Source organism: Paraburkholderia sp. GAS41, assembly GCF_050436545.1.
In the GTDB taxonomy this organism is placed as follows: Bacteria; Pseudomonadota; Gammaproteobacteria; order Burkholderiales; family Burkholderiaceae; genus Paraburkholderia.
Map to the genome: position 1 here is coordinate 57,068 of NZ_JBNDMK010000025.1, position 55,296 is coordinate 112,363.

Annotated in this window: 53 protein-coding genes, 1 pseudogene and 1 riboswitch (1 of these 55 running past the window's edge); of the genes and pseudogenes, 19 read left to right on the forward strand and 35 right to left on the reverse strand. The window is 63.2% G+C overall.

All coding sequences use genetic code 11. The features are described 5' to 3' along the window. Both P3T43_RS27910 and P3T43_RS27915 read left to right on the forward strand, forming a co-directional pair. Positions 1-271 carry the 3' end of a methyltransferase family protein gene (locus tag P3T43_RS27910; RefSeq protein WP_429284236.1) on the forward strand. It extends 443 nt beyond the left edge of the window, so the window shows 271 of its 714 coding nt (coding positions 444-714); its start codon lies off the left edge, out of view; the stop codon is at positions 269-271. A gap of 106 nt (positions 272-377) precedes the next feature. Beyond that, the gene (locus P3T43_RS27915) at positions 378-1,388 is read left to right on the forward strand and encodes a phosphatase PAP2 family protein (RefSeq protein WP_429284237.1); all 1,011 of its coding nucleotides are present in this window, start codon (positions 378-380) and stop codon (positions 1,386-1,388) included. Between the two features lie 58 nt (positions 1,389-1,446). Here P3T43_RS27915 and P3T43_RS27920 read toward each other — a convergent pair whose 3' ends face one another. From P3T43_RS27920 to P3T43_RS27980, 13 genes are all read right to left on the reverse strand, one after another. Next, on the reverse strand, positions 1,447-3,273 hold the full coding sequence (locus tag P3T43_RS27920; protein WP_429284238.1) for a VWA domain-containing protein: 1,827 nt from the start codon (positions 3,271-3,273) through the stop codon (positions 1,447-1,449). Beyond that, complete coding sequence (locus P3T43_RS27925; protein ID WP_429284239.1) at positions 3,270-3,875, reverse strand: TadE/TadG family type IV pilus assembly protein; 606 nt, start codon at positions 3,873-3,875, stop codon at positions 3,270-3,272. The genes P3T43_RS27920 and P3T43_RS27925 overlap by 4 nt, the downstream gene beginning before the upstream one ends. 86 nt (positions 3,876-3,961) lie before the next feature. Next, positions 3,962-4,456 carry a TadE/TadG family type IV pilus assembly protein gene (locus P3T43_RS27930; RefSeq protein WP_429284240.1) on the reverse strand — a complete coding sequence of 165 codons (495 nt, stop codon included), beginning with the start codon at positions 4,454-4,456 and terminating at the stop codon, positions 3,962-3,964. Next, positions 4,453-5,352 carry a tetratricopeptide repeat protein gene (locus P3T43_RS27935; protein WP_429284241.1) on the reverse strand — a complete coding sequence of 300 codons (900 nt, stop codon included), beginning with the start codon at positions 5,350-5,352 and terminating at the stop codon, positions 4,453-4,455. Before P3T43_RS27935 ends, P3T43_RS27930 begins: the two co-directional genes overlap by 4 nt. Then, positions 5,349-6,311, reverse strand: a complete 963-nt coding sequence (locus P3T43_RS27940; protein ID WP_429284242.1) for a type II secretion system F family protein — start codon at positions 6,309-6,311, stop codon at positions 5,349-5,351. Before P3T43_RS27940 ends, P3T43_RS27935 begins: the two co-directional genes overlap by 4 nt. Then, on the reverse strand, positions 6,308-7,282 hold the full coding sequence (locus tag P3T43_RS27945; protein ID WP_429284243.1) for a type II secretion system F family protein: 975 nt from the start codon (positions 7,280-7,282) through the stop codon (positions 6,308-6,310). The genes P3T43_RS27940 and P3T43_RS27945 overlap by 4 nt, the downstream gene beginning before the upstream one ends. After that, on the reverse strand, positions 7,279-8,676 hold the full coding sequence (locus P3T43_RS27950) for a CpaF family protein (protein WP_429284244.1): 1,398 nt from the start codon (positions 8,674-8,676) through the stop codon (positions 7,279-7,281). Before P3T43_RS27950 ends, P3T43_RS27945 begins: the two co-directional genes overlap by 4 nt. Next, positions 8,676-9,896, reverse strand: a complete 1,221-nt coding sequence (locus tag P3T43_RS27955) for an AAA family ATPase (protein WP_429284245.1) — start codon at positions 9,894-9,896, stop codon at positions 8,676-8,678. Before P3T43_RS27955 ends, P3T43_RS27950 begins: the two co-directional genes overlap by 1 nt. A 27-nt stretch (positions 9,897-9,923) precedes the next feature. Then, a complete protein-coding gene (locus P3T43_RS27960) occupies positions 9,924-10,298 on the reverse strand; it encodes a CpaD family pilus assembly lipoprotein (protein ID WP_429284246.1) in 375 nt (124 codons plus the stop codon). 22 nt (positions 10,299-10,320) lie between these two features. Continuing rightward, entirely contained in the window at positions 10,321-11,823 is a 1,503-nt protein-coding gene (locus P3T43_RS27965; protein ID WP_429284247.1) for a type II and III secretion system protein family protein, read from the reverse strand. Between the two features lie 52 nt (positions 11,824-11,875). After that, positions 11,876-12,823 (reverse strand): Flp pilus assembly protein CpaB, encoded by a 948-nt coding sequence (gene cpaB, locus P3T43_RS27970; RefSeq protein ID WP_429284248.1) that lies wholly within the window; start codon positions 12,821-12,823, stop codon positions 11,876-11,878. 12 nt (positions 12,824-12,835) lie between these two features. Beyond that, positions 12,836-13,345: an A24 family peptidase gene (locus tag P3T43_RS27975; protein WP_429284249.1), complete on the reverse strand. Its 510-nt coding sequence runs from the start codon at positions 13,343-13,345 to the stop codon at positions 12,836-12,838. A gap of 79 nt (positions 13,346-13,424) precedes the next feature. Next, a complete protein-coding gene (locus P3T43_RS27980; RefSeq protein ID WP_429284250.1) occupies positions 13,425-13,601 on the reverse strand; it encodes a Flp family type IVb pilin in 177 nt (58 codons plus the stop codon). Positions 13,602-14,218: 617 nt separating this feature from the next. Between P3T43_RS27980 and P3T43_RS27985 the strand changes: the two genes are divergently transcribed. Further along, a complete protein-coding gene (locus tag P3T43_RS27985; protein WP_429284251.1) occupies positions 14,219-15,007 on the forward strand; it encodes a sulfite exporter TauE/SafE family protein in 789 nt (262 codons plus the stop codon). A gap of 136 nt (positions 15,008-15,143) precedes the next feature. On the opposite strand, the gene P3T43_RS27990 is transcribed toward P3T43_RS27985, so the two are convergent. Beyond that, positions 15,144-15,398 (reverse strand): hypothetical protein, encoded by a 255-nt coding sequence (locus P3T43_RS27990; RefSeq protein ID WP_429284252.1) that lies wholly within the window; start codon positions 15,396-15,398, stop codon positions 15,144-15,146. Positions 15,399-15,616: 218 nt separating this feature from the next. Beyond that, positions 15,617-15,985 (reverse strand): BON domain-containing protein, encoded by a 369-nt coding sequence (locus P3T43_RS27995; RefSeq protein WP_429284253.1) that lies wholly within the window; start codon positions 15,983-15,985, stop codon positions 15,617-15,619. Positions 15,986-16,577: 592 nt separating this feature from the next. On the opposite strand from P3T43_RS27995, the gene P3T43_RS28000 reads away from it, so the two are divergent. The 3 genes from P3T43_RS28000 (at position 16,578) to P3T43_RS28010 (ending at position 19,994) form a co-directional block, all read left to right on the forward strand. Continuing rightward, positions 16,578-18,017 (forward strand): TAXI family TRAP transporter solute-binding subunit, encoded by a 1,440-nt coding sequence (locus tag P3T43_RS28000; protein ID WP_429284254.1) that lies wholly within the window; start codon positions 16,578-16,580, stop codon positions 18,015-18,017. Between the two features lie 171 nt (positions 18,018-18,188). After that, positions 18,189-18,830, forward strand: a complete 642-nt coding sequence (locus P3T43_RS28005; protein WP_429284255.1) for a 2-hydroxychromene-2-carboxylate isomerase — start codon at positions 18,189-18,191, stop codon at positions 18,828-18,830. Positions 18,831-19,007: 177 nt separating this feature from the next. Further along, complete coding sequence (locus P3T43_RS28010) at positions 19,008-19,994, forward strand: LysR substrate-binding domain-containing protein (protein WP_429284256.1); 987 nt, start codon at positions 19,008-19,010, stop codon at positions 19,992-19,994. A 98-nt stretch (positions 19,995-20,092) separates the two neighbouring features. On the opposite strand, the gene xdhC is transcribed toward P3T43_RS28010, so the two are convergent. The 3 genes from xdhC to xdhA are packed head-to-tail and all read right to left on the reverse strand — an operon-like array spanning position 20,093 to position 24,616. Beyond that, positions 20,093-20,668 carry a xanthine dehydrogenase accessory protein XdhC gene (gene xdhC / locus P3T43_RS28015; protein ID WP_429284257.1) on the reverse strand — a complete coding sequence of 192 codons (576 nt, stop codon included), beginning with the start codon at positions 20,666-20,668 and terminating at the stop codon, positions 20,093-20,095. A 25-nt stretch (positions 20,669-20,693) separates the two neighbouring features. After that, a complete protein-coding gene (gene xdhB, locus P3T43_RS28020) occupies positions 20,694-23,072 on the reverse strand; it encodes a xanthine dehydrogenase molybdopterin binding subunit (RefSeq protein ID WP_429284258.1) in 2,379 nt (792 codons plus the stop codon). Between the two features lie 26 nt (positions 23,073-23,098). Beyond that, a complete protein-coding gene (gene xdhA / locus P3T43_RS28025) occupies positions 23,099-24,616 on the reverse strand; it encodes a xanthine dehydrogenase small subunit (RefSeq protein WP_429284259.1) in 1,518 nt (505 codons plus the stop codon). Between the two features lie 377 nt (positions 24,617-24,993). Here xdhA and P3T43_RS28030 point away from each other — a divergent pair, with 377 nt between their 5' ends. After that, positions 24,994-26,205, forward strand: a complete 1,212-nt coding sequence (locus P3T43_RS28030) for an MFS transporter (RefSeq protein WP_429284260.1) — start codon at positions 24,994-24,996, stop codon at positions 26,203-26,205. Between the two features lie 61 nt (positions 26,206-26,266). Here P3T43_RS28030 and P3T43_RS28035 read toward each other — a convergent pair whose 3' ends face one another. From P3T43_RS28035 to aspT (P3T43_RS28055), 5 genes are all read right to left on the reverse strand, one after another. Then, the gene (locus P3T43_RS28035) at positions 26,267-26,506 is read right to left on the reverse strand and encodes a DUF6900 domain-containing protein (RefSeq protein ID WP_429284261.1); all 240 of its coding nucleotides are present in this window, start codon (positions 26,504-26,506) and stop codon (positions 26,267-26,269) included. A 314-nt stretch (positions 26,507-26,820) separates the two neighbouring features. Next, the gene (locus P3T43_RS28040; RefSeq protein ID WP_429284262.1) at positions 26,821-28,050 is read right to left on the reverse strand and encodes a pyridoxal-phosphate-dependent aminotransferase family protein; all 1,230 of its coding nucleotides are present in this window, start codon (positions 28,048-28,050) and stop codon (positions 26,821-26,823) included. A 143-nt stretch (positions 28,051-28,193) separates the two neighbouring features. Next, a complete protein-coding gene (locus tag P3T43_RS28045; protein WP_429284263.1) occupies positions 28,194-29,843 on the reverse strand; it encodes a bifunctional aspartate transaminase/aspartate 4-decarboxylase in 1,650 nt (549 codons plus the stop codon). Positions 29,844-29,955: 112 nt separating this feature from the next. Continuing rightward, a complete protein-coding gene (aspT, locus tag P3T43_RS28050) occupies positions 29,956-31,638 on the reverse strand; it encodes an aspartate-alanine antiporter (RefSeq protein WP_429284299.1) in 1,683 nt (560 codons plus the stop codon). Between the two features lie 206 nt (positions 31,639-31,844). Next, positions 31,845-33,527: an aspartate-alanine antiporter gene (gene aspT / locus P3T43_RS28055; protein WP_429284264.1), complete on the reverse strand. Its 1,683-nt coding sequence runs from the start codon at positions 33,525-33,527 to the stop codon at positions 31,845-31,847. A gap of 549 nt (positions 33,528-34,076) precedes the next feature. Between aspT (P3T43_RS28055) and P3T43_RS28060 the strand changes: the two genes are divergently transcribed. Then, positions 34,077-35,096: a LysR family transcriptional regulator gene (locus P3T43_RS28060; protein WP_429284265.1), complete on the forward strand. Its 1,020-nt coding sequence runs from the start codon at positions 34,077-34,079 to the stop codon at positions 35,094-35,096. A 30-nt stretch (positions 35,097-35,126) separates the two neighbouring features. Beyond that, positions 35,127-36,125, forward strand: a complete 999-nt coding sequence (locus tag P3T43_RS28065) for a 2-hydroxyacid dehydrogenase (RefSeq protein ID WP_429284266.1) — start codon at positions 35,127-35,129, stop codon at positions 36,123-36,125. A 39-nt stretch (positions 36,126-36,164) separates the two neighbouring features. On the opposite strand, the gene P3T43_RS28070 is transcribed toward P3T43_RS28065, so the two are convergent. Next, positions 36,165-36,689: a plasmid fertility inhibition factor family protein gene (locus P3T43_RS28070; protein ID WP_429284300.1), complete on the reverse strand. Its 525-nt coding sequence runs from the start codon at positions 36,687-36,689 to the stop codon at positions 36,165-36,167. Between the two features lie 169 nt (positions 36,690-36,858). Between P3T43_RS28070 and P3T43_RS28075 the strand changes: the two genes are divergently transcribed. The 3 genes from P3T43_RS28075 (at position 36,859) to P3T43_RS28085 (ending at position 40,176) form a co-directional block, all read left to right on the forward strand. After that, positions 36,859-37,641, forward strand: coding sequence for a crotonase/enoyl-CoA hydratase family protein (locus P3T43_RS28075; RefSeq protein WP_429284267.1), 783 nt, complete (start codon positions 36,859-36,861; stop codon positions 37,639-37,641). Positions 37,642-37,775: 134 nt separating this feature from the next. Beyond that, positions 37,776-38,942, forward strand: a complete 1,167-nt coding sequence (locus P3T43_RS28080) for an MFS transporter (protein WP_429284268.1) — start codon at positions 37,776-37,778, stop codon at positions 38,940-38,942. 76 nt (positions 38,943-39,018) lie between these two features. Beyond that, positions 39,019-40,176 carry an MFS transporter gene (locus P3T43_RS28085; RefSeq protein WP_429284269.1) on the forward strand — a complete coding sequence of 386 codons (1,158 nt, stop codon included), beginning with the start codon at positions 39,019-39,021 and terminating at the stop codon, positions 40,174-40,176. Here the strand turns inward: P3T43_RS28085 and fahA are convergent. Both fahA and hmgA read right to left on the reverse strand, forming a co-directional pair. Next, positions 40,173-41,501, reverse strand: coding sequence for a fumarylacetoacetase (fahA, locus tag P3T43_RS28090; protein ID WP_429284270.1), 1,329 nt, complete (start codon positions 41,499-41,501; stop codon positions 40,173-40,175). The genes P3T43_RS28085 and fahA overlap by 4 nt on opposite strands. Then, positions 41,498-42,868: a homogentisate 1,2-dioxygenase gene (hmgA, locus tag P3T43_RS28095; protein ID WP_429284271.1), complete on the reverse strand. Its 1,371-nt coding sequence runs from the start codon at positions 42,866-42,868 to the stop codon at positions 41,498-41,500. Before hmgA ends, fahA begins: the two co-directional genes overlap by 4 nt. A gap of 332 nt (positions 42,869-43,200) precedes the next feature. Here hmgA and P3T43_RS28100 point away from each other — a divergent pair, with 332 nt between their 5' ends. Further along, positions 43,201-44,025, forward strand: a complete 825-nt coding sequence (locus tag P3T43_RS28100) for an EAL domain-containing protein (protein WP_429284272.1) — start codon at positions 43,201-43,203, stop codon at positions 44,023-44,025. Positions 44,026-44,055: 30 nt separating this feature from the next. Here the strand turns inward: P3T43_RS28100 and P3T43_RS28105 are convergent, their stop codons facing one another. After that, positions 44,056-44,841 (reverse strand): IclR family transcriptional regulator, encoded by a 786-nt coding sequence (locus tag P3T43_RS28105; RefSeq protein WP_429284301.1) that lies wholly within the window; start codon positions 44,839-44,841, stop codon positions 44,056-44,058. Between the two features lie 113 nt (positions 44,842-44,954). On the opposite strand from P3T43_RS28105, the gene P3T43_RS28110 reads away from it, so the two are divergent. Further along, the gene (locus P3T43_RS28110) at positions 44,955-46,145 is read left to right on the forward strand and encodes an acyl-CoA dehydrogenase (RefSeq protein WP_429284273.1); all 1,191 of its coding nucleotides are present in this window, start codon (positions 44,955-44,957) and stop codon (positions 46,143-46,145) included. Between the two features lie 94 nt (positions 46,146-46,239). On the opposite strand, the gene P3T43_RS28115 is transcribed toward P3T43_RS28110, so the two are convergent. Next, positions 46,240-46,878, reverse strand: a complete 639-nt coding sequence (locus tag P3T43_RS28115) for a peroxiredoxin (RefSeq protein WP_429284274.1) — start codon at positions 46,876-46,878, stop codon at positions 46,240-46,242. A 338-nt stretch (positions 46,879-47,216) separates the two neighbouring features. Between P3T43_RS28115 and P3T43_RS28120 the strand changes: the two genes are divergently transcribed. From P3T43_RS28120 to P3T43_RS28130, 3 genes are all read left to right on the forward strand, one after another. After that, positions 47,217-47,519, forward strand: a complete 303-nt coding sequence (locus P3T43_RS28120; RefSeq protein WP_007584918.1) for a DUF883 family protein — start codon at positions 47,217-47,219, stop codon at positions 47,517-47,519. 110 nt (positions 47,520-47,629) lie between these two features. After that, the gene (locus tag P3T43_RS28125; protein WP_429284275.1) at positions 47,630-48,016 is read left to right on the forward strand and encodes a phage holin family protein; all 387 of its coding nucleotides are present in this window, start codon (positions 47,630-47,632) and stop codon (positions 48,014-48,016) included. A gap of 64 nt (positions 48,017-48,080) precedes the next feature. After that, positions 48,081-48,548, forward strand: coding sequence for a DUF3318 domain-containing protein (locus P3T43_RS28130; RefSeq protein ID WP_429284276.1), 468 nt, complete (start codon positions 48,081-48,083; stop codon positions 48,546-48,548). Between the two features lie 136 nt (positions 48,549-48,684). On the opposite strand, the gene P3T43_RS28135 is transcribed toward P3T43_RS28130, so the two are convergent. From P3T43_RS28135 to glyA, 7 genes and pseudogenes are all read right to left on the reverse strand, one after another. Beyond that, positions 48,685-49,113: a type IV pilin protein gene (locus P3T43_RS28135; protein WP_429284277.1), complete on the reverse strand. Its 429-nt coding sequence runs from the start codon at positions 49,111-49,113 to the stop codon at positions 48,685-48,687. Positions 49,114-49,124: 11 nt separating this feature from the next. Next, complete coding sequence (locus P3T43_RS28140; RefSeq protein ID WP_429284278.1) at positions 49,125-49,559, reverse strand: pilus assembly PilX family protein; 435 nt, start codon at positions 49,557-49,559, stop codon at positions 49,125-49,127. Positions 49,560-49,615: 56 nt separating this feature from the next. Continuing rightward, a pseudogene (locus P3T43_RS28145) lies at positions 49,616-50,426 on the reverse strand (PilW family protein). Beyond that, a complete protein-coding gene (locus tag P3T43_RS28150) occupies positions 50,423-50,848 on the reverse strand; it encodes a type IV pilus modification PilV family protein (RefSeq protein ID WP_429284279.1) in 426 nt (141 codons plus the stop codon). Before P3T43_RS28150 ends, P3T43_RS28145 begins: the two are co-directional and overlap by 4 nt. Then, positions 50,845-51,408 (reverse strand): GspH/FimT family pseudopilin, encoded by a 564-nt coding sequence (locus tag P3T43_RS28155; protein ID WP_429284280.1) that lies wholly within the window; start codon positions 51,406-51,408, stop codon positions 50,845-50,847. The genes P3T43_RS28150 and P3T43_RS28155 overlap by 4 nt, the downstream gene beginning before the upstream one ends. Before the next feature lie 157 nt (positions 51,409-51,565). After that, a complete protein-coding gene (gene nrdR, locus P3T43_RS28160; RefSeq protein WP_429284281.1) occupies positions 51,566-52,048 on the reverse strand; it encodes a transcriptional regulator NrdR in 483 nt (160 codons plus the stop codon). A 6-nt stretch (positions 52,049-52,054) separates the two neighbouring features. Next, positions 52,055-53,302: a serine hydroxymethyltransferase gene (gene glyA, locus P3T43_RS28165; protein ID WP_429284282.1), complete on the reverse strand. Its 1,248-nt coding sequence runs from the start codon at positions 53,300-53,302 to the stop codon at positions 52,055-52,057. A 175-nt stretch (positions 53,303-53,477) separates the two neighbouring features. Continuing rightward, a riboswitch (ZMP/ZTP riboswitch) is annotated at positions 53,478-53,577 on the reverse strand. Between the two features lie 367 nt (positions 53,578-53,944). On the opposite strand from glyA, the gene ydfG reads away from it, so the two are divergent. Together ydfG and ybgC are read left to right on the forward strand one after the other, a co-directional pair. Then, a complete protein-coding gene (gene ydfG, locus P3T43_RS28170; RefSeq protein ID WP_429284283.1) occupies positions 53,945-54,691 on the forward strand; it encodes a bifunctional NADP-dependent 3-hydroxy acid dehydrogenase/3-hydroxypropionate dehydrogenase YdfG in 747 nt (248 codons plus the stop codon). A gap of 58 nt (positions 54,692-54,749) precedes the next feature. Beyond that, on the forward strand, positions 54,750-55,232 hold the full coding sequence (ybgC, locus tag P3T43_RS28175; RefSeq protein ID WP_429284302.1) for a tol-pal system-associated acyl-CoA thioesterase: 483 nt from the start codon (positions 54,750-54,752) through the stop codon (positions 55,230-55,232). Positions 55,233-55,296: the final 64 nt, after the last annotated feature.

Here is a 55,296-nt window from a genome sequence, read left to right on the forward strand (position 1 = left end):
ACGCTCATTCGGATTTCTGCCCGCGAATCGCGGCGTGGTTGTGGGCGGCCCCTATCGCATCGTGCGCCACCCGATCTATTTCGGTTATGTCATCCGGGACCTCGGATTCCTGCTTCCGAACTTCGGGATTCAAAATGCCGCAGTGCTTGCGGTACACCTGTGCGTGCAAATTTGTCGAATCCTTCGGGAAGAGCGCGTGCTGTCGAAGGATAGTAGCTACCGGGAATACATGAGCCGTGTGCGGTATCGGTTGCTCGTCGGCGTATTTTAAATGTCTGCGAGACGCGCCTTGTTCTCAACGCACTGGCGGTCCAACATGAATCTTGCCCGCGGGCGAGCGGTGTAGCGCACGCCTTCAGCGCAATACACGCTAACCCATGAGTGCTTCGCAAAACCCCGTCGTCACTGGCTGCGCCCGCAACTTTCGCTGGCAAACCTCGCCCTATCTCGTCACATGGATCTTGATCGCATTGACGATTGCAGTCGATCTCGCAGGATTGCATTGGCTGGGTCGCAGCGTCGTGCCTGGGCGCGCGTCGCGCAACCTGCCGGGGCTTCTGGCAATCGTGCTGGTCATCATCTGGGTCAACATCCGAACTCGATCTATCCGGGACAAGAAGGCCAGATGGGCGCGCCGCCAACTCGATCTGGCAAACACCGCCCGGTGGATGATTGCGCTCGCCGTGTTTTGCATGGCTGCCAGCATCTTGAGCCGCCTGTCCGTTGCGGCAGCTTTCCCTCTGATCGACCCTCAACTCGCCAGAATCGATGAAACCGTTGGATTCGACTGGTTAGCCTGGTATCACTGGGTGCAACAGCACCCCACGCTCTTTTTCATCCTGAATCTGGCGTATGGCAGCGGCCTCGCACAGACTATCGTGGTGCCATTGGTCCTCGGCCTGAATGGCGCCAGGCTGGAACTTGCCGAGCATATGATGCGGTTCATGCTGGCCACAGTCATTTGCCTCGTCGTGGCAACCTTATTTCCAGCGGCCAGCGCTTTCCTGCACTTTCACATCGCCGACCCAGGTACGTCGTCGGCGGTCTCCACCTTCTTTCCCATTCGAAACGGAACCCTTCGTGTCATTGATCTGAGCGACCAGCAAGGCCTGGTTTCGATGCCGTCAATGCACACCGCGATGGCTATTCTATTTGCCTATGCGCTACGCCGTATTCCCGTGTTCGCGTATGTTGCGGCCATGCTTAACGCTGTCATGATCGTTTCCACTCCCACGCACGGCGGCCACTATCTGATCGATGTTGTCGCTGGCGCATTGCTTGCAGTGCTAACGATCGCGCTGATCAGGCAACTGCACATTCACGAACCATCCGCCCATGCCGTCGGGAAGTCACAGGGCATCCCTGTGTCGCATGGGTTGACGTTCTGACCGCATTTGCCGCAAAGCCTTGGCGCCAATCGACGGATTGGCGCACTCCCTGCCTGCCTCACTGAGTCAATCGAAGCACACCGAGGCTGCCGGCAATCTGCTGAAAGATTGCCTGGAGCGTTGCGTTAGTTGGCGCGTGGTAGTAGTCCCCCGGCGACGCGCAGCTTTGCATCGCCGCCTGCGCTACGGCGCTTGCCGAATCGCTCCCGAATGTGATCGCGTAAATGGTGATACCGCTGTTCTTCATCGCAGTACAGACACCGAGCTGGAACGCATTGATGTCGGTAACCGACGTCGTCGAACCGTTCACCAGCGAAGAACCATCCGAGCGCGTCAATGTGGGCACCTGCAACGCGCTGCTCCCCACCCCCGACAGGCCATTGAACGACGGCGGCGGCATTATGCCGTTCGCACTTCCCGGGTCGTTTTCGCCGTCGGTCAGGACAATCGCAACCCGCTGCAAACCTTGCGTAGTCTCCGGAAGGGGCAGGGTTGGGTCGGAGGATACCCAGCCATTGTTATTCGACACCTTGTTCGACCAGTCCGACGACAACATCCGCCAGCCCCACAGCAAACCAGTCGGAATGATCGTCGAGCCCGCCGCCTGCATATTGCTGATCGCGGTAGTCAGCGCGCTTGCATTCGTGGTGAGGAAATGCACCGGCGCAATCGAGCAGGGACTGCCCGTCCCATTGATGTTGCCGTTCTGATCGTAGGTATAGGTGCTGGTTCTGTTCGTGGTTGCCTGCCCCCAGGCCGCCGCGATCCCCGTTCCACTTCCAATGTTGCAGGCCGTTGTCGAACCGTTGGTCTGCACGGTCAGCGGAACACCCGCTACGGTATTGCTACTCGACACGACGCAATTATTGCTACCGCCACTGGTGCTCTTGTACGTCGTCACATTGAAACCGTTCTGCGGCACGTTGTAGTAGAACGGCGTGAATCCGGGGCTGCTGGCCGGCGCGTAAGCTGCGGCGCGCAGATTTGATTGCGAATCGCGCGGCTCGACGGCACATCCGCCCCACCCCGACCCGGTCACGCCCGATACGGGGGACATCGAAACGCCGGTGGGGTTGTAACTAAAGCTCTGCGTCATCCATTTGCCGCCTGGAAGAAGCGCTCCGCCGAGGTTCACCATCGTGGTAAACGGCACGAGCCCGATATAGGACTGATTGTTCGGCACGCCCAGGATGTCGTTCACCAGACCGGTGGCGGCCGTCCGCAGCCCCTGGATCTTCGTGCCCTGCGTCGTGTCGCTGCTCGCGTAGTCCGCCATCGAGCCCGTGTTATCGAGCACCAGCACCAGTTCAAGCTGACTCTGCGGCACGCGAAGCGCGGAGTTACTGGCGGTAATCGTCACGGTATCGGGCGATGACCCACTGGATCCGGAACCGGAACCCGAGCCACTGCTCGACGTAGTCGTCCCGAAGATGACGGGCGCCAACAGTGGAGCCGAACCTGTCGCCGAGAGCTGGATAGTTTGACCTGTAGAAGGCGCGCCACTGACCGTCGCCGTGAACGCGGTACTGGGCAACGTGAACTCCATGTAGCCCGACGGCATGTTCGCGTTGTAGTAAGCGCGCGCGTCCGCTTGCCACTGCGTGAGCGAGGCTCCCGTCGGCGTCGGGTAGTGCAGGAGGTTGACGCCCGAGGACAGCGTGGCAACATCGAGCGCCATCTGTACGCGAGTCTGGGTTATTTCGTAGTCGATGGTATCGATAGCCGTGCACATCGAGCCGATCATCAGGGTCGCGCACATCGCAAACATGATGGTGATGGCACCCTCATCGCCCATGAGCAACGTCGAGAGGGATCGAGGCTGTGACGGCACCATGCGGCGGGTGGGCCAGCGACCGGTTCGTTTCGCGACAGGTTTGCGAATCATGACGGCACCAGCAGGAGCGGCGAGCCTATACGTGGGCGCACATAGACACGTTCATAGATGGTCTGTGTGCCAGGCGCGTTTGTCCAGAACGGCATGGTCATGGAAAAGGGGGTGTAGGAATAGAACACCTCGACCACGATGGCCGAATCGCCGTTGCGAAACGGCCACGTCGTCGGCAGGAGGTTGCCACTGGTTTCCTGCGATTTCATGCCGGACAGGGTCCAGGGCGCGCTTTGCTGCCAGAACTGTAGCGGCGTGCCGGCGGCCAGCGCCGGCAGGGGGGGCTGGATTGGCGGAGTGCCCGGAGTGGCCGGATTGCAGTTTGTCGTCTGGTCGCAGATAGACGTGATGTACACGCCGCCCTTCGCTTGCAGATTGTTGGGTGCGGCGATCAGGTTCGCGGCGGCCCAGATCGAGCCGAGGCTATTCGAAGAACTTGTGGTGGGGTCGTTGATGACGGATGACATCTGTCCCAGCGAATCAGCGAGTGTGAAGGCCGTATGCTCGACGAGACTCACCGTTCGCATGTACATGTAGACCTCGCTGAAGCCGAGCATGGTCAGCAGCATCAGCGGCACGAGGATCACGAACTCGACGGTCACACTGCCGCGATCCGACCGCAGAAGGCCGCGAACGCGCATTCGCCAGGCGTGGCGTGTAGCCGATAACACTTTCTGTCGTGTGCGTTTCATTTTTCGTTCTGCACAAGAAAATTGCGTTGGAACGTCAGCGGCAATGGGACGCCGAAATATTTGGGCAAGCCCGTGAAGCCGGTCGGCAAAGTGACGGTGATCTGGTAGGAGACGACATCGCCCAGGCCGCCCATGCCCGTCTGATAGGTCGACGTACCGACATTGTTGTAGTTGGCGTAGTCCAACTCGTTGATCGTCACTGTGCCGCCAAGGCTCTGCCAGCGCCCAAGGATGCCCATCACGATGCTTTGTGCCTCAGCCGTACGCGTGCCAGTGGCCGGATTGGTCGTCGTCAGGCCAACCCGCGAAGCCGACTCCGCCGCGATCTGCACCGACGCGTCCACGACCATGTCGAGTGCAAGCTCCACGGTGCCCAGAATGAGGAAGAACACCACTGGCGACAGAAGCGCAAACTCGATTGCCGACATCCCGCTGTCGTCAGCAAGTGGGCCAACCCGCCCGCGATGCCGCTGCCAGGGCGCCCTCTTCATCGGACGCTCGCGGCCTGCACGGAAACGCTCGGCACCGCTGCGACTTTTGCCGTTCCCGGTCGCTGTTCGAGACGCTCGCGCTGAATCTCGTAGAAGTGCAAATTGTCCTGCACCGACGCTTTAGGCAGATCGTGTCCGAGAATTTCCGCTGCGGCGTCCTTGTTGCCGAGCAAACCATACGCCAGCGCGAGGTCCTGGCGGGCTTGCGGCGGCGCAGCCGGATAGCGCGTGACGTCGAGCAGCACGTTCGCCCCTTCGCGCGGATTGCCGCTCAGGATCAGCGACAATCCCAGGTTCACGCTCAGCATCGGATCGCCCGGATTCTTGCTCAATCCGTCGCGCAACACCGCTTGCGCGCCCAGGTGATCGCCCTTGAGGTCGAATGCCGCGCCAAGGCCGGCCAACGCCATCGGGTCGTTGGGTGTGACCGCGAGCACGCGCTGATAGGTGACAATGGCAGCGTCGAAACGGCGCTGGTGAATAGCCACGCGCGCCACGCCGATCAGCGGCGCGATCGCGGCCGGATCGATCTGGCTCGCGTGGTCGTAATAGACCCCTGCGCGCGTGAAGTCGCCCACCGCGTACAGCGTATTGCCGAGCCCGGTCAAGCCCTCGACCGAACGCGGATCGGACTTCACGATCTTGTCGTAAAGCGTCGTCGCCAGTTCGAGGTTGCCCGAGTCGAGCGCGGTATCCGCAATACGAAGCTCGCTCATGCTGCTCGGCGTCGAATTCCGCATGACAGGCTGCGTCTCGGCGACGTGCTGGGTGGTCGTGGTACAGGCTGCGCTTGCCGCCAGCAGCGCTACCAGCCCCGCGCGCCCGGCGACCCGCAGGAAGGTCGCTCCCCGTGGGGAGAGCGTGCATCGGCCAATCGTGTGGTGAGCGTTTTTCATTGCTTGGACATAGCATCGATCAGTTGAATGACGGCCGGGCCAGCCGCGATTGCGACGACTGCGGGAAGGATGAACAGCATCATCGGCACCACCATCTTCGGAGCAAGCTTCGCGGCCTTCTCTTCCAGCGACACGATGTGGGCGAGACGCTCCGTGCGCGACAACGTACGCAGTGCCTGGGTGATCGGCGTGCCGTAGCGCATGGACTGGGTCAACGTGGCAATCAGTGCGCGAATCGACGGCAGGTTGATGCGGTCGGCTAACCCGTGCAATGCATTCGTGCTGTCGCCGGAAAGTTTCAGTTCGTCGGCGGTCAGCGCAAATTCGCTTGCGAGCGGCGGGCAGATCGTCGCGAGTTCGTCGGCGACGCGCCGGATGCTCACGCCGAGACTGTTACCCGCGTTGGTGCAGATCACGAGAAGATCGAGCGCGTCGGGCAGGCACGCCGCCATCGCCTTACGGCGCCGCGATCCACGAAACCCCGTGACGAACTCAGGAATGATCATCCCGATGATGAAAACGAACAGCATCAGCGCTCCGCGCACAGCCGGATACGCACCAATGACCGGGATGTGGGAGCCCAGCATGACCGTCAGCGCAGCACTGATCAGTCCGATCGCGAATTTGACCGCGAGCAGGATCGATACGGCAGCCCGGCTGCGATAGCCGCTGCGCAGCATTTCCTTCTGCAGCTTCGCGCGGTACTTCGCATCGAACAGCGGAAGACGGTCACCGATGATGGTCAGACGCCGCACGAGGCGCTGACGAAACCCGCTGCCTTCCTCGACTTCCTCGAGCTCCATTGCGCCCGCTCGCTGGGTGAGCGCCGCCTGCCGGGCGCGCTCGGCGATCCGCCCACGCCGGCCGCCATGCTTGGTCGCCCACCAGATCGTGAGCCCGGCGAACAGCGCCAGCAGCATGAGCAGGTTGATTAATGTCTCGAAGCTGGCCTGGCTCATCTTGACGTATCCAGTTTGGAAATCTTGCCGATGACCATCATCCCGAACACCATGGAGATCGCGCCAAACGTCAGCAATTTCTGTCCCGGGTGGGTGTCAAACAGAATGAAGAGGTAATTCCGATTCAACACATACATGGCCAGCATGATGAACGCCGGAATGGACGCCATGATCTTGGTCGTGATACGGGCCTCGCCGGTTAGCGCCTTCGTTTTCTGGCGAATTTCTCGCCGGGTCCGCACGATCGTGGCCAGCCCCTCGAGCGTTTCGCCGAGCTGGCCGCCGGTTTCACGCTGCAGCAGCAAACAGACGCAGAAGAACGAGAAGTCTGCGATCTCGATGCGCCTGACTGCAACCGCCAGCACTTCCTCCAGATCGAGACCCACCTGGAGCGAATCGCTCATCAATTTGAACTCGTGACGTATCGGCTCGACGCATTCACTCGACACGGTGCCGATAACCTGCGTCACCGGGACACCTGCGCGCACCGCACGCACGATCAGGTCGATCACGTCCGGAAAGCTATCGAGAAAGCGCTTGCGAAAGCGTTGGACCAGAAACCCGTACGAGCGCATGGCCGCGAACACGGGTAACCCGAGAACCAGCAACGGTTTGACGAAATCGGGCAGCGGCATAAAGCGTGTCATTAGCAGGGCGAGCAGTTCGCCAGCCACCGCTGCGACGCAGACCGTGCGAACGCCGCTCTTCCCCGCGACGGTGCGAAGGCGTGCCACCTTCGGGCCGTACCAGCGGCTGAACACGTTTTCTCTTTTGCTGGCCGCGAACAGGTTGGTCTGGTGTGCCCTGGCGTCCCGGCTTCGGACGCCGTGTGCAGCAAACATCTCATCCATGCGCGCCTTGATGCGTGCGTGCGGCTGCTTGTTGCGCATGTCCTGCACGGTCAGCACCATCACGCCGAACATGAGTACCAGGGTGAAAGCACAGAGGGTCAGCAGGTCGATCCGGCTCATGGCCTCATCGCCTCCAGCAAGGCGTCCTCGAGCCCGTAATAGGCTGCGCGCGCCGAGAACGCCGGGCGCACCAGCGCCGACTCGTATACGCCCTTGACCTCTTCGCTGTAGGCCGTTGCGTCGTAGCGAAACGTGAACAGATCCTGGGTAATGATGACGTCGCCTTCCATGCCGACCAGTTCGGTGATCCGCGTCACCCGGCGCATGCCGTCACGCATCCGCTCGATCTGCACGATCAGGTGCACCGCGCTCGCGATCTGCCGGCGAATGGACAGCAGCGGCAGATTGCCGTTCGCCATCATCACCATGCTCTCGAGCCGGGTAATGCCGTCACGCGGGGTGTTCGCGTGGATGGTGGTCATCGAGCCATCGTGACCCGTATTCATCGCCTGCAACACGTCGAAGGCTTCCGGGCCGCGCGTTTCACCGAGGATGATGCGGTCGGGGCGCATCCGCAGCGCATTACGCACGAGATCACGCTGCGCCACGCCGCCGAGCCCTTCGGCATTCTCCGGCCGTGTCTCGAGACTCACGACGTGCGGCTGCACGAGCTGTAGTTCGGCCGCATCTTCGATGGTGATGGTGCGCTCGCCGAGCCCGATGAAGTGCGATAACGCATTGAGCAGCGTCGTCTTGCCGGAACCCGTCCCGCCTGACACGATGATGTTGAGCCGGCAGGTACTCGCGAGCTTGAGCAGGTTCGCCATTTGCTGCGACATGTTGCCCTGCTGCGCCATCCGGTGAAGCGTGATATTTCGTTTGGAAAACTTACGAATCGAGATGGTCGCGCCATGGATCGCGAGCGGCGGCAGCACGACGTTGACCCGGCTGCCATCCGCCAGACGCGCGTCGACCATCGGGCTGCTTTCGTCAACCCGCCGGCCGACGCCCGCCGCGATGCGTTGCGCCACGTTGACCACGTGCGTGTTGTCGCGGAACTTGTAGGGCGTGAGTTCGAGCCGGCCGTGCCGTTCCACGTAGACCTGATCCGGTCCGTTGACGAGCACGTCGGTAATCGTTTCATCGGCGAGCAACGGTTCGATCGGTCCCAGACCGAACATGTCGTTCAGCAACTCGCCAACGATCTGCCCCTGCTCGGAAATCGTGATGTTCAGATGCTCGCGCTCGGCAATTTCCAGCACGAGCTGCTCGACGCCGGGCTTCATCTGCTCGCGCGTCCTGCCCACAGCCGCAGACGCGTTCATCAAGGTGAACACGCCGGTCCGGATAGTCTTGAACAGTTCCGAGCGGACCAGCGTCTCGTTGCCTTCGGAGCTATTGGCGCGCGCCGCGGCAGATGCCGCAGCCGCTTCCAGTACCGCGGCCGCTTCGGCGGCTGCGGCTGTGGCTTCGTCTGTCGCGTCAGACACGCGCACCTGTTTTTGCCCGAACATCAGCTTCTCCTGAGTCTGAGCTTCTGGAAGAAGGTACGTTCGGCCGTCGAAGGCTGTCCGGTCAGGTCGTGTCCGATGCGCGTGATGTTCTGATTGAAGCCGTTTGCCGCCTTTTCATGCGGTGCTTCGCCAAGGTTCTCGGCGATCGAGATGGCCTTGGTTTCGAATGGAATCTCATACAAAGCCGCGCGTCCGACGGCCGCCGTAAAGTCCGCTACCTGCACCTTGCCGGCGCTCGCAGCGTTCGCGTTGTTCAGCAGCAGCGAGGTGGGCGGATTGTTGTCGCGATCCTCGATGAAGCGCAGCACGCGTATCGTCTCGCGGGTCGAATGTACTGAGCGGTCGGCGACCAGATAGACGCGCGAGGCAAAATCGAACGCGTCGCCGGCCAGTGGATCAGTCAGATTGCCGACGTCGAGAATCACGTAGTGGAAGCTGTCACACAGCAGTTCGAGCACGCGCTCCAGCGCGCCGGCTGCGAACGGCTGGGCGCTGCCGTAGTCGAGTTCAGCGGACAGCATGAAGAGCCGCGGACCTTTTGCAACGAGCGTGCGCTCCACATACTGCGGATCGAGCCGGTGCACGTTCTGCAGCACATCGGTCAGGCCGTTGTTGCTCTGGATGCCGAGCATGCAGTTCGCCGCGCCGCCGTACAGGTTCAGATCGACGTAGGCCACCCGGCGGTGCGTGTCTTCGGCCAGATGGCGGGCCACGTTGAGTGCGATCGTGGTCGTGCCGACCCCACCCCGCGTGCCCGCGAAGGCGATGGTTTTACCGGCACGCGCCAGCATCACCGGGCTGACTTTGCCCTCGGCGACGTTCACGGTCCGCTTGAGCAACTCGACGGTGAGCGGCTTGACCAGATAATCGCGCACGCCGATTTTCAGCAGGCTGCGGAACAGCCCGACGTCGTTACGCTCGCCGAGCGCCACGACCTGCACCGATGGTTCGCACACCTCAGCGAGCCGGCCGAGGTCCGAGAGCGGCATCCCCGAATCGTGCAGGTCGATAAGCAGGAACTGCGGCGAACGGCCGATTTTCGATAGATACGCGATTGCGTCGTCGACGCTGCCGATCGCAATGTGCGTATGCGGCATCGCCTGGTCGAGGACAAAGGCCTTGAGTACCTGCTCCGTCTTGCGGTCGTTGACAAACGCAACGAAATCCGCCACCCGGACGCCCGGGTTGCTCTTCGTGAAGTTGAACTCAGTCGTGCTCATGATGTTCGTCCGTGAGGGTTGCTCGCATCACTTGGAATCGCGCGACGTGCCTGTGTCGAGCGGGATCACATGACCGGTTTCGTAACGATGCGCCGCGCTCGCCGCGACAGCGGCGTCGGCTGGGCCTAGGCGCTGCGGGTTGACAAGGTCCTGCGGATTCGCAACCTGTGCCGCGAGATTGGTATAAGTCGCGCATCCCCACTCCATGCTCGGGCGACGCAAGCCCGCGTCCGTCAGCAACGAAGGACGTGACAGGCTCGCGCAATCGGGCGGCACGGCGGAATGGCCGTCGAAGCCTATCGTCGACTGATCCGGCATGCCGCGCGGCGGCTGGAAGCATCCGCTGACACTGGCCGCAACCGCGCAGGCGAGAAAAAGCGTAAGAAGACGGACGATTCTCATGATGTCGGGCTCGATAAGCGGCTTAATAGACGTATCCGGCCGCGCCGACCAGACGCGGTTGGTCAGACGCAGTGGGGCCGTCGCCAGCCTGGCGCCGGTAGCTGTATTCGATATCGCTACTGGGCGACATCAGCGATTCGAGCGGCGTGCGAAGTTTCGACGAATCGGTGGGCTCGACCAGATACGGCGTCACCATGATCACGAGTTCCGTTTTGTTGTTCTGGTAGTTCGACGACGAGAACAGCTTGCCCAGAATTGGAATCGAACCCACGCCCGGAATCTGCGAAATGATGTCGGTGGTATTGCTCTGCAACAGGCCCCCGATCGCGAAGCTCTGGCCGCTGCCCAGCTCGACGGTCGTATCCGCGCGGCGCACGCTCAGACCCGGCACGGTGATGCCGCCCGTCGTCACACTGACCGACGTGTCGATCTGGCTCACTTCCGGACGGACCTTCAGACTGATCCGGTGATCGTTCATCACGGTGGGCGTGAAATCGAGCTTCACGCCGAACTGCTTGAATTCGACGGAGATCGCGCCGTTGGTCTGCGACACCGGAATCGGGAATTCGCCACCGGCGAGAAAGCTGGCGGTCTGCCCCGACAGCGCCACGAGATTCGGCTCCGCGAGAACGGTCAGCAATCCTTCCTGATTCAACGCATCGACCAGCGCCTGAATATTGACGTTGTTGGTCTTGAACGCGCCGAACAGCGAATACGCATTGTTGGTCGCGAGGTTCACCGGATAGCTGGTCTGGGTCCCGTTGACTATCGGCTGGGCCAGGTTGTAGATCGGACGTCCGCTAAAGACGCCGCCGTAGAAATTGCCCACCGCGCTGCCCATCGCCTGCCAGTTGATCCCGAGTTGCTGCGTGACGTTCCGGTCCACTTCCGTGATGCGCACGCGCAACTGGACCTGCAGCGGATGGTCGATGACCATGCGGTTGATCAGGACTTCCTTCTCCGCCAGATAGGGCGTGACGGCCTGGACGACGGCGTCGGCGTCGGCCGGGTTGGCCGCCTTGCCGGAAAGCTGCAACGAGCCGAGACCCGTGCTCAACTGCACGTCCATGCCTGGAAAGCGCGCCGCAATCATGCTGCGCAGGCCGTCCATGTCCCGCCCGACGACCACCGTGCGCTGCACCAGCGCTTTGTTGTTCGCGCCGAGCACATAAAGCGTCGTCGTACCGGTCTTCTTGCCGAGCACGAAAACGGCCCTTGGCGACGGGACATGAACGTCCGCCACTGCCGGATCCGCGACGAAGACCGAACTGGCGTCTTCGTTCAAACGGACCAGCGTGCCTTTACCTTCGCTGAGGTTGAGCGGCCCCGTCGCGTAATCCGGCATGCGGGCCGGCACCACGGCGGCAACCCGGACCACTGCGGCGCGCGACGCCGCGGCGCGTGCCGCACGAACGGCGGCGGCGTGCGCCTTGGCCGTCTGTGGGGAAGCCGCGAGTGCCGGTGCCGCGCACAACACCGCGCAAGCCATCACCCATGTTGCTTTGCAAATCGGACTGAACGGCATTTGACGTCTCTCTATCCTGGCGAATGGACCGGGTTCAGCGGTTTGAACGGCATCAGCGCTGCGGGGGAACGGCAGGCAGCGGTGGTGGGGTGCTGTCGCCTCCCGCTGCTGCCGTTGCGGTTGCGTCGGCCTTCTCGGAACCTCTATAGATCGCCACCGCGCGTGGCGCGACGGCTGCGGGCGCGGCGGCGGAGACCTGGACCGCGTGCGCTCGCGGCAGATCGCGCACGGCGCGCGAGATGTCGCCAGCCCAAACCGGTGCACGCTGAGCCGAGGAAGCCGGTTTCGAAGCATCCGGATCGCGCGAGGCCGTCGCGAAACTGCGCAGTGCGAGCGACAGGCTACCGAGCCGAGCCGCGACGGACACGACCTCGCCCATGCGCGGCGTGACTTCCAGCGTGACAGTGCGGGCACGGTTACCGATTGCGTCAGTGGCGTCACCGCTCTTCGGTCGCTGGATTTCCGACCCCACCGCCAGTACCCGAACGTGTTCGACAACGGTCTCGCTCGACACCGCGAGGTCAGGTGAATCCGTGCGGCGGTCCATTTGTTGCGTGAGCAACAGGTCGACGTAGTCGCCCGGCTGGATCAGACCGGCGTTACCGGACACGTCATCGACCGCCACCGACACGGCGCGCATTTCAGGCTTGAGCGTCGCCGCGAGAAAGCCGGGGGCGTTCGGCAGGATCACGTCTTCGGCCATGAGAACCGTGCCGCTGGCCGTCGCATGGCGCAGCAACGCACCCTTCAGATCCGGCGCGCCCGGCACACCGGCAACGATGGCGCCCACCGCCACCTCGGCGACCGGCACGGCCTTCCAGCCAAGATCCGCGTCGCGCAGCAGCAGGCCTTGCGGCAGGTCGGCGGCACTCACCAGCACCTTCTGCGTATCGACCACCGGCTTCGTCTGATGCGAACCGCTCATGATCACCACGCGCACGATCAGGGCGATCATCAGTGCCCCGACGAAAAGCACGGCGGATTTAATGACATTTGACATGGAGACGACGTCCTATCGCTTCAGAATCAGAGGCAGCAAGGCGGGCAGCACAATGGCCAGACCGCCGCCGAACGCAAGCGCTACGCCGTAAGGGACGCCGCGCGCTCCCGAGAACATCGCCAGGACCCGTAACGGCCGCGAACGTTGGTCCGGACTCATGTTTCGCGTCGCAAGACTGATCAGGGACACCACCGTCCCGACCACTGAAATCAGCGTCAGGGCCGGTACCGCGAGACTCAGGCCGACCCACAGGAAAACGACCGAGGCAAGCTTTGCATCGCCTCCGCCAAGCATCTTTGCCGCGAACAGCGCAGCGCAGAAAAGGAACACACCCAGTGCCAGCCCCAGGTGGACAGCCACCTGGTCGATGGTCAGGCGAAGAATGGCCGCGTCGACGAAAAACAGCGCACCTATCGCCAGCACGACCCGGGTCGGCAAGCGTCGCGAACGAACGTCGACCATGGCGAGCCAGAGCAGCGCGCACAGTACGACGAGACGGATGGCGAGAGACAGTAGGTGCACGATGGACGCGGTATCGGAAAACGGGACAGAGGCAAAAGGAGGTCCAGACAAAGCGAGCCCAGACCTCGGGCACGATCGATCAGCCTGCTGCCGCTGTGACCTTGGCAAACAGGTTTGTGAAGATACCGCTTACGCCGGTGGTGAAAGTTGCGCCGATCGCCGTCAGCGCAACAACGATGATGCCCGCCAGAATGGCGTATTCCATGGCGCTGACGCCACGCTCGTCACGCACGAATACTTTAAGAAATTTGCTCATTTATTTCCCCGAAAACAGAAAGTAGGATTCGCCCGGGAAGGCCAGGAACCGGGTATAGCCAGCCGTATCCCATGCCCTTCTCGCCCAGATAAAAAAAGTGAACAGGCGAAAAAAACCCTTGCTTCGCACTTCGAGCTGGGACGACCGGTATCAGTCTTACGGCGAAACCGAAAGAAACTTTAGGGAGGTCTAACGAAATTTCCTGCGCCCGATGATATTTCGGGCACCTTTGAAAATCGTTCAGGACTGGAAATTGGATTGATTTAACGTTTGCGCGAACCATCCGGCGCGGAATATCTCACTGAACGACTTGCGACCATGCAGTTCACAAAATCCGGACGGCGTAGGTGCTTATCCTGGTGCGATATTCAGGACCCGAAACGGGCAATCGCGCAAACAGCAAAACCGAGATGCACAGTAATACTGACCGTATCGGTTCGGAACGTTGAGCTTGCTGCGGCGCCCCATCGCACGCATCCGACACGCTAACGCCCCAGTTTTGCGACAATAGCGGCTTTGCCGCACCAGTTCGCGCCGATGGCCCCACCTCCGTCGTGGGACGCGCCGGAGTCGAGGTTGCGGTTTGCAACCCCATACGACCGGCAGCGGTCCGCTCCATGGCACTCCCTCACATCGAACTCCTGTATTCGCTCTCCGGCCTGTTCGTCGGCTTCCTGGTCGGACTGACCGGCGTCGGCGGCGGCTCGCTGATGACGCCGATCCTGGTCCTGCTGTTCAAGGTCCACCCCGCTACCGCCGTCGGCACCGATCTGCTGTACGCCGCCGCCACCAAGGCGACCGGCACGCTGGTGCACGGCCTGAAGGGCTCGGTGGACTGGCAGGTGACCACGCGGCTCGCCGCCGGCAGCGTCCCCGCCGCTACCGTGACGCTGATCCTGCTGCACCGCTATGGGATGGATACGCCGGGCGCGAGCCGGCTGATCCAGATCGTGCTGGGCGCCGCTTTGCTGATTACGGCCGTGGCGCTGATATTCCGGCCGCAACTTGCGAAGCTCGGCGCGGGCCGCCAAAGCTCGCTCACCCAGGGTCGCACACTGGGTCTGACCGTGCTGACGGGAGCGGTGCTGGGTGTGTTGGTGTCGCTGACTTCGGTGGGTGCCGGGGCGATTGGCGTGACCGTGCTGTTGCTGCTGTATCCGCGACTACCCACCACGCGCATCGTCGGCTCGGACATCGCCCATGCCGTGCCGCTCACGCTGCTCGCCGGCGCGGGCCACTGGCTGCTCGGCTCGATCGACTGGTCGATGCTGCTGTCTCTGCTGGTGGGTTCGTTGCCGGGCATCGCGATCGGCAGCTTCCTGTCCGCGCGTGCGCCGGATGCGCTCCTACGCAACGTCCTCGCCGCCACGCTGACGCTGGTTGGCGTGAAACTGGTGATGTCCTGACAACTAAGCCAGACCACGCCAGCCCACGCCACACTTCACACGAGCGCGGACTGCGGCATCCAGGCTGTCCGACGCGGCAAGTCCAGACAGCCAGACCCGGCAGCCGGTTTTTACGGCTCAATGTCCGGCCAACCCGCTATTTGAAGAACCGGCAGGTCAGGTCGCTCTCGAACTGCCGGATCCAGTAGCCGGCCTCATCGGCGCGATAAGACTGCGCCCAGCCGCCGCGCCGCACGGTCACGAGGCGGCGTAGATGCTCGATATCGTCCGGATCGGCCGACCCGGTGATTTCAAAGTGCGCCGGCGCGAAGCCATGCCGCGCGCACACCAGTTCGAAGGCTGCCCGATCGCCAATCGGCAGGTCTGCATAGCGCTGAAAGGTCATGTCCATTTCGGTCCACTCCGGGTTCACTCCGGTTCCCAGCCTTCACAGTACGCCTCAACCAGCGAAAATTGTGTGTCACAACGCACCACGCATATAGCTCGCATCGGCCATGCTCCGCCGCGCCACAGCCAGCGTGGGATCTACCCAAAAATAAAACGGGCTCCGGCGATCCGCCGGAGCCCGTTTTGGGCACTTCTGAAGGCGCCGCGAGCGGCGTCCGTCAGTTAGTTGCCACCACCGTTCGGCAGCACCACCGTCAGCTTGTTCGACACCGACGACACGCCGTCGACGCCCTTGGCGACGTCGCCAGCCTTCTCGATCTGGCCTTGGTCAGGCACCGAACCCGTCAATGTCACTGCGCCGCTACGAGCACGCACGGAGATGCTCGACACGTCGATACCCTGAGCCTTGGCCAGCGCGCCGCGCACTTTGCGACCCAATGCGCGGTCAGCTTTCTTGACCGCCTTGGCGCTCGGAGCAGCCATTGCGGCGCCCGACGAAGCCATTGCATCGCTTGACTGTGCGTACGTGTTGCACGCAACAACCACTGCCACCACACCACCCAGCGCCTTCAGAAAATCGACCGATTTCATGATTTCTCCTGTTTACTTCGGTTATGACCGCATCTAACAAGCAAGCGGCTTCGTTACGACTTCGGGCGGCCGTCGCGGCCGCGCATAGGCGCGGCTGGGCCACGGCCGATTTGGGATTTCGACACGGTGTGCGAGAGGCGAGAGATGCCGGCCTGGGCCATCGCATTGCGATGCACCAGCCAGCGAGCCGCGAAGTCGGCCAACGCGCCCGGTTCTACTTTGTCGCGCCGGGTCGCGCTGCGCAAACGTTGAATCACAGCAGCGATGCACAATTTAATCTACGCGCGCCAGAAGCGCAAAGGGTTTAGCGAAGGATGGCGGCCACCCGATGCGTCCGGCCCACACCTCATTTACGCCTGGTTCACGTTTTGTTACGGGTTTGTGGGACTGATGGGTCGCGGCACCTGCCGCCGCGACGTCAATCTCATGTACCATCGGCGCGAACAGGCCGTCCGCCGCGCCAGCCGGCCCGCCGCGGCCAGCCGGCAATCCCGTGGGACCAGCCGGGCCGACGCAGCCCACCGCCGCGCGGCCTGCAGGCGGCCTGAATCCAGTCCATTCACCCGAACCCTCGTCGCCCTCACACCATCCAATGAAGTCTCCCACCGGCCGCAAACCTGCCCGCCTCGTCGCCCGTTTCGTGGCAATCTCGTGGCGCGATCTGGCGGTGTCGTTCGGTCCCATCCTGTTGATCAGCGTCGCCGCCATCTGGGTTGCCGTGCGCCTGATCCAGCCCGCGCCGCCCAACACCCTGACCATCACCACCGGCCCCGAAGGCAGCACCTTCTGGAACGCCGCGCAGAAGTACAAGGCGATCCTCGCGCGTAACCGCATCACGCTCAACGTGCTGCCCTCCGCGGGCTCCGCCGATAACCTGCAGCGCCTCTCCGACCCGCACGGCACGGTCGACGTGGGCTTCGTGCAGGATGGCGTGGCGCCGGGCCCGGTCCCGCCCGGCCTGATGTCGCTCGGCAGCGTGGCGTATGTGCCGCTCGCGATCTTCTACCACGGCCCCACCGTCACCCGGCTATCCGAGTTCAAAGGCCTGCGCCTCGCGATCGGCGCAGAAGGCAGCGGCACGCGCGAACTGGCGCTGGCGCTCCTGAAGGCCAACGGCATCGAACCCGGCGGGCCCACCCAACTGCTGTCGCTCTCCGGCGACGATGCCGCCCAGGCGCTGGTGTCCGGCCAGGTCGATGCGGCATTCCTGACCGGCGATTCCGCGCAGCCGCCGGTCATGGGTAAGCTCTACCGCACGCCGAAGGTGCAGTTCTACAACTTTACGCAGGCCGAAGCGTATGCGCGGCGCTTTCCTTATCTGACCCAGATCCAGCTGCCGATGGGCGCTTTCGATCTCGGCAAGAACCTGCCGTCGGCGCCGATCCAGATGGTCGCACCGACCGAAGAACTGGTGGCGCGCGATTCGCTGCATCCGGCGCTCTCCGACCTGCTGATCGAAGCGGCCCGCGAAGTGCACGGCAAGGCCAATGTGATGCAGCACGCCGGCGAGTTCCCGGCGCCGCTCGCGCACGACTTTCCGATCAGCGATGACGCCGCGCGCTACTACAAGTCGGGCAAGAGCTTCCTCTACCGGATCCTGCCGTTCTGGCTGGCGAGCCTCGCGGACCGCCTGCTGGTGGTCGTGGTGCCGCTGATCGTGCTGCTGGTGCCGGCGCTGCGACTCGTGCCGGCGCTGTATGCGTGGCGGGTGAAATCGCGGATCTATCGCTGGTACGGCGCGCTGATCGCCATCGAACGCAGCGCGCTCAATGAGACTTCCGCCGAAGAGCGCCAGTCGCTGATCGAACGCCTCGATGCGATCGAGGAATCGGTCAACGGACTGAAAATGCCGCTCGCCTACGCCGACCAGTTCTATGTGTTGCGCGAGCATATCGGCTTCGTGCACGACCGGTTGACGCAGGGCGGCGAGCCGCCGCTCGAGGCAGCCCGCCCGCGTGCCGATAGCGAAAGTCCGGAGCCGGAGCACGGCGCCCCGGAAAAGCCGTCCACCACGCCTTCGCAGACGGTTTGAACGCCTTGCATTTCAGCACGCGTTGAAGACATCCAGTACTGCACAGGAGTTCGGCTCCGCGTAAGATCACGACAAACTGGATGGTTTAGCAGACGCGTGTAACGGACACGCGTAACCCATGCGCCTGACCGCTGCCGCTCCGTCCAGATCCGAGCAATCCGGGAGACATTTATGACCGAAGGCATCGACGCCTCGCAACCGTTGTGGTTTTACGACTTTGTCTCGCCGTTTACCTACCTGTTGCTCGAGCAACATGACAAATGGCCGGGCTTTCCATTCGGCGTCACACCGGTTGTACTGAACGATCTGTATCAGCACTGGGGTCAGCGCTCCTCGTACGGCGTGCCCGCCAAGCGCGTGTTCGTGTACCGTCACGCGCTGTTTCGCGCGGACCAGCTTGGCATTCCATTCAGGATGCCGCCGGCCCATCCGTTCGATTCGACCAAACCGCTGCTGCTCGCTATCGCCGCCAAGGCGGACATCAACGTCGTGCGGGAAATCTTTCGCTTCATCTGGCGCGAGGGGCGCGACCCGTCGACCGACGAAGGCTTCGCCGCGCTGTGCGAGCGGGTTGGTTTGCCCGATGGACCCGAGCTGATCCAGGCGGAGGCGATCAAGGCGCAATTGCGCCGCAACACCGCCGATGCGATCGCGCTGGGTGTGTTCGGTGTGCCAACTTTCTGGCTGAACGACCAGTTGTTCTGGGGCGAAGATGCGCTGCCGATGGTGCTGTACTGCGCGCGCACGCCGAACTGGCTGGAATCGAAGGAAGTGAAGCGGATCAGTTCGCTGCCGTCCGGGTTGCAGGGCTGACGGTTACGCTCGTCCTGCGTGCTGGTGGCCCCTGTGTGATCCCGGGGATACCGCACCCGCTATGGCGGCCGCACGACAAACGGGCCTAAGGTTATAGACTTCGCGCCCCGCTTCGCGAGCGCCCCGTTAAGGGCTCCGAACGACGCCTCTCCCGAGTCTGATCCGCGCACCTGATCCATGGACGACACCGCCGCCTCCCTCGATATCTGGCTCGTGCGCGTGCTGCGCACGCTGCTCGTCGAGCGCAGCGTCACGCAGACGGCGCTGCGCCTGAACCAGACCCAGCCCGCGATCAGCACCGCGCTGCGCAGGCTGCGCGAGATCCTCAACGACCCGATCCTCGTGCGCGGCAAAGCCGGCATGGTGCCCACGGAATACGGCGCATCGCTGCTGCCATCCGCGCAACAGGTGCTGCGTGAAGTGGATTTCGTGGCGACTCCGCATGGCGACTTCGACGCGGGCCGCTCGCGGCGCACCTTCCGGGTGGCGGCACCGGACTATCTGAACGATTTCTTCATGCCGACCGTGATCGCGCAGTTTCGTGAGGCGGCGCCGCACGCGCGTCTGGAAATCGAATCGCTGACGCCGACGCTCGACCACTCGGCCGCGCTCGATGCAGGCGAACTGGACCTGGTGATCGGCAACTGGCCGAAGCCCGATATCCGCTTCGAGAAAAGCGATCTGTTCGCGGACACGGTGGTGTGTCTGATGCGTGCGGACCACCCGCTCGCGCAGGCGCCGCTGACCCGCGACATCTATCTGGCGGCCCCGCATCTCGCACCGACGCCATACAGCGGCGCGAGCGGCGGAGCGATCGATACCGGCTTCGCGAGAGCCGGCGCCGAGCGGCGGATCGTGGCGACGCTGCCCTACTTCGGCCTCGTGCCGCAAGTGCTGCTGCAATCGGATCTGATCTTCACGACGACGCGCCGCTTCGCCACGCACTACGCGAACATCTTGCCGCTTGCCGTGGTCGACGTGCCGATTCCGTTTCCGCGGATCCGGTGCTATCAGCTTTGGCATCCGCAGCCGGATCGCCCGAGCGATGTGAGCTGGCTGCGCACGTTGATGTCGCAGGTATCGGACCGCTTGTGCGCGCAGAAGGCCCGGCGGGCGAAGCGCGCGAGTACGGTGGGGAAAGGTTCGGGGGAAGAGGCGGCGTAAGCACGCCGATGCGTGAAGTAGCGTAGCCGCCGGTCGGGCGCTCAGATGGTCTGGCGGCCCGTGTCAAACGCTCGCGCGACCATCCGTTAAACGCCCATTCAAACGCTCGCACAAACCTCGAGCGACATCAGCGCCGACACCGGCCGTACCGCCTCACGCGAGCGCACCTGCAGCAACTCCGCGCACACGGCCACGGCAATAGACTGCGGCGCCTTGTCGACAATACCGCCCACGCCGATCGGACAGGTCATCTCTTCCAGCCGCTCCAGATCCACCCCGCGCTCGATCAGCCGCCGTTCGAATTTCACGCGCTTGGTCTTCGAGCCGATCATGCCGAAGTAGGTGAAATCGCGCCGCCGCATAATACGCGCGGCCAGTGAGAAATCGAGCGCATGATTGTGCGTCATCACCAGGAAGTACGCGCCGGCCGGCGCCGTATCGACGATGGCATCCGGCGTGTCGGTCGCCTCGACCTGCACGTTGGCGGGGACTTCGTCAGGAAACAGTTCATCACGCTCGTCGACCCATTGCACGACGCACGGCAGGCTCCCGAGCAACGCGATCAGCGCGTGCCCGACGTGACCCGCGCCGAACAGCACGATGTGCATCGGCGCGGGGCGCGACGCAACATGGCTGCTGCGCCGGCCGATCTGAACGAAAGAAGGCATATCCATCGCTAGCATCCCGGTAGCGCTGCGGTTAGTAACGGCCAGCGCTCGTCGCGGCACGCACGGCAACGACTGCCTTGAGGATTTCTTCGCTCGTCGCAGGCGCGTTCAGCGGCGGGTTGACCTTGTAGTCGCCCACGCTCGCCACCGCATCGCGAACCGCGAAGAACACCGAGAACGGCAGCAGCAGCGGCGGCTCGCCCGTCGCCTTCGAACGGTGAATGCTGTCTTCCGCATTGCGGTTCTTGAAGAGCTTGACGTTGAAGACCGGCGGCGTGTCGTTCACAGTGGGGATCTTGTAGGTCGACGGGGCATGCGTCATCAGCTTGCCGTCCGGCTTCCACCACAGCTCTTCGGTCGTGAGCCAGCCCATGCCCTGAATGAAGGCGCCTTCCACCTGACCGACATCGAGCGCCGGATTCAGCGATGCCCCCACGTCATGCAGCGCGTCGGCGCGCAGCACACGCATTTCGCCGGTCAGCGTGTCGATCACGACTTCCGACACCGCCGCACCGTACGAGTAGTAGTAAAACGGACGACCTTGCAGCTTCGACTGATCCCAGTACAGTTTCGGCGTCGCGTAGAAGCCGTCCGACCACAACTGCACGCGGGCGAGATAGGCCTTGGCGATGATCTCGTCGAACGGCACCACGGCGTCGCCAATGGCCACGCGGTCGTGGCCGAAGCGCACGCTCGCCGCGCTCACTTCGCCGGCACCGTAGCGAACCGCGGCAAACGCGGCGAGGCGCTCGCGCAACTGGCGCGCCGCGTCCTGGGCGGCCTTGCCGTTCAGATCGGAGCCCGTCGAGGCCGCCGTCGCCGAGGTATTCGCCACCTTGCTGGTGTCGGTTGCGGTGACGCGCACGCGGTTGAAACTGATGCCGAGTTCATGCGCGACCACTTGCGCGACCTTCGTGTTGAGCCCCTGGCCCATCTCCGTGCCGCCGTGATTCACCAGCACCGAGCCGTCGGTATAGATGTGCACCAGCGCGCCGGCCTGGTTGAAGTGAGTCACGTTAAACGCAATGCCGAACTTGACCGGCGTGAGCGCCATCCCTTTCTTCAGGACTGCGTTGTTCGCGTTGAACGCCTGGATCTCGGCGCGACGCGCGCGATATTGGCTGGTGGCTTCGAGTTCGTCGATCAGTTCGTGGATCACATTGTCTTCGACGACCTGACCATACGGCGTCTGATTACGCTCTGTCTTGCCGTACAGATTGCGGCGGCGCACGTCGAGCGAATCTTCGCCGAGCGAGCGCGCAATGTTGTCCATGATGTATTCGATCGCGAACGCCCCTTGCGGGCCGCCGAAGCCGCGGAAGGCAGTATTCGACTGCGTGTTGGTCTTGCCGCAGAAGCCGTCGATCGTGACGTCCGGGAGCCAGTACGCGTTGTCGAAGTGGCACAGCGCACGCGTCATCACGGGACCGGACAGATCGGCCGAAAAGCCGCAGCGCGAGGTCATGTCCACGTTCACGCCTTCGATCACACCCTTCTCGTCGTAGCCGACTTCAAACGTGTAGTGAAAATCGTGGCGCTTGCCCGTCACCATCATGTCGTCGTCGCGGTCCGGACGCAGCTTGACCGGGCACAGCAGCTTCCAGGCGGCAATCGCGGCGCAGCACGCGAACAGGCCCGACTGCGATTCCTTGCCGCCAAAGCCGCCGCCCATCCGGCGGCACTCGACCAGCACGTTGTGCGACGGCACGTGCAGCGCGTGCGCCACCAGGTGCTGCATTTCGGTCGGATGCTGGGTCGAACAGTAGACGTGCATGCCGTCGTCGTCCTTCGGCACCGCATACGAAATCTGGCCTTCCAGATAGAACTGCTCCTGACCGCCGAGCAGCATTTCCCCGGCATCGTGACGTGCGGCACGCGCGATCTTTGCGCCGGCATCGCCGCGCGCAAGTTTCATGGGCGGCAGCACGTGCTGATTCGCGGCGCGGGCCTGCTGCGCGGTGAGAATGGCCGGCAATTCCTCGTAGACCACTTCGCCGCGACGGGCGGCGAGGCGCGCCACTTCATGCGAAACCGCCACGACGATGAACATCGGCTGGCCGACGTACTGGACCACACCGTCCGCGAGGATCGGGTCGTCGCCATGGATGATCGGCCCCACGTCGTTGACGCCGGGAATGTCCTGCGCCGTGAACACGGCGACCACGCCAGGCGTCGCACGCACCTTGTCGAGCGACATCGAGACGATCTTCGCGTGCGCCTTCGACGACAGGCCGAGCGCCGCGTGCAGCGTGCCGGCGAGCACCGGAATGTCGTCGGTGTAGGTGGCGCGGCCGCTCACGTGCAGATGCGCGGATTCATGCGGCCGCGAGACATGCACCTGGGTGAAAGTGTCAATGCGATTATCCAGGTCCTGAGCGTCCTTCAGGAACGGTTCTGCTTGCTGATTCATGCTGTTTCTCCGTATCCGTGACAGGTTCAGGCGTTCGCGCCGGCGGGTTCCACCGCGCGCACGTCGAGCGCGGACTTGGGCAGCGGATTATGCGGACGGGTTTCGAGCCAGAAGCGATACAACGTGTTCTTCGCCGCGTCGAGACGGTAGTTGCTGGTGGCGCGCATGTCGGAGAGCGGCGCGTAGTCGTTGCCGAGCGCGATCATCGCGGCCTGCGCGGTGGCTTCGTGCCATTGCGCATCGCGCAGCACGGCTTCGGCGTGGGTCGCGCGCTTCGAAGTCGCCGCCATGCCGCCGAAAGCGATACGCGGCTCGCGGATCGTGTCGCCGTCCGCGATAAACGAGAACGCCGCGCACACCGCCGAGATATCCGAATCGAAGCGCTTGGAGAGCTTGTAGGTGCGGAACTGCAGGTTCTGGCGCGCGCCGGTGCGGGTCGGCACCTTCAGCCCGACGACGAACTCGTGCTCGGCCATGTCCTTCTTCTGGTAAGCGAGATACAGGTCTTCGAGCGGCATTTCGCGCTCGATCTCGCCGCCGCGCACCACCACATGGGCGCCGAGTGCGATCAGGCCGGGCATGGAATCGCCGATCGGCGAGCCGTTCGCAATGTTGCCGCCGAGCGTGCCGGCGTTGCGGATCGGCAGCGAGGCGAAGCGTTTCCACATTTCGGTGAGCTCCGGATAGTGCTTCGCGAGCGCCTCATAGGCCGACTCCACGCTGACGCCCGCACCGATCTCGATCCAGTCGCCCGTGACCTCGATACGCTGCAAGGCCTCGATCTGACCGACGTAGACAATATTGCCGAGCTCGCGCATCTGCTTGGTGACCCACAGGCCGATATCGGTGCTGCCCGCGAGGATCCGCGTGGCCGGTTGCGCGGCCTTGATCTCGGCGAGCGCGGCGACCGTGCGCGGCGCGTCGAATTGCTGGCCGGCGAATTCGTAGTGGAAAGTCTCGCCGCGTTTGAGCGTGGCGAGCTTGGCCGACAGCGCGGCCAGATCGACCGGCGCCTTCGGAGCCGGGGCTTCGAACATCCGCACGGCCGCGTCGACAATTGGCCGGTAGCCGGTGCAGCGGCACAGGTTGCCGGTCAGCGCGTTGCTGATGTCGTCGCGCGAGGGCACCGTGCGGTTGGCGCAGCGATGTTCGTGGCCATGTTTTTCGTACAGCGACCACATCGACATCACGAAGCCTGGCGTGCAGAAGCCGCACTGCGAGCCGTGACATTCGACCATCGCCTCCTGAACCGGATGCAGCGAGCCGTCCGGCTGACGCAGGTCTTCAACCGTGAAGAGGGCCTTGCCGTCGAGCGTGGGCAGGAACTGGATGCAGGCGTTGACCGCCTTGAAATTGACGCCGCCCGCCGCGTCGGGCTCGCCGACCACGACCGTGCACGCGCCGCAGTCGCCTTCGGCGCACCCTTCCTTGGTGCCGGTGCAGTGCGCGTCTTCACGCAGATACTGCAGGACGGTGCGGGTGACGGGCGCATTCGTGATCTCGCGGATCGCGTTGCGGTGGTAGAAGCGGATCGGCTGGCTCATGTCTCTGACTCTCGGTTGTTCTTTGTCCGTGGGGACAATGCTGCAGTGATGATTCGAACTTATCACCGTCAATATCTGCAACCCATAGCGAGGCGCGCATGCGGGACATATCGTTGAAACGATAAAGACATGAGTCCGGCGCATATAAGGCTTATACCGTGACCGTCATTTCACGACATTTTTTGCAAAAATAGCGCGTTTCGGCCAAATTTCTGACTCTTATTACCGCACAGGAAACGGAAGCAAAGCCGAAATCCGGCCGTTATATCGATCCGACACCGTATTTTCCCGACCAAAACTATTCAGGAACGCCTGCAAGGGAATCGGTTCCATGGGAAAATCACGTCTTTCCGCCGTTTTCAAGTCTCGTTTTCCCCATGTCCGTCGACACAGCCACCCCGCGCAGCGAATTCGCGACGACCCTGCAGATCATTCCGGTCGTTTTTTTCACGTTTATTTGCTATCTGACCATCGGAATTCCGCTGGCGGTGCTGCCTGGCTACGTCCACGACGACCTCGGCTTCAGCGCAATCATCGCCGGGGCGGCGATCAGCGTGCAATACGTGGCTACGCTCGCCTCACGCGCGCTGGCCGGCCGCTCGGCCGACACGCTCGGGCCGAAGCGGACCGTGGCGATCGGGCTGATCGGCTGTGGCGTCAGCGGCGTGATGCTGCTGGTCGCCGTGCTGTGCGGGCGCTGGCCCGGGATCAGTCTAGGGCTGCTGGTGCTGAGCCGGCTGGTGCTCGGCTTTGGCGAAAGCCTGTGCGGAACCGGCGCGATTCTGTGGGGAATCGGCCGGGTCGGGGTTTCGCACAACGCGCGGGTGATCTCGTGGAACGGTATTGCCACCTACGGCGCGCTGGCGATCGGCGCGCCGCTCGGAGTGGCGATTGCGCATCTGGTCGGCTATACGGCGCTCGGCATCGTCGTGATGGCACTGGGTGCCCTGGGCTACACCCTCGCGCGGCGCATTGCGCCCGTGCCTGTGGTGCATGGCGAGCGGATGTCGTACCGCAGCGTGTTCATGCGCGTCCTGCCGCACGGCTTGGGCCTCGCGCTCGGCTCGGCCGGCTTCGGCTCGATCGCCACCTTCATCACCCTGTTCTACGCCGCGCGGCATTGGCCCAATGCGGCTCTGTCGCTGACCGTGTTCGGCACACTTTTTATCGGCGCGCGCCTGCTGTTCGCCAATACGATCAAGACGTATGGCGGTTTTCGGGTGGCGATCGCGTCGTTCGCGTTTGAATGCGTGGGCCTGCTGATGCTCTGGCTCGCACCCGAGCCCCACTTTGCGCTTGCGGGCGCCGCATTGACCGGCTTTGGCTTCGCGCTGGTGTTTCCGGCACTCGGCGTCGAAGCGGTCGGTCTGGTGCCGCCGGCTAGCCGTGGCGCGGCGCTGTCGGCGTACTCGGTGTTTCTCGACCTGTCGCTGGGGATTACCGGGCCGCTCGCCGGCTATATTGCCGGTGAATTCGGCTACGGCTCGGTGTTCCTGTTTGCGGCCGTGTCCGCCGCGGCTGCGGGAGCGCTGTCGACCGTGCTGTATATGCGACACGCCCGCCTGCCGAACGCGCCGGCGGCGACCTGACGGTTGCTGCGCCCGTAGCGTAGTGATGGCCGGGTTTGCAACCGGCTGGCCGGTCGCGGACTCAAGGAAAGAAAACCTCACTGATCGACCGGGCCTCGTCATCGGTGCCAAGCGCCACGCGATGCCCGACCATCAAGCCTGCGTCGTAGGCGGCCTCCAGCGCGTGGGCCAGATCCTCGATGTGGATGATCCGCAGGTCCTTCGTCAGCTTGCCGGTTTGCTCGAGTTGCTCGATGCCGAGGACGTCGGTAGAAATCGTCCGCAGCAATTCGAGACGCTCGTCGTGGATGGTATTGCTCATTTCGTACCCCCTTTACAGGCGGGGCGTGACACCTCACATGAGAAATCACTGTTGCCCTGTCAGCCTTTGATTTACATCAACCTTCAGTTGTAATAATAGTAAGGAAAGGCTGACCTGGTACGTGACCTGCAGTCGCAGGTTGAAGCTCTACTCCAAAAAAGACGCTTGCATCTGCCGGCAACAGACGTGAAAAAGGGCGCAAAGAGCGCCCTCTTACTCCACACGACCGCACACGGCGATGCACACGGCGATCAGCCGGATGAGCCGGATAAGCTCCGTCGGCCCAGTCAGCCGACCCGCACGGTCACGCCGGACTACCGTGCCGCCGTCCCACGCGCCCCACCCGACAGCGACTTTTCCAACGCCGCCACACCCGCCGGCAAGTCGACCGTTACGCCCAGATCCAGCACGGTCCGGCCCAGCGCGTGCAGCGTCCGGAACAGGTTATGTTCGCGGCATTGCTCACCCATCTGACCGATACGCACGATCGGCAATCCGAACGAGCCCGAGATTTCCACCTGATGCTGCCGCGAGATGTGAGCGCAGATGTCACCGGGGCTCAGGCCCTGGGGAACCTCGATGCCGACCACCGAGTTCAGCCGGAATTCCTGCGGCGTATAGAGCTGCAATCCCAGCGCAGTGATGCCTTCCTGTAGCGCCACCGAACACTTCAGGTGCCGCGCAAAACGCTTCTCGAGCGTTTCCGCGCACACGAGGCGCAGCGCCTCGTGCAAAGCCAGCACACCCGAAACCGGCGCCGTGTAGTGGTAGCCGGCGTTGTGCCAGAAATTTTCCGCGAGCGACGCGTCGAGACACCAGTGTGCGCTCGGCGCCGTGCGGCCCTTCACCCGTTCCCATGCTGCATCCGAGAAGGCAATCAGCGAAACGCCGGGGATCGACGACAAGCCTTTCTGGCCGCCGGTAATCACCGCGTCGATACCCCAGGCGTCCATCTCCAGCGGCATCGTGCTCAGCGTGCATACGGCGTCGACGACGACCAGCGCACCAGCGGCTTTCGCCAGCGCCGCGATGTCTTTCAGATGATGATTCACGACCGTGTTGGAGGTCTCACCCTGCACGATCGTGACGACTTCCGGCCGCACGCGGCGAATCGCCTCGGCCACCTGCTCGAGCGTCGCCACCGCGCGATCCGCGACGTCGAGCGTCGTCACTTCGGCGCCGACGCGCCGTCCCATCTCCGCCATCCGTGCGCTGAAAAAGCCGTTCTTGATGCTGAGCACGCGTGTGCCCGTCCAGGCCAGATTGGAGATGGCCATTTCCATCGCGGCCGAACCCGGGCCCGCCACCCCCAGCACCCATTTCGAGTGCGTCTGGAACACGTAACGCGCCATGGTCTTCACCTGGCCGATCACCTTCACCATCGTATTGCCAAGGTGATTGATTACCACCGTGTTCGCCTTGGCGACGGCGGCGGGAATCGGCACGGGACCCGCGCCCATCATCAGCAGCGGTTCTTCGGGGAGGATGGCGTCGAGCGATTCGACGACCGGACAGGGCACTGGAATGGAAGTAGTGATTGGCATGATCGGTACGGAGGAAGTCAAGCAGCTGGAGGTGCAAGCGGCCTCGCCAACAGTGATGCTGGCGAGGCCGCTTGTCGATCATTCACCGATCCGGCCGATTGTGCAAGTTTTTTGACAACGCGGGCCGCCGCGTTGGCGCGGCTTCACTTCACCGCATGCTTGTCGAGTTTGCCACCGGTATCCGCGTTGTAGCGTTCGACATACTCCTCGATCAGCTTGCGCATGGCGCGACCGATCTGCCGGTAATCCGACTCGTTGAGATTCGCCAGCGACACCCGCCCCGACGGATGCTGCGTGCCGAAGCCCTTGCCCGGCAGCAACACCACCCGCGCTTCGCGGGCCAGACGGAACAGCAACTCGGTCGGTTCCGTGTTCTTGAGCAGCCAGTCCACGAACTTGCGGCCGAACATCCGCTCGCCAAGAAACTCGATATCGAGAATCGTGTAGTAGTCGACCTGATTCGGATCGTCGTCCTGGAAGGAGATACCCACCTCCTCGTACAACGCCTGCTTGCGCTTGCGGATCAGCCGCTTCAGGGCGTTCTTGTAAGCGTCGGGCGTATCCATCAACGAGAACAGCGAGAACAGCACCATCTGCACCTGCTGCGGCGTCGACAGGCCCGCGGTGTGATTCAGCGCGACCGTGCGGCTATCCGCCACCAGACGGTCGATGAATTTCAGCTTGTCCGGCTCCGTGGTGATGGATTCGTAACGCGTATGCAGTTCCTTCTTCACGTCCTTCGGCAGTTCGGCGAGCAGCCTGTCCAGCACGTTGTCGCGATGCGTCGCGATCGTGCCGAGCCGCCAACCGGTCGCACCGAAGTACTTCGAATATGAGTACACCAGAATCGTATTTTTCGGCGCAAGCGCGAACAGCGAGACGAATTCGTCGGCGAAGGTGCCGTAGACATCGTCGGTAAGCAGGATCAGGTCCGGGCGTTCCTTGACGATCTCGGCAATGTATTGAAGGCTCTCGTCGCTCATCTTCACCGAAGGCGGGTTACTCGGATTGACGAGGAAGAAGGCCTTCACCTTCGGATCGCGCAGCTTGTCGAGCTCCTTCTTCGAATACTGCCAGCCGCTTTCCACCGCGGCTTCGAGATTCACGACATTGAGTTGATAGTCGTTCAGACGCGGGATTTCGATGTAGGGTGTAAAGATCGGCATGCCGAGCGCGATCGTGTCGCCCGCCTTGATGAGGCGGTTTTCACGCATCGTGTTGAAGATATATGTCATCGCCGCGGTGCCGCCTTCCACCGCGAAAACATCGAACTCGCCGACAAACGGATGCTTGCCGATCATCTCGCGGCGCAGATACTGACCGACAATGATTTCCGAGAGCTTGAGCATGCGGTCCGGCACCGGATAGTTCGAGGCAAGGATGCCTTCGCACATCTCGTACAGAAAGTCGCCCGCCGAAAGACCCAGTTGATCGCGCACGTACGAGATGGCGCCGCGCAGGAAATCAATACCTGGCACACCTTTGTTTTCCCGCAGGAACAGGTCGAAGCGTTCCGTGAGCCCGTCGCGACGCGGGAAACCGCCCACGCCTTCGGGCATATACGCGAACGAGCGCTCCGACTCCCGCATCGCGAACAGGCCCAGTTGCCAGAAGCCATGACGCGGGATGGTCGCCAGAAAGTTCGGATTGCCGCGCCCGGCGTTGAGCATCGAGACGTTGGCAGCACGCTCCACGGCGCCGCCGCCGGCCGCCTTGATCAGTTCATCCTTCAGTTCGAACGGGCTGAGTGCTGCCAGCTTGGCCTGTTCGGTTTCGCTTTTGCCTTTTGCCATGATGCATTCTCCATTGCAAGGTGAAGTACGTCGGCGGCGAGCACGCTTCTGCGGCAGCGCCGGCGTGAAGGAATGAGGGTTGCGAAGCGCGCCTCGTCAGATCGAACCCGCCTTAGACGAGGCCCACGACGAGCGGCCCCAGCAGCGTCAGCGCCACGTTCGCGATCGCATAGGTAATGGCGAACGGCACGGTGGGCACGGCGCTTTCCGCCTTGTCGAGCACGCCGCCGAACGCCGGGTTTGCGCTGCGCGAACCGGACAGCGCGCCGGCCAGAAGCGCAGCGTTTTTGTAGCCGAGCACATAGCGGCCAAACAGCATCGTCAGCAGCAGCGGGAACAACGTGACGAACACGCCGAGCAGAAAGATCGTCATGCCGCTCTGCTTGACCGTGACGACCGCCTGCAGCCCCGAGTTCAGACCGACCACCGCGACGAACGCAGCCAGCCCGAAGTCTTTCAGCAACTGCGAGGCGGCGGTCGGCAACACGCCGTACATGGGATGCTTGCCGCGCATCCAGCCGAACAGCAGGCCGGCGAGCAGACATCCGCCGCCCGAGCCGAGCGTGAGCGGAATGCCCCCTACGTCGAGCACGACGAGGCCCATCAGGAGGCCAAGCACGAGGCCGACGCCCATGTAGATGAAGTCGGTCTTGTTGCTGTACGGCAGTTCGTAGCCGGCTGCATCCACGGCGCGCTTGGTGTCTTTCGGCGAGCCGTAGAAGGTGATCACGTCGCCGTGTTCCAGCCTGGTCTCCGGCAGGATGGGCAGCGGCTGACCGGCGCGCGAAATGCTCTGGATGTAGACGCCGTGACGCATGTCGCGATCCACCAATTCGCGGGCAGCCGCGATCGTCGTGTGGTTCATGCCTTTGCGGGTGAACACGCCTTCGCGCGTCTGCATCACGGCGCCGATGTCCTCGACGTCGGCGATCTCGTTGCCGTTCGCGCCGAATGCGATGACCGCCTCACGGCGGCCCACCACCAGCACTTCGTCGTTAAGTTGCAACGCCAGATCGGGGGTCGGCTCGAGGGTCTTGCCGGCGCGCTTGATGCGCTCGATCGTCAATAGATCCTGATGCTGGGTCTCGACCGCCTTGACCGTTTTCCCGGCGCTGACGTCGATCTTGTATGCACGCCCCACCAGTTCGGGCAACGCGCGTATTTGCCCCGCTCCGAGTGTCGACGCACCGGCAGACAGATCCCGCTCCGCCTCGATCGACGCCTCGCGCAAACCCTGCCCCATGAACTTCGGCAGGATGTTCACGCAGACGATGATCGCCCCGAGCGAGCCGAACACATAAGTCACCGCGTAGGCAATGGCCACGTCGGACTGCATCGACTTGATCTGGTCGGCCGGCAGACTGAGACGCGCAATGGCGTCACCCGCCGTGCCGATGATCGCCGACTGGGTCAGCGCGCCGCCCGCCAGCCCCGCCGCGAGTCCCTTGTTGAGATGGAACAGCTTCGCACACACGACCACCGTGATCAGCGCCGACACGGCAAGGAAGATCGCCATGGCGATTTCACGCAGCGTCTTGCGGTTGAGCGAATTGAAGAAACCCGGCCCCGAGTCGTAGCCGACGGCGTAAATGAACACCGCGAACATCACCGACTTCACGCCGTTGTCGATCGTGACACCCGCCTGACTGATGACGACCGCGGCAAGCAGCGAACCGCCCACACCGCCCAACTGGAATTTGCCGAAATTGATCTGGCCGACGTAGTAACCGACCGCCAGAGAAAGAAACAACGCGATTTCAGGTGACTTGTGAAAGATGTTGTGTAGCCAGTCCATCATGCCCTCGCCATAAACGTTGACCGACCTGCCTGGTGTATTGGCCGGCGGACGTCGTGGCACTTCGGTCCGTGGCCCTGATTGCGCTAGCCATGCGCCAACCTTGTCTGCCCCCTGGCTCACCCCTGTCCCGTTGTTGCGTGGAGCCGCGCGGCGTGCGGTCTGCGCGCGGTCTCCGTGATGTCGCTGCTGCCCGGATGCAGCAGCTAGCCGAACTTGCCGGCCAGGCCGACCACCACCGGCCCCATCAGCGGCAGCAGGATGTTGGAAAGCGCATAGGTGATCGTGTAACCGATTACCGGCGTCGAATTGCCAGTCACGCCGACCAGCGCGCTGATGGCCGGCGTGCTGCATTGCTGCCCGGCAATCGCACCGAGCAGCATCGGGGCTTCCAGCTTGAGAAACGTGCGGCCGATCCACAACGACAGCAGCCCCGGGATCAGCACCATCAGAATGCCGACGAACGGCAGCGCCACGCCGTACTCGCGAACCAGCTTGATCGCGTCCGGTCCCGCCGACAGGCCGACTGCCGCGATAAAAGTGGCAAGACCGAAGTCCTTGAGGATCTGTGCGGCCGCGGAAGGCAGCGAGCCGATCAGCGGATAGCGCGAGCGGATCCAGCCGAACAGCAGCCCCGACAGCAGGCAGCCGCCGCCCGTGCCGAGCGCCACCGAGACACCGCCGATGCGCCCGCCCAGATGGCCGATCGCCATGCCGGCCAGCACACCGAGCCCGAGGTACACGAAATCGGTTTTCTGGGTCGCGGGCAAGATATAGCCGAGCCGGCGCGCGCCGCGCTCCACATCCGCCTTGGCACCGACGAGGGTCAGCACGTCGCCGCGGTTCAGTTCGGTGCCGGGCAACGCAGGCAGCGTCGTCTCGAGCCGCGTCACGGTGGCAATGTAGACACCTCGTCCTTGCTCCGGCGTGGCCCGCTCGCGCAACTGGGCGACCGTCATGCCCTGAGCATCGCGGCGGGTCAGGACCACATCCACGCGCTCGGCCGTCACCGTGTTGAAGCGGTTGTCGGCCAGTTCCGTGCCGAGCGCCGCAGCGGCTGTGACCAGCGCCCCACGCCGTCCAGCGACCAGCGCAATATCGCCGGCCGCCAACTCGAGGTGCGGTTCGAGCGACAGGCTCACACCGTCTCGCTCCACCTGCTCGACCGTCAGATTGCCGCCGTAACGGAGTTCGAGCGCCGCGATCGTGAGCCCCGCTGCCGGACCGATCCGGAATACCCGGCTCACCAGCGCAGGCGCGCCCATGCGCTGGCCTTCGTCGAGCGCGCCGTCGCCGCCCAGCTTGCGCCACACACGCTGCGCTTCCTCGCGCAGATTGACGCGCAGCAGCAGCGGCGCGAACTGGCTGGTAAACATCACCACAGTGATGAGGCCGAACAGGTAGCTGACGCTATAGGCGGTGACGATATTGGCCTGCAGACGCGTGGTCTCGGCGTCCGCGAGTCCCAGCTTGGCGACGGCTTCTGAAGCGGTGCCGATCACCGCGGACTCAGTTGCCGCGCCCGCCAGCAGGCCGGCCGCCGTACCCGCATCCAGATGCAGCGCGAACAGCGCGATCATCACGAGCACCAGCACTGACACGATTTCCACGAGCGACAGCAAGCCATAGCGCCAGCCCCGCCCGATATTGGCGAAGAACTGCGGCCCACCGGTAAAACCCAGGGCAAAGATAAACAGGGCGAAAGCGATGTTTTTCAGGTCCGGGGCAAGCCGGGCGCCGGTTTGACCCAGCAGGAGCGCCACGATCAAGGTGCCGCAGACACCGCCGAGCTGGATAGGGCCAATCTTGAACGAACCAATGAAATATCCGAGAGCAAGGCTCGCAAAGAGCGCGATTTCCGGTTGCGACCTGAGCAATTCACCGATCATGTTCTGGTTGCGCCTTTAGCGTTAACTTATAACGATTGTGAGAAAAAATCGCCTTGAAGTTCCCAGAAAATCTTTTTCCTGCAATCCCGCTATGCGGAACAAGTCATACATTAACGAATCGCGATGTTTGCCAGTGAATCAAAAAAATCATTACTCCAGAATGACACATTGAGATTCCGATTTTCTATCCCGCAATGCCACATCAACGCACAATTCAACTCGGATTGCATACAAAAATCCATTTCCCGCACGGTTGCTCGACAACCCCACCCTCTGCCGCATAGCACGGCGGCAAGCGAATCGTTTGACTAATTAGTCCAATTCCGCCAATACGCGCGTCGTATCCAGAATTTAGGCAATTTCCAGAATTAGCGCGATCCTAATAATGCGACGAAGCGAAATCAACAAATATTGTAATTCCACGTAATAGTCAATATTATTTGACCCAGAAGTCGTAACAACCAGGTCCGGACGATTCCCGAGTGAGTCGCTATCCCGCGTCGAGACTCACCCGCACGGCTTTCTTCCAAGCATAAGAGGCGTATTACAATGAATCAGATTCACGCTATGCGAGTTTTCGTCCGAGTGGCCGAAACAGAAAGTTTCCGGCGTGCCGCCCAACAACTTGCGGTATCGAATGCGCTTGTTACGCGCTCGATCGCCACGCTCGAAGCCCATCTGAAAACGCGGCTCATCAATCGCACCACGCGCAATCTCGCCCTGACCGAGGCGGGAAAACGCTATCTGGAAGGGTGCCGCGGCCTGCTCGAAGAACTCGACCGCCTCGAGAATGCCCTCGCCGACACGCAATCCGAGCCCGGCGGCACGCTGCGGCTCGCCGCTTCCGGCACGCTGTCCCTGCTCTCGCTGACACCGTTGCTCGACGGCTTCCGCAGGCAATACCCGAAGGTCAAGGTGCGGCTCACGCTGACCGACCGGCGGGTGGACCTGATTGAAGACGGTTACGACGTCGGCATCGTCACCGGTTTCGTCAAGCCCAGCCAGGATCTGATCGACCGGCCCATCGGCACGCATTCGCTGGTGGTTTGCGCAGCCTCATCGTATCTGGCCGAACAAGGCGTGCCGCGCACGCCCGCACAACTTGCGCTGCATGCGTTCATCGGCTTGCCGGCGGAGCAGCCCACCACCTGGCATTTCACCGGCCCAGGGCCGCGCACCGAGGAAATCGCACTGCAGCCGGTCTACTCCGTCAACAGCGCAATGATGGTGAGGCTAGGCGCGCTGGCCGGCATGGGCATTGCCATCCTGCCCTGGCAAATGGTGGTCGAGGACCTGGCGGCCGGCACCTTGACGCGCGTCATGGACGATTACAGAGTGGACGATCCGGACGTCAAGGTGTCGATCGTCTATCCGAACCGGCAGTTCCTGCCGGCCAAAACGCGCACCTTCGTCGAGCACACGATCGAGCATTTCGGCCGGACCTTGTCGGGTGAAGACCAGGGCCAGGACAACGGCGCGGGCGACGTGCGCATGCCGGCAGGCATGCAAACGCCTCCCCTCCTCGCCGGAGAGATGAGTACCAGCCTGCATGCGCCACGGGACGCCTAACCTGTCAGCATAGCGTTCGCGGCGCGTCCCATGCGCATGATCCTGTTCAGCAGCCGCCAGTACGACAGCGAGACGTTCAACGAAGCGAACACAGCGTACCGCTACGATCTGCACTTTCAGGAATCGCACCTCGACGCCGAAACCGCTGTCCTCGCGGACGGCTTCGAGGTGGTGTGTCCATTCGTCAACGACTGCGCGGACGGCGCGGTTCTCGAACGGCTGCAGGCGGGCGGCACGCGCCTGATCGCGCTACGTTCGGCCGGCTTCAATCACGTGGATCTCGCGGCAGCCCAGCGGCTCGGTATCACCGTGACGCGCGTGCCGGCCTATTCGCCGCATGCGGTGGCCGAGCACGCAGTGGGGCTGATCCTCGCGCTGAACCGGCGCTTGCCGCGGGCGGCCGCGCGCACGCGCGAGGGCGATTTTTCGCTGAATGGATTGCTCGGTTTCGATCTGCACGGCAGGACCGTCGGCGTGATCGGCACCGGGATGATCGGCCGCGTGTTCGCCCGCATCATGGCGGGCTTCGGTATGCAGGTGCTCGCCTACGATCCCGGCACCCCCGCCGAGGATCTGCTGGCGCTCGGCGCACGCTACGTGCCGCTCGATACGCTGCTCGCCGCAAGCGACGTCGTCAGTCTGCACTGTCCGCTGGTGCCGGACACCTACCATCTGATCGACGGGCACGCGCTCGCCAAAATGAAGCGCGGCGCGATGCTGATCAATACCGGCCGCGGCGGTCTGGTGGAGAGCAATGCACTGGTCGGCGCACTCAAGAGCGGTCAGCTCGGCAACCTGGGCCTCGACGTCTACGAGGAAGAAGGCGGTCTGTTCTTCGAAGACCATTCGAACCGGCCGCTCCAGGACGACGTGCTGGCACGCCTGCTGATGTTCCCCAACGTCATCGTCACCGCGCATCAGGCGTTCTTCACCCGCGAGGCCATGAACGAAATCGCCCAGACCACGCTCGGCAATGTGGCGGCATGGCACGATGGCTCGCGGCGCAACGTGGTGTCCGCGCGCGGATAGCATGGCGCAATGAACAACGAGGAAGCGGCCAGCAGGCGCCTAAGCCGCCCCACCGCTCGTCGTCTGACGAATCACGGTCCGCGCGTCGTCGAGCGCGCCGCACACTTCGCGCAGCAAAGCCACTTCGCGTTCGTGGACCTCCACTGGAAACCAGCGCGCGCCCGAATCGGCCAGATAGCGTGCCCGATGCTGGCCGTTGCGGAACGCCACGACGCCCTCGTGTTCGAGGCCCAGCCAACCCATCAGGCCCGGCGCGCGACGCTTCGAGACCGTCACGTAAGGCATCTGCGGGATGCGCGGATTGGCCGGATCGAGAAACTCGCGAATCCCGCGCACCTTGCCCGTGTGCCACTCGTTGACGGGCTTCAGGACGTAGTCGGTATTGTCGCGATTCGCGCAGTCGAGCAGTTTGCGGGCGTCGACCAGCACCACCTCGTGACGCGTGCCGTCGGCAATGAAGACGCGTTTCAGACGAACGTGGTCGTACCACGGATGCTCGTGCAGGGGCACGATCCAGATCGGTTCCGCCAGAGGCGATTCGAGAGTCGGCGTGGCTGATGACATAGACAATGACAGGTGCAGACTCAATGTGCCGGTGCAGAAAACCGGCATGCTAAAAAAGCGCTAACGCTACGGTCCGCTCGTGAAGTATATGTGACAGATCCAGCAATAATCAGCACGCATAAGACGTATTCAAAATACCTGCTGCCTTTGAATAGTCCCGGAGACAGTGATGACATCCGAACATTTTGGCGAACACGTCAGAATTGAAGCAAGCGAAAGGGTGGCGACGATCGTGCTCGAACGCCCGGCGCGCCGCAACGCGGTCGACCGTCCGACTGCCGATGCGCTGTCCGCCGCGTTTCGCCGTTTCGAAGCCGAGCCGCAATGGCGCGCGGCGGTGCTGTTCGGCGCGGGCGGCACCTTCTGCGCGGGCGCCGATCTCACCGCGCTGGCAGACGATGCGCGCCGCAACGAGGTGTACGCCGATGGCGGCGGGCCCGGTCCGATGGGTCCGACGCGCATGCCCTTCACCAAGCCGGTGATCGCCGCAATTACCGGGTTCGCCGTTGCGGGCGGTCTCGAACTGGCGGCGATGTGCGACCTGCGCGTCGTCGAGGAAGATGCCGTGCTCGGCGTCTTCTGCCGGCGTGTGGGCATCCCGCTGATCGACGGCGGCACGATCCGCTTGCCCCGGCTGATCGGGCTGTCGCGCGCGCTGGACCTGATCTTGACCGGACGCGCACTCGACGCGCAGGAAGCGCTCGGCTTCGGCCTCGCCAACCGCGTCGTGCCGCACGGTACGGCGCGGGCCGTAGCCGAAGAGTTGGCCGCGCAACTGGCCGCATTTCCGCAGGCCGCCTTGCTCGCCGACCGCCGCTCCGCAATCAAAAACAGCCCGCTCGACGATCTGCCCGAAGCCTTGCGTCGCGAGGGCGCCGGCGGTTATGACGCGATCTTCGCCGAAGGCGTGGCAGGCGCGCAGAATTTCGTTCAACGAAAAACAACACCTTGAGCAGTCCAGAGCAAGACACTTTTGGCTTAGGTACAATCCCTTAGTTGTTTGCCCTCCCGGCGCCCGCGCTCTCGCTCCGAAACGCGCGCCGGTCACGCGTGCATCGCGCGGGCTTCGTACCGATCTCCCCCATCATGCCTTTGCCTCTGCTTGCCCTTGCCGTCGCCGCGTTTGGAATCGGTACCAGCGAATTCGTCATCATGGGCTTGCTACCCGATGTCGCTCGCGATCTGGCCGTCTCGATTCCCGCCGCGGGCATGCTGGTCTCGGCGTACGCGCTCGGCGTGACGATCGGTGCGCCGATCGTCGCCATCGCAGTGGCTAACATGCCGCGCAAGCGGGCGCTGATGAGCCTGATCGGCGTGTTTATCGTCGGCAATCTGCTCTGTGCGCTCGCGCCCAATTATGGCGTGCTGATGATCGCGCGCATCGTCACGGCGTTTTGCCATGGCGCATTCTTTGGTATCGGCTCGGTGGTCGCAGCGGGACTCGTCGCGCCGAACCGGCGTGCCCAGGCGATCGCCCTGATGTTCACCGGCCTCACACTCGCCAACGTGCTCGGCGTGCCGCTGGGTACGGCGCTCGGTCAGGTGGTCGGCTGGCGGGCCGCGTTCTGGGCTGTCACCGTCATTGGCGGGCTGGCCGCCGCCGCGCTCGCCGTGTTCCTGCCTGCGAAGATCGACATGCAGAAGGCGAATCTCGTGCACGAGTTCGCCGTGCTGAAGAATCCGCAGGTGCTGATGGTGCTCGGCATCAGCGTGCTGGCTTCCACCAGTCTCTTCTCCACCTTCACCTACATCACGCCGATCCTCGAAGACGTGACCGGCTTCAGGCCGCATGCGGTGACGCTGGTGCTGCTGCTGTTCGGCCTTGGCCTGACCGTGGGCAGCACGCTCGGCGGCAAGCTGGCCGACTGGCGCCTGATGCCCTCGCTGATTGCGTTCCTGTTCGCCATCGTCGTGATTCTCACCGTATTCGCCGGCACCATGCACTCAGCCGTGCCCGCGATGGTGACGATTTTCATGTGGGGCGTGCTCGCCTTCGCGATCGTGCCGCCGCTGCAAATGCTGATCGTCGATCGTGCGAGCCACGCGCCCAACCTCGCCTCCACGCTCAATCAGGGCGCCTTCAACCTCGGCAACGCCAGCGGCGCATGGCTGGGCGGCATGGTCATCGGCGCGGGCGCGCCGCTCACCACGCTGCCGTGGGTCGGCGTCGCGGCGGCCACCGCCGCGCTCGCCTTGACGCTGTGGTCGGTGCAACTCGGACGCCGCACGCAGGGCGTCGCCGTCACCGGCTAAAGCGGCCTTGACGTCAGCGGGGCGCGCCGCCTGGCGCGGTTCCGCGTGACATGCCGGCGGTGTACGATCTCGCCCGATGAAAGTCATCTTCACACGCGATTTTCTCGCGCTCATCCTCAGTGTCGCAGTGGTCGGACTCGGCAGCGGCGCCACCTTGCCGCTCACCGCGCTTGCGCTGACCCAGGCCGGTTACGGCACCGACGTGGTCGGCCTGCTGACCGCCGCGCAAGCGGGCGGCGGCTTGCTGGTCGTGCCGCTGGCCGGCTGGATCGCGGCACGCTTCGGCGGCCGCCAGGTGATCGTCGGGGCGGTGCTGGTCGTGGGCATTGCCACGGCATCGATGCAGTTCAGCTCGAACCTGTGGGTCTGGGGCGTGCTGCGCGTGCTATGCGGCGCTGCGCTGATGCTGCTCTTCACAATCGGCGAGGCATGGGTGAACCAGCTCGCCGACGACGCCTCGCGCGGCCGCGTCATCGCGATCTATGCGACGAACTTCACGCTATTCCAGATGGCCGGGCCCGTGCTGGTGAGCCAGATCTCGCACCTGACCGAAGGCCGTTTTCTACTGTGCGGCGCGCTCTTCATGCTGGCACTGCCGGCACTCGCGGCGATTCGCTCCACACCTTCCTCCAGCGACGAAGCCCAGGCGCACGACAGCTGGCGGCATGTGCTGCCGCACATGCCGGCGCTCGTGATCGGCACCGGCTTCTTTGCTTTGTTCGACACCATCGCGCTCTCGCTGATGCCGCTCTTTGCGATGGCGCACGGCATCTCCAGCGAGCTTGCCGTGCTGTTCGCCTCGGCCTTGCTGCTCGGCGATACGACCATGCAATTTCCGATCGGCTGGCTCGCCGATAAGCTCGGTCGCGAACGCGTGCATATCGGCGCGGCCGTGGTGGTCGTGCTGCTGTTGCCGGTGCTGCCCTGGGCGATCGCGTCGCCGTGGCTATGCTGGCCCTTGCTGTATGTGCTCGGTGCGGCGGCCGGTTCGATCTACACGCTGTCGCTCGTGGCTTGCGGCGAGCGCTTTCGCGGCGCGGCGCTGGTGTCGGCCAGTTCGCTGGTTGGCGCGTCATGGAGCGCCGCGAGTTTTGGCGGTCCGCTGATCGCCGGCGCGTTGATGAAGAGCATGGGCAACGACGCGATGATCGCCGTGCTGCTGGCAAGTGCGCTCGCGTTCCTCGTGGCGGTATGGTGGGAAAAGCGGCGCGGGACGGTACAGGCGCTTTCCTAGCCAAGCGCCGGCAGGATCTCGCCGCTGCACGTACCGAATCCGACCCGATAGCCTTCGCCCTGGCACCATCCGGCTAGCGTCAACTCGTCGCCGTCCTCGATGAAGGTCCGCGTTCCGCCCTCTTTCAGCGCAAGCGGATTCTGGCCGTTCCACGTCAGCTCCAGCAGGCTCCCGTACGAGTCGGTGGTTGGGCCGCTGATCGTGCCCGAACCCATCAGATCGCCTACCCGCGTATTGCAGCCGGACACGGTGTGATGCGCGAGCTGCTGCGCCATCGTCCAGTACATGTGACGGAAATGGGTGCGGGCGAGGGTCGTCGCCTCCTGTACGCCTTGCGGGCGCAGTCTGACTTCGAGGGCGATATCGAACGCATGCGCGCCGTCGTGCCGCAGATATTCGAGCGGCTGGGGTTCCTGCACCGGTTGCGCGACGCGGAACGGTTCAAGCGCATCGAGCGTGACGATCCACGGGGAGATAGTCGTGGCAAAGCTCTTCGCGTTGAACGGTCCGAGCGGCACGTATTCCCACTGCTGGATGTCGCGCGCGCTCCAGTCGTTGAGCAGCACCATGCCGAAGATATGCGCCTCGGCATCGGCGCAGGCAATCGGCTCGCCAAGCGCATTGCCGCGTCCGACGATAAAGCCGGTTTCCAGTTCGATATCCAGCTTGCGGCACGCGCCGAACACCGGACGCTCCTGATCGGGCAGCTTGAGCTGGCCGTTCGGCCGCCGTACCGGCGTGCCGCTCACCACCACCGACGACGCCCGGCCGTTATAGCCGATCGGCATTTCGGACCAGTTCGGCATCAAGGCATGCTTAGGATCACGGAACATCGAACCGACATTCGTCGCATGCTCCTTCGACGAATAAAAATCGGTGTAGCCAGGAATCTGCACCGGCAGATGCAGCGTGGTGCCTGCCTGAGGCACCAGCGCCCGTTCGCGCAGCCCGGCGCTGTCACGCAACGTGGCGGTTTCGCGTGCGAGCAGATGGCTCAACTGGATGCGCACACTACGCCAGGCGTCGCGACCGAGCGCGATGAAATCGTTGAGCGTGGCGCGGGAAAAGACCGTCTCGCTCACCGCCGCGCTCGCGCCTGCGCCTGCGCCGGGCAGACGCAGCAGCTCACTCGCCTGCAGGACTGCGAGGTCGACAATATGCTCGCCAATCGCTACGCCCGCACGCGGCGCGCTGTTGCGTGCGTCGCTAAAGATGCCGAACGGCAGATTCTGGATCGAAAAATCACAGGCGGGATCATTCGCTGCTTCGAGCCAGCTTTTGCGCGACACGTCGAGCGTGGCCTGAAGCTCGTTCAATACGCTCATCGTTGCTCCGGGTCGAAGTGTTTCTTGAGGCCCTGCCAGCATTCGTAGTAATACGCCTGCAATTGCGCGGTCTCCAGCGCGAAGCGAGTGGGTTTGATCAGCGTGCGGGTTTCGAACATGAAGGCCATCGTGTCGCCGACCTTGTGCGGCTTCGAGGTGTCGCTGTGCGAAGCCTTTTCAAAGGTATCCGCGTCCGGCCCGTGACCCGACATGCAGTTATGCAGGCTCGCGCCGCCGGGTACAAAACCCTCCGCCTTGGCGTCATACACGCCATGCACCAGCCCCATGAATTCACTCGCCACATTGCGATGGAACCAGGGCGGCCGGAAAGTATTTTCGGCGGCCAGCCAGCGCGGCGGAAAGATCACGAAGTCGAGCGTATCGACGCCCGGTGTGTCGCTCGTCGAATGCAGTACGAGGAAAATGGACGGATCCGGATGATCGAAACTGATCGAACCGATCGTATTGAAGCGGCGCAGGTCGTACTTGTACGGCGCGTAGTTGCCATGCCATGCGACCACGTCGAGCGGCGAATGGTCTATGCCCGCCCGCCACAGGTTGCCGTTGAGCTTGGCGACCAGTTCGAACGCGCCCTCGCGGTCTTCGTAGGCGGCATGCGGCGTGAGGAAGTCGCGCGGGTTGGCGAGGCCGTTCGAGCCGATCGGGCCAAGGTCCGGCAGCCGGAGCAAAGCCCCGAAGTTCTCGCAGATATAACCCCGTGCGGCGCCGTCAGGCAGCGTGACGGCAAAGCGCACGCCACGCGGGATCACCGCAATCTCGAACGGCTCCACGTCGATCCGCCCGAGTTCTGTGGCGATATGCAGGCGGCCCTCCTGCGGCACGATCAGCAGTTCGCCGTCGGCACTGTAGAAGAAGCGGTCCTGCATCGAGCGGTTGGCGGCATACAGATGGATCGCGCAGCCATTCATGGCCTCGGCCGAACCGTTGCCGGCCATCGTCACCCAGCCGTCGATGAAATCGGTCGGCTCGGCGGGCATCGGCAGCGGATCCCAGCGCAACTGGTTAGGTGGCGTCGGCGGCACGTCATGAAAATTCGCGACGAGACGATGCGACGGCAGCGCCGTGAACGGTCGATGCACCGCCGCCGGACGGATCCGGTAGAGCCACGAGCGTCGGTTGTGGCTGCGCGGCGCCGTGAATGCCGTGCCCGACAACTGCTCGGTGTAAAGCCCGTACGCGGCACGCTGCGGCGCGTTGCGGCCTTGCGGTAACGCACCCGGCAGCGCTTCGGTTGCGAATTCGTTGGCGAAGCCCGACTGATAGCCCGGTTCGATCTCGGGCCGCGCGGGGTTGCCCGCAGGTCTTCCAGCCGCCTCGCCGGCGGCGCTGCGAATGTTCGTGTTCATCCACGTTCTCCGTTCAAACTCTCGACAAGCGACGGTAAGCGGCAGCTAGCGGCCGTTAGCGGCACGCCCCGCGTAAGCTGCGCATTGGGCAATACGTTTGGCCATGCATGAGGCAAGCCGCACCAGCGGATCCACCACCGCCACAATTTAGCGATTACGAATAGTAAAACGAATTACGAATGATGAAACTAACGTTAACCCTGAACCCTGCAGAAACCCCGATATGGTTATCAGCATTTTGTTCATGTGACGGCGGTGCGGACTGCTACCATCGATAGATGCGGCCCCAAGCCGCCTTTCGATGCGCGCCCGACGCGCCACCACAGCCACTCATGATCCCGCAGACCGTTCCTGAACTCATCGCCCGCGCTGCCGCCCATCCGTTTCTCGGCCAGCATCTGGCGTTGGGCGAAGGTCTCTATCACGACACCGCGCTGGCCCGTTTCGACGGACTCGAACTCGCCAGCGCGTATGAGCCGATTTTCGACATCAGCGTACATGCACTGGCCCAGTCGCTGTCCTCTGCGCCGGAAAGCGTGGATCGTTTCGGCGACGAACTGGGTTTTCAGGCGGTGACGCTGCGCCTCGACGGCGAACCTTTCGACCCGTTCGAACGGATCGAGGACGACCCGGAACTGGTTGCGCTCGACCGCATGTCGCGCGCGCTGCATGCGATCAATTTTTTCGGTGCGCAACGCCACGGGCTGCTGTTCCTGCGCGTCCACGAACGCTTGCTGAAGAGCGTGAAATACGACCATGGCCGGCATTTTTCCACCGTGCTGGTGTCGTTTGGACTCAATCCGTCGCGCATCGTCATCGAGTTGCCGGCGGCGGCGGTCGCGCACCGCACCTTCCTCGGCTATCTGACGAAGAGCTATCAGCGCTATGGCTTCAAGGTCGCCGGTAATCTGCCGAACGCCGGACAGATCCTTTCGGTCTCCGACATGGCGCGGCTCGACTTCATCAAGATGGATGCGGGCCTCGCGTTGCGCGACGGCATGGTGAAGCCGCTGGTCGGCTATGCGAACCGGCTGCGGATACCGTTGATCTTCAACCGCGTGGCAAGCGAAGCGCAATTCGACCAGCTGCAGCAGTACGACGTGCGCTTCGTGCAAGGACCGCTGTTCGCCGTGCATAGTCATAACGGCGCAGTCTGAAACACCGGTGGCGGGTTGCGCCGCGGCGAATCAACCCGCGTCGCCCAGGCGCCGCGCGACTGCCTTCAGACGCGGCGCGACGCTTTCACGAAACACCTCCTCGCCCATGGATGACGCCGGCCCGCTGCAACTGAGCACCATCCAGCGCCCTTCACGCGGTTCGCGAAACGGCACGGCGACTGCGTTGACGTCGTCGTGCCAGTCGCGAAACGAATAGCAGCACCGCTCCAGCGCGAACGCCGCGATCTCCTTCTCTGCGTCGGCTACCAGCGCGGCGCCTTCCTTGCCGGCAGCCTTCTTCAATTCCGCCATTAACGCGGCGCGCACGTCGAGCGGCTGGACCGCGAGATACGCGCGCCCCATCGAACTCGTGAGCATGGAGAGTCTGGACCCGGAGGCGAGGCCTAGGGTCAGCGCCGTCTCGCTCCGGATCGTGTCCAGATAGATCATGTCGAGCCCGTCGCGGCAGCCCAACGACACCGCCGCCCCCACCTCGCGCGCAAAGGTCCGCATATGCGGGCGCGCGAGTTCGAGCGTATCCGTGCCCGAAAGCAGCGCGAAGCCGAGTGACAGCACCCCGCCATCGAGCGCATATTTGCCTAGCGTCTCGTCGAGACGCAGGTAGCCGAGCACGGTCAGCGTGTAAGCCAGGCGGTTGACGGTCGCCTTCGGCAGACCCGTGCGTTCGACGAAATCGCGGTTGCCCAGCATCGTCTCGCCCGGCCTGAACGCGCGCAACAGATCCAGACCGCGCGCCAGAGCAACGACGAATTTGCGTTCGTCCAAGGGTTCGAGGGGAGTAGATGCAGGCGTCATCGGATGATACACTCAAGGCTCATTTGCAAAACATTGTTTCGCATAGCGGAACTCAAGTCAAGCGTTTTCAAGTGATACCAGACACACCCGATTCGATTCAGGAGATCCGCATCATGGCCGACGCCGCGCAGTTTCACTGGGAAGATCCGCTGTTGCTCGATCAGCAACTCACCGAAGATGAGCGCATGGTGCGCGAAGCCGCCGCGGTCTATTCGCAAGATCGCCTGCAGCCGCGCGTGCTGGAGGCGTTCCGCCATGAGAAGACCGACGTCGCGATCTTCCGCGAAATGGGTGAACTCGGCCTGCTCGGCCCGACGATCCCCGAGCAGTACGGCGGCCCCGGTCTGAATTACGTGGCCTATGGGCTGATCGCGCGCGAAGTGGAACGCGTCGATTCAGGCTACCGGTCGATGATGTCGGTGCAATCGTCGCTCGTGATGGTGCCGATCTACGAATTCGGCTCGGAAGCGCAAAAAGAAAAGTACCTGCCGAAGCTCGCCACCGGCGAATGGATCGGCTGCTTCGGCCTGACCGAACCCAATCACGGCTCCGATCCGGGCAGCATGGTCACGCGGGCAAAGAAGGTCGGCGGCGGCTTCTCGCTGTCCGGCGCGAAGATGTGGATCACCAACTCGCCAATCGCCGACGTGTTCGTCGTCTGGGCCAAGCTCGAAGAGAACGGCAAGGACGCAATCCGCGGCTTCATTCTGGAAAAAGGCTGGAAAGGCCTGTCCGCGCCGACGATTCACAGCAAGGTAGGTCTGCGCGCCTCGATCACCGGCGAAATCGTGATGGACGAGGTGTTCGTGCCGGAAGAAAACATGCTGCCGAAGGTGAGCGGCCTCAAAGGCCCGTTCACCTGCCTGAACTCGGCGCGCTACGGCATTGCCTGGGGCGCGCTCGGCGCGGCCGAGGCGTGCTGGCATACGGCGCGTCAGTATGTGCTGGATCGTAAGCAGTTCGGTCGGCCGCTCGCCGCCAACCAGCTGATCCAGAAGAAACTCGCCGATATGCAGACCGAAATCACGCTCGGCCTGCAAGGCGTGCTGCGCCTCGGCCGCATGAAGGACGAAGGCACGGCTGCGGTCGAAATCACCTCGATCATGAAGCGCAACTCGTGCGGCAAGTCGCTCGAGATCGCGCGCCTTGCCCGCGACATGCTAGGCGGCAACGGCATTTCGGACGAGTTCGGGATTGCGCGGCACCTGGTGAACCTCGAGGTCGTCAATACCTACGAAGGCACGCACGACATTCACGCGCTGATTCTCGGGCGCGCGCAAACGGGCATTCAGGCGTTTTACTGATCCGGTGAACGTTGTGCAGTCGTGAAAAGAAAGGGCCAACCCAGACGGGTTGGCCCTTTGCATTCCGGCAGCGCTTCCGGCTTGCTGCTCCGGCTTACTTGTTCGGCTGCGGCGTCATGCGCAGATAAGGACGCAGTGCCTTATAGCCCTTCGGGAATTTCTGCTTGATGACTTCCTCGTCCTTCAGCGACGGCACGATCACCACGTCATCGCCCTGCTTCCAGTTGCCTGGTGTCGCGACCTGGTAGTTATCGGTAAGCTGCAGCGAGTCGATCACACGCAGCACTTCGTCGAAGTTGCGGCCGGTGCTGGCCGGGTACGTAATGGTCAGACGCACCTTCTTCTTCGGGTCGATGACGAACAGCGAACGGACCGTAAAGGTCTCGTTGGCATTCGGATGGATCATGTCGTACAGCTGCGAGACCTTGCGGTCGCCGTCCGCCAGAATCGGAAAGCCGACGCTCGCGGCTTGCGTCTCGTTGATGTCCTTGATCCATTCCTTGTGCGACTCGGCGCTGTCCACCGACAGCGCGATCGTCTTGACATTGCGCTTTTCGAACTCGCTCGCGAGCTTCGCCGTCAGGCCGAGTTCCGTCGTGCACACCGGCGTGAAGTCCGCCGGGTGGGAGAACAGCACGCCCCAGCTATCGCCCAGCCACTCGTGGAACCTGATGTGGCCAATGCTCGATTCCTGTTCGAAATCCGGCGCGATGTCGCCAAGACGTAGACTCATGATGCAGCTCCTTTATAGGTTTGGACGATCCGTTCAGGCTGGCGCCTGCGGCACCCGCAAATTTAGAGCATACGGGAGCACGCGTACACCTCGAACGAACATCGCGTCACAACTTTATGAGTTTTTGTAATTTTCTCTGGAATGGAGGAAACTTTGCGGGACAGATCAACTCCATCATGGTCACGGTTTTGCCATGTGACTGTGTGGAGAAAAAGCATCTAACCGGCGGTGAATCGACCGGGAATGGATCGTGCGGAGGTTTGCGCGTACCGCTGCGCTCGCCACATGACGTTTCTTTGGTTACGATTCACGCATGCCACACGAGATGGGAGCTGTAAATGTCGGAAGTCAACAAGGAGAGATTGATGTCGGATATCAAAACCGTCCTCGCGGACGCTGAAGACCTGCTAAAACAGGCCGCGAGCGCCACCGGCGAACGCGCTTCCGAACTGCGTGAAACGGCGCTCTCGCGCCTGAAACAGGCCAAGGAGAAGGCCGCGGATGTGCAGGTCGTCGTGGTCGAGAAAGGCAAGAAGGCTGCCCGTGCAACGGACGACTACGTGCACGAGCATCCGTGGGCTTCCATCGGCATCGCCGCAGGCGTCGGCGTACTGGTCGGCCTGCTGATCAATCGCAAGTAAAAACAGTACGCGGCCGGGCGCTTCTTCCGGCTCGATGCTGATACGGGTTGACCGGTGCGTGCCTGACCGGTCCGCTTCTTCTGGCGCATCTCACGCGCAACGCCCAAGCCATGACGATCGACAATCAATCGCAGCGCGCGGATCACAGTCCCTTGCGCCGCATCCTCAGTTCCGTCTTTGCGATCCTGCAAACGCGGCTTGAACTGGTGGGCATCGAACTGGCCGAGGAAAAAGACCGCCTGCTCGGCGTGCTGTTTCTCGGACTTGCGGCCATGATGCTCGCCACCATGGCATTGATCGCGTTGACAGCGCTGGTCGCCATCGCATTCTGGGATACTTACCGGTGGCAGTCGCTGGCTGGCATCACGGCGGTCTATCTGATCGCGGCACTGATTTGCGCGCTCAAGGCCCGCAGTGGCTTGCACAGCTCGCCGATGGTGTTCGAAGCCACCCTCGCCGAGTTCGAGAAGGACCGCGAGACATTTCGCAGACCGTGACACAGGCCGGGGCACGCCGGCTAGCGCCAGCGTACCCTCCCGTTCCCCTCTTGCAGCCGACACCATGAGCTCTAGCCGCCCCGATACCGCCTTTCGCAACAAACGCCCGCCTCCTCGCGACCTGAGCGCGCCGCATTTGCGTGCACTGCGCAAGGAATTGCTGATGGTGCGCGCGGATGTCGAGCGTCTGGAGCTCGCACAGGCGACCGTAGAACTGCGTCAAGCAGTCACGCATTTCAGCTGGCTCAAGTTCATCGTACCGGGCGTGGCGGGTGGCATGGGCTGGAGCAAGGCCCGCGGCGCCACGGCGGGGATCAGCGCGCTGCTGAAGGAATACCCGCTGGTCAGTTCGATTGTTTCGATGCTGCTCGCCAAGCCGTTGCGGGCAACCGTTGCAGCCGCCGCCAAGCCGGCACTGAAATGGGGCAGTCTGGGACTGGCGGCATGGGAGGCGTATCGCATCTGGAAGCAGATGAAGGATGAGTCGGGGCGGACACCGGGCGATGCGGCGAAGCAGGATGGCGGGTATTGATTTGTGCTGGGGTTGATGGCGGGGTTGGCGCTGGGTTCACTTTGGGTTGGCGCTGGGTCTAATGGCGAGTTTGATGCCCGGTCTGACGCCAACAGGCTGCCGGGTTGGTGAACACTCGCATTGAAACTGGCACCGCCTAGCGGGTGTTCCAGCACATGTCTGGATCGGGCGCCGCCGCGCCATCCGCAGTGCGATTGGCGCGCAAACCCGTGGCGTCGAGGATGAAGGTGCCGCACGCGTCGTCGCGCATGGCGCCCGCTTCCAGAGGCCGCCCCTCCACGCCATAGCCGCCGTTCGCTTCGTCAGCGGGCAGCGCGCGCAGGCGATACACCGGTGTCCCGAAAGACGGCGCCTGATCGAGTCCCGTTGGCAATGAACCCACCTCTCCTGGGGGTGCCGCTTCGAGAAACTGGGCGGCCCGATAAAGCGCGGACGCCGCGTCGACCCGATGCGAACGCGCCACATGGCTGCGATACGAAGGGACCGCGTATACCGCCAGGATTGCGCCGATCGCCAAAGCAATGACCAGTTCGAGCAGCGTGAACGCCGATCCATGCGACTTCATACCGACGCCCCTCAAAACGGCCGCGCAGCGACTCGCCGCCAGTGTTGCTCGATTTTGTCGCCATCCACGACCAGTTCCAGTTGCACCCACGCCTGAGACTCGCGAGTCCGGCCAAAGCCGCGGGCTGTTAGCAGATAGGCGTTGACCTCTGGACGCGCGCTCAATCTCCATGCCTCTGCCAGACACTGCGGCGCCGCGACCGACCCGGACCATGATGCGAATGGCGCAAAGGCGCCGGCTGCAAAGGCCGGCTCGAGTTTCCATGTAGTCGGCTCCGCAGCGACAGCGCTGATGACGCGTGCTGTGCCTGCTGCGACGGCGCGGGCGCACAGGGTCAGCGCCGAATCGGCAGCATGGAAGGCTTGCAGGGCGTCGCGCAGATTGGTCGCCGCACGCGCCGCCGCGAGCGACGTTTCGAACCACGCGGCGGATGTGATCAGCATCATCGACGATATCAATAGAACGATAGGTAAGGCAGCGCCACGGGCGCGCCGTGCGGTCTTCATAACGCGCGCCCCTCGTTGTTGCGGATTGCCACGCGCCGCCAGAATGCCTGCCGCGCGCGTAGGTCCGTACCTGTGAGATTCGCGCCGTCGCAGTCGACATAGCGCGAGCGCCGCCCTTGGGGCGCGCCGCGCACCAGCACGCACAGGTCCACGGCGACGACATCGGCCCATTGCCCCGGGGTGAGCGCCGATGCATCGAGCCCCATTTGCGCGCCGGCTAACCAGTACTTGACCCGCACCCGTTCGATACCCTCCACCAGCGGCTGCGCAGAACCGGATCGTCCATTACCGTCGCAGTACAACTCCGATTCGCCAGTCGACGTGCTGGGCTTCGCGTAAAAGCGATTGACGATCAACACGCGTCCAGCGCCGAAGCTTGTATTCCCAGCGCTCACTGTCTGTCCCAGACAATCCGTCGACTCTCCCGTGGATGACGGCCACGTAGACACGTTGTCGCCGACATAGCGAATTGTGATCCCATCCGAACGGCTTGTCAGCGTTTCACAGACGAAGTTGTCGTCGGCACCGGTGGGCCGTGCAGCCGAGCATCCGAACAGAGTGGGCTTTCGTTGCGGCTGAGGCAGGTCGGCCGGTACGAAGCCAGTCATCTGGACTTGCTGGCCGATCAGAGTGAGCGCCGTCAGGCCGGCTTTGCGCATCTGGATCGCGTCGCCGGGCACGGCCGAACGCCGCGCGTTGCGAGCGGTACAGCGACACCGCGCCAGCAGTGACGACAATGCCCAGCGCAAGCGCAATGATCAGTTCGACGAGCGTATGCCCGCATAGAAAAAACTTTCGCTGCTTCATTTTACGAACGCCAGAGCAACGCAAACGCGGCCAGCCGCAACTGCCACGTCGCCGCACGATTCGGGTTTGTCGATGACCTCGCCGGGGGTTTGTAGCGTGGCTGCGGCGGCCCATGTCACGCGCGCGAACGATACCCCACCGCCAATCTCGCTGGTCGACGCTTCGCCTTCGGGTAGCAGGTTCGTCGCGCGGGTGGCCCATTGGCGCAAGGCGCTGTCGCCGCCGCCTGGAGCACGCGCGGCTTCGGCGACAGCATCGGCCACGAATACGGCGTGTTCGCGCAGCGCCGCGGAGCGAGCCTCTCGCGCGATCCACAATTGCGATGGGAGCAAGCCCAGGGCAGTCACTGCGGTTAGAGCGACCGCGAGCATGACTTCGATCAGCGATGCACCACCTGTGTGTCCAGCTCGTAACTTACTCATGATGTCGCTCCACAAGCGCCATCTGCGATACGCGGCCGGCCGCCCGCAGCGATGCGAATACAACGCCGCCAGGACTGGCCTTGTGTGGCCCGTGAAGGGAACTGCGGCGCAATGTCGAAGCTGCGAAAGCTGCCAATCAACTGCCCCGCCGGGGGCGTGAAGGTCAGGTTGGTCTGTGTCCCCGCAATACTCACTGCCGCAAGTTCGGCCTGCGCGCGCAACACCGTCGGCGTTCCGCTACGTTCGACCATCACCGCCCACCCGCACGACCAGTCCGCTAAGCCAACGCGGCAAGCCTGCCCCGAGGCAAGACAGTGACGCGCTGCGTCGACGCGGCACACCGTCACGCGCACACCTCGCCTGACCGCCTCGCTGCGCGCATAAGAGAGCGTCGAAAGCAGCTCCCGAGCTCGCGCGTCGACCTGGTCGCGCTCATGCCAGGCAACCAGCGATGGCGTCGCCGTTACCGCGACAACCGCCAAAATGGCAACCACGACCAGCGTTTCGATCAACGTAAAGCCGCGGTGATGCACGTGCGAAAAATCGGCATGCTGTTTCATCTGCATTCCTTAACTTCGAAAGAACGCAAACAATTTATCCAGGCAATACCGAATCCACAATCGGCCGAATGGCCAGGTAGCGAGCGTGCGAGTTCACCCGCGACAATGCCGGTGGAACCACTACGGAAAGGGGATACCGATGCTCTTGCGAGAACAGTCAGCGCTTGCGCGGCGGCTTGGGAGGGGTGGCCGCGCGGCGAAATTCCTCGATGACGTCTTCGAACTCAGACACGTCTTCGAAACGGCGGTACACAGAAGCAAAGCGGACGTAGGCAATCGTGTCGAGCGCGCGCAACTCGTTCATGACGAGTTCGCCGAGGCGCTCGCTGCGCACTTCGCGCTCACCACTGCCCAGCAATTGATATTCGATGCGGGCGACAGCCGCGTCGATCGCATCCGCAGCAACCGGACGCTTGCGCAGCGCCAGTTGCATGCTTGCAACGATCTTGCGGCGATCGAATTCGGTGCGGCTGCCATCCTTCTTGACGACCGACGGCAACGCCAGCTCGACTCGCTCATACGTCGTGAAACGTTTGTCGCAAGCCGGGCAGCGGCGGCGCCGGCGAATCGCGGCGCCGTCCTCGGATACGCGGGAGTCCACGACCTGCGTATCGTCGTGCCGGCAGAAGGGGCAGCGCATCGTCGCTTAATTGTAGACCGGGAAGCGCTTGGTCAGCTCACTGACCTGCGCGCGAACGCGTTCGATCGTCGCAGCATCTTCCGGGTTGTCCAGCACGTCGGCGATCAGATGGCCGACCTGCTCGGCTTCCTTCTCACCGAAACCGCGCGTGGTCATGGCCGGCGAACCCAGCCGCACGCCGCTCGTGACAAACGGCTTTTCCGGATCGTTCGGAATCGCGTTCTTGTTGACCGTGATGTGCGCTGCGCCGAGCGCCGCTTCTGCTGCCTTGCCGGTGATGTGCTTGGCACGCAGGTCGACCAGCATCACGTGGCTCTCGGTACGGCCCGAGACGATGCGCAGACCGCGTTTGACCAGCGTTTCGGCCAGCACGCGCGCGTTGTCCGCGACCTTTTGCTGGTATTCCTTGAATTCCGGCGACAGCGCTTCCTTGAACGCAACGGCCTTACCGGCGATCACGTGCATCAACGGACCACCCTGGATGCCCGGGAAGATCGCCGAGTTGATCTGCTTCTCGAACTCGGCCTTCATCAGGATCACGCCACCGCGCGGACCGCGCAGGCTCTTGTGCGTCGTCGTCGTGACGAAGTCGGAATGCGGCACCGGGTTCGGATAGACGCCGGCAGCAACGAGGCCTGCGTAATGCGCCATGTCGACCATGAAGTAAGCGCCGACCGACTTCGCAATCTTCGACAGACGTTCGAAGTCGATGCGCAGCGAGAAAGCGGATGCACCCGCAACGATCAGCTTCGGCTTGTGTTCCTGTGCGAGCTTCTCTGCAGCGTCGTAGTCGATGTCTTCCGCTTCGTTCAGGCCATAGCTGACGACGTTGAACCACTTGCCCGACATGTTCACGGGCGAGCCGTGCGTCAGGTGGCCGCCGTGGGCGAGGCTCATGCCCATGATGGTGTCGCCCGGCTTGAGCATGGCGAAAAAGACGCCCTGGTTGGCCTGCGAACCCGAGTTCGGCTGCACGTTGGCGGCTTCAGCGCCAAAAATTTCCTTCACGCGGTCGATCGCGAGCTGCTCGACGATGTCCACGTATTCGCAACCGCCGTAGTACCGCTTGCCCGGATAACCTTCGGCGTACTTGTTGGTGAGTTGCGAACCTTGAGCAGCCATGACGGCCGGGCTCGTGTAGTTTTCCGATGCGATCAGTTCGATGTGGTCTTCCTGACGGCGGTTTTCCTGCTCGATCGCCTTCCAGAGTTCAGGGTCGACGTTGGCGATGGTGCTTTGGGCTCTGTCAAACATACGGGTTCCGTTGAGTGTATTCAGGTTGACCGGATCGTGCGCCGAATTTCATGCAGAAAGCGTAGTGGGTACGCGGCGCTGCTGGCGGCTGGGCCAGCCCTGGCGTGGCGGATGGAGATACGCCGCACACGCGAGGCAGGACAGCCACCGGCGGCGCAGATAAATGCGCGCGGATCACGGCTGCCCAGGCGAACGGCAAAACGGCACCCTGCGCTTCACGGTGGGTCGCTCCACCTTGAACCTGTTTGGTTCTATCGCCAGTCACGCAGGGGTGAGCGCATTAGTGTATTGGAAGCGTCCCAAATAGGCAACCGAGTCTCCGCGGCGCCTGCCGGCGCGGAGAGCGCGGCAGCGACGGACGTCAGTCGCGCTCGCCATGCAACGGCCGCCAATGGTGCGACAGATGCCGCCATAAGCTGCACGTACACGCAAACGTCTGATGAAATGCGATTGCTAACGGACGCCGTCGAAGCGCCGGACGCCCGCTTCTGCGCGCCCCGCAAGGCCACGATCTGCGGGCCTGCCGTTTCCGCAAGCCCCGCACATCTGAAGGTCGTCCGCTGGGATCAAGGTCATTCTTGCCGCAACCCCGCATTGGAAGTAGGCTTGGCACCTTTCCCCTCTCCGCAACAGGAAACCGCAATGATCGTCTTCGTCACCGGAGCGTCCGCCGGATTCGGCGCCGCCATCGCGCGTGCTTTCGTCAAGGGCGGCCATCGCGTCGTCGCCACCGCACGCCGTAAGGATCGCCTGCAGGCGCTTGCCGACGAACTGGGCGACGCTGTGCTGCCCTTTGAACTCGACGTGCGTGACCGTGCCGCCGTCGCGGCTGTGCCCGCCGCGCTGCCGGAAGCTTTCGCCGCTATCGACGTACTGGTCAACAACGCCGGCCTCGCGCTCGGTCTCGAGCCGGCGCAGCGGGCGAACCTCGATGACTGGCAAACCATGATCGATACCAACTGCACCGGCCTCGTGCAGGTCACCCATGCGCTGCTGCCGGGCATGGTCGAGCGCCAGCGCGGTCACGTGTTCAATCTCAGCTCGTCGGCCGCCAACTGGCCGTACGCGGGCGGCAACGTGTACGGTGCCACCAAGGCGTTCGTGCGCCAGTTCAGTCTGAACCTGCGCGCCGATCTGGCCGGCACCCCGCTACGCGTGACCGACGTCGAGCCTGGCTTGTGTGGCGGCACGGAGTTTTCGAACGTGCGCTTTCGCGGCGACGACGCAAAGGCTGCGAACGTCTACCAGAACGTGCAGCCGCTGACAGCCGAGGACATCGCCGATGCGATCTACTGGACGGCAACGCGCCCCGCGCATGTCAACGTCAACACCATCGAGTTGATGCCGGTTGCGCAGTCGTTCGCGGGACTGTCGGTACATCGCGGTTGAACATCTTTGGGCCGGCGCGCTGCCCCGAAAAAAACGTCGGGGTGTGCGATCCGGTAAAATGCGCGGCATGAATATGTTTCCCAGCGAGTCCAGCGCCGAAATCGTCGGCTTCACCTGGCCAATTCGCGTGTACTACGAAGATACCGATGCCGGCGGCATCGTGTTCTACGCGAACTACCTGAAGTTTTTCGAACGGGCACGCACCGAATGGCTGCGCGCATGCGGTCTCGAACAGGATCGCCTCGCGCAGGAAACGGGTGCGCTGTTCATCGTGCGCAGCAGTTCAGTGGACTATCGCGCGCCCGCCCGGCTTGACGATCTCATCAAAATTATCAGCCGCCCTGAACGAATTGGCCGCGCGTCGGTCGATTTCTCGCAGGAGGCCTGGCGTGACGGCACGCTGCTTGCTACCGGGACCATTCGGGTCGGCTGTGTCGACCGGGTAGCGCTGCGTCCTGCCGCCATTCCGGCATCGGTCCTTGCCGCATTGCGGCGCGGGCTGGAAGTTACTGCGCCTCGTGTGTCAACGGACAACGCCTGAACATCGTTGTTACGGGGCCAGTGAACTCGTATCGATCAAGCAACACAAAGCATGGTTCGGCCAG

Bases quoted from the DNA above. Each gene is read 5' to 3' on its own strand.
- cpaB (WP_429284248.1), bottom strand. From the start codon at position 12,823: ATGTCAAATGTCATTAAATCCGCCGTGCTTTTCGTCGGGGCACTGATG.
- P3T43_RS28120 (WP_007584918.1), top strand. From the start codon at position 47,217: ATGTCGGAAGTCAACAAGGAGAGATTGATGTCGGATATCAAAACCGTC.
- P3T43_RS27950 (WP_429284244.1), bottom strand. From the start codon at position 8,676: ATGTTCGGGCAAAAACAGGTGCGCGTGTCTGACGCGACAGACGAAGCC.
- P3T43_RS28130 (WP_429284276.1), top strand. From the start codon at position 48,081: ATGAGCTCTAGCCGCCCCGATACCGCCTTTCGCAACAAACGCCCGCCT.
- P3T43_RS28005 (WP_429284255.1), top strand. From the start codon at position 18,189: ATGACCGAAGGCATCGACGCCTCGCAACCGTTGTGGTTTTACGACTTT.
- P3T43_RS28045 (WP_429284263.1), bottom strand. From the start codon at position 29,843: ATGGCAAAAGGCAAAAGCGAAACCGAACAGGCCAAGCTGGCAGCACTC.
- P3T43_RS28100 (WP_429284272.1), top strand. From the start codon at position 43,201: ATGATCCCGCAGACCGTTCCTGAACTCATCGCCCGCGCTGCCGCCCAT.
- P3T43_RS27955 (WP_429284245.1), bottom strand. From the start codon at position 9,896: ATGAGCACGACTGAGTTCAACTTCACGAAGAGCAACCCGGGCGTCCGG.
- xdhB (WP_429284258.1), bottom strand. From the start codon at position 23,072: ATGAATCAGCAAGCAGAACCGTTCCTGAAGGACGCTCAGGACCTGGAT.
- P3T43_RS28060 (WP_429284265.1), top strand. From the start codon at position 34,077: ATGAATCAGATTCACGCTATGCGAGTTTTCGTCCGAGTGGCCGAAACA.
- nrdR (WP_429284281.1), bottom strand. From the start codon at position 52,048: ATGCGCTGCCCCTTCTGCCGGCACGACGATACGCAGGTCGTGGACTCC.
- P3T43_RS27935 (WP_429284241.1), bottom strand. From the start codon at position 5,352: ATGAAAAACGCTCACCACACGATTGGCCGATGCACGCTCTCCCCACGG.
- P3T43_RS28085 (WP_429284269.1), top strand. From the start codon at position 39,019: ATGAAAGTCATCTTCACACGCGATTTTCTCGCGCTCATCCTCAGTGTC.
- P3T43_RS28075 (WP_429284267.1), top strand. From the start codon at position 36,859: ATGACATCCGAACATTTTGGCGAACACGTCAGAATTGAAGCAAGCGAA.
- P3T43_RS28065 (WP_429284266.1), top strand. From the start codon at position 35,127: ATGCGCATGATCCTGTTCAGCAGCCGCCAGTACGACAGCGAGACGTTC.
- P3T43_RS27920 (WP_429284238.1), bottom strand. From the start codon at position 3,273: ATGATTCGCAAACCTGTCGCGAAACGAACCGGTCGCTGGCCCACCCGC.
- P3T43_RS27960 (WP_429284246.1), bottom strand. From the start codon at position 10,298: ATGAGAATCGTCCGTCTTCTTACGCTTTTTCTCGCCTGCGCGGTTGCG.
- P3T43_RS27915 (WP_429284237.1), top strand. From the start codon at position 378: ATGAGTGCTTCGCAAAACCCCGTCGTCACTGGCTGCGCCCGCAACTTT.
- P3T43_RS28000 (WP_429284254.1), top strand. From the start codon at position 16,578: ATGAAGTCTCCCACCGGCCGCAAACCTGCCCGCCTCGTCGCCCGTTTC.
- P3T43_RS28140 (WP_429284278.1), bottom strand. From the start codon at position 49,559: ATGATGCTGATCACATCCGCCGCGTGGTTCGAAACGTCGCTCGCGGCG.
- hmgA (WP_429284271.1), bottom strand. From the start codon at position 42,868: ATGAACACGAACATTCGCAGCGCCGCCGGCGAGGCGGCTGGAAGACCT.
- P3T43_RS27995 (WP_429284253.1), bottom strand. From the start codon at position 15,985: ATGAAATCGGTCGATTTTCTGAAGGCGCTGGGTGGTGTGGTGGCAGTG.
- P3T43_RS28150 (WP_429284279.1), bottom strand. From the start codon at position 50,848: ATGAGTAAGTTACGAGCTGGACACACAGGTGGTGCATCGCTGATCGAA.
- P3T43_RS27990 (WP_429284252.1), bottom strand. From the start codon at position 15,398: ATGGACATGACCTTTCAGCGCTATGCAGACCTGCCGATTGGCGATCGG.
- P3T43_RS28030 (WP_429284260.1), top strand. From the start codon at position 24,994: ATGTCCGTCGACACAGCCACCCCGCGCAGCGAATTCGCGACGACCCTG.
- P3T43_RS28080 (WP_429284268.1), top strand. From the start codon at position 37,776: ATGCCTTTGCCTCTGCTTGCCCTTGCCGTCGCCGCGTTTGGAATCGGT.
- ybgC (WP_429284302.1), top strand. From the start codon at position 54,750: ATGCGCGGCATGAATATGTTTCCCAGCGAGTCCAGCGCCGAAATCGTC.
- xdhA (WP_429284259.1), bottom strand. From the start codon at position 24,616: ATGAGCCAGCCGATCCGCTTCTACCACCGCAACGCGATCCGCGAGATC.
- P3T43_RS28155 (WP_429284280.1), bottom strand. From the start codon at position 51,408: ATGAAACAGCATGCCGATTTTTCGCACGTGCATCACCGCGGCTTTACG.
- P3T43_RS28040 (WP_429284262.1), bottom strand. From the start codon at position 28,050: ATGCCAATCACTACTTCCATTCCAGTGCCCTGTCCGGTCGTCGAATCG.
- P3T43_RS28135 (WP_429284277.1), bottom strand. From the start codon at position 49,113: ATGAAGTCGCATGGATCGGCGTTCACGCTGCTCGAACTGGTCATTGCT.
- P3T43_RS28115 (WP_429284274.1), bottom strand. From the start codon at position 46,878: ATGAGTCTACGTCTTGGCGACATCGCGCCGGATTTCGAACAGGAATCG.
- P3T43_RS28070 (WP_429284300.1), bottom strand. From the start codon at position 36,689: ATGTCATCAGCCACGCCGACTCTCGAATCGCCTCTGGCGGAACCGATC.
- P3T43_RS27980 (WP_429284250.1), bottom strand. From the start codon at position 13,601: ATGAGCAAATTTCTTAAAGTATTCGTGCGTGACGAGCGTGGCGTCAGC.
- P3T43_RS28110 (WP_429284273.1), top strand. From the start codon at position 44,955: ATGGCCGACGCCGCGCAGTTTCACTGGGAAGATCCGCTGTTGCTCGAT.
- P3T43_RS27940 (WP_429284242.1), bottom strand. From the start codon at position 6,311: ATGAGCCAGGCCAGCTTCGAGACATTAATCAACCTGCTCATGCTGCTG.
- xdhC (WP_429284257.1), bottom strand. From the start codon at position 20,668: ATGGATATGCCTTCTTTCGTTCAGATCGGCCGGCGCAGCAGCCATGTT.
- aspT (WP_429284264.1), bottom strand. From the start codon at position 33,527: ATGATCGGTGAATTGCTCAGGTCGCAACCGGAAATCGCGCTCTTTGCG.
- P3T43_RS28035 (WP_429284261.1), bottom strand. From the start codon at position 26,506: ATGAGCAATACCATCCACGACGAGCGTCTCGAATTGCTGCGGACGATT.
- aspT (WP_429284299.1), bottom strand. From the start codon at position 31,638: ATGGACTGGCTACACAACATCTTTCACAAGTCACCTGAAATCGCGTTG.
- fahA (WP_429284270.1), bottom strand. From the start codon at position 41,501: ATGAGCGTATTGAACGAGCTTCAGGCCACGCTCGACGTGTCGCGCAAA.
- P3T43_RS28125 (WP_429284275.1), top strand. From the start codon at position 47,630: ATGACGATCGACAATCAATCGCAGCGCGCGGATCACAGTCCCTTGCGC.
- P3T43_RS27945 (WP_429284243.1), bottom strand. From the start codon at position 7,282: ATGAGCCGGATCGACCTGCTGACCCTCTGTGCTTTCACCCTGGTACTC.
- glyA (WP_429284282.1), bottom strand. From the start codon at position 53,302: ATGTTTGACAGAGCCCAAAGCACCATCGCCAACGTCGACCCTGAACTC.
- P3T43_RS27965 (WP_429284247.1), bottom strand. From the start codon at position 11,823: ATGCCGTTCAGTCCGATTTGCAAAGCAACATGGGTGATGGCTTGCGCG.
- P3T43_RS27930 (WP_429284240.1), bottom strand. From the start codon at position 4,456: ATGAAGAGGGCGCCCTGGCAGCGGCATCGCGGGCGGGTTGGCCCACTT.
- P3T43_RS27985 (WP_429284251.1), top strand. From the start codon at position 14,219: ATGGCACTCCCTCACATCGAACTCCTGTATTCGCTCTCCGGCCTGTTC.
- ydfG (WP_429284283.1), top strand. From the start codon at position 53,945: ATGATCGTCTTCGTCACCGGAGCGTCCGCCGGATTCGGCGCCGCCATC.
- P3T43_RS28105 (WP_429284301.1), bottom strand. From the start codon at position 44,841: ATGACGCCTGCATCTACTCCCCTCGAACCCTTGGACGAACGCAAATTC.
- P3T43_RS28010 (WP_429284256.1), top strand. From the start codon at position 19,008: ATGGACGACACCGCCGCCTCCCTCGATATCTGGCTCGTGCGCGTGCTG.